Raw genomic sequence first — 41,573 nt, 5'->3', positions numbered from 1 at the left:
TCAAGGCCGAGACCCGCCGCACCGGCGTGCCGAGGTGGGCCACGCGCGCAGCCAGGTTGCTCGGCGAAGCGCCGTACAAGTCGGTCAGCACCAGCACGCCATCGCCGTCGTCGACCCGGCGCAGGGCCGCGCTGGCCTGCGGCAGCAGCGCGTCCAGATCGGCGTCGAACGGCACTTCGAAGGCCTCGGTGCGCAGCGGCAGGGGATTGAGCAAACGGTTGGCCACCGCGACGAGCGCGCTGCCGATACCGGTGTGAGTGATGAGAAGGACGCCTACGGACATGGCGTCAACTTAGCAGAGCGGGGTGACAGGCCGGAAGCGCCAAATGCGGCGAGCGGCGGCGAGCTGCGCCGAACCGCGGCCAATCCCACGGCCGGGGCCTGTGCCGCGGCCGGCACGGAGCCGGTCGCGGCATCGTCGGGGAGGCGATCGCGGCCTGCCCCGACGCGTCGCGCTCAGGTCTGAGGCGGCGCGGATTTGTCTTCCGCCGGAGGCGGCGGGGTGCTCGGATCGGTCGGGGTCGGCACGGCCGGCGGCGTGTCGCCGGGCGGTGCGTCGCTGGGCGGGGTTTCGGCCGGCGGCGGCAACTGCGCGGGCGCGGTGGCGTCGCCGGTCGCTGCATTCGGGGCGGCCGGCGGTGCGGCCGGCTCGGTGGACGCCGGTGCGGTCGCCGCCGGCTCGGCCGGCGGTGTCGGTTCCGGACGCTGGCAGGCGCTGAGCGCGGCGGCGCCCAGCAGGGCGCCGAGTGCGACGGCCAGGCGGTATGGGGTCGGACGACGGGGGACGGGGATCATGGCAGGCTCCTTGTTCGCGGACGAGTTCGCGGGTTGGCGATGGAGGCCGGGGCGGCGGTCGCGGCCGAAGTAGCTTCGACCGCATGTGTCCCGGCGCGGCGAACGCCGCGCGTCGGGCGCGGCTTACTTGTCGCCGCTGCGTTGGCCGTGGCCGGCCTGGAATTCGGCGATCGACAGGCGGCCGTCGCCGTCGAGATCGTGGCTGGAGAAGTTCGCCGCCAAGCGCGCATCCAGCGCCGCTTCATCACGGCTGATCGCGCCGTCGCCGTTGCTGTCGACCTCGGCGAAAGCCGGCGGCACGGCGGTGTCGACCGGCGGCGGCCGACGCGCGTCGCCGCGCTGGTCGTTGACCGGCGGCTCGGTGCGTTGCATTTCGTGGGCCGGCGGCGTGCGTTCCTGGGCGACGACGGCCGGGGCCAGGGCCAGTGCGCTCAGGCCGAGCAACAGCGGCGCGCAGCGGCGGATCGGAAGAAGGGCGTTCATGCTCGCGGCTCCGTAGCGGGACGGACGCGCCGGCGCGAGGGCACCGGCGCGATTCGACGCTACGTGCGCGGGTGCAAGCGTCGCGCCACAAAGGCGCGAAAATTTCGTGAGCGCATGACGCCGTTCCGGTATCGGCTCAGAGCGCGTTCAGGCCGACGCGGCTCAGTCGAGTTCGCGATGGTGCACGGCCACTTCGTTCCAGCCGCGCAGGCGCGCGTGCTCGGCCATGCGTTCGGCCAGGTACACCGAGCGATGGCGGCCGCCGGTGCAGCCGAAGGCGACGGTGGCGTAGCTGCGGGTGCTGTCGGCCTGCAGTCGCGGCAGCCAGGTGTCGAGGAACTGGCTGATCTGGGAAACGTAGAGGTTCACGTCCTCCTGCGCCTCCAAGTACTCGCGCACTCCGCCGTCGCGGCCGGACAGCGGCCGCAGCGCCGGATTCCAGTGCGGATTGGGCAGGCCGCGCGCGTCGAATACGAAGTCGGCATCGGCCGGCACGCCGCGCCGGTAGGCGAAGGATTCGAACAGCAGCGACATGCCCGCGTCGCTGCCGAGGCCGAACTCGGTGATGACGTGGCGGCGCAGCTGGTGGATGTTGAACTCGCTGGTATCGATCACCGTGTCGGCGATCTGGCGCAGCGGCTTGAGCACCTGGCGTTCGAGCGAGATTGCGTCGGCCAAGGCCAGGCCGAACTGGCTCAGCGGATGGCGCCGGCGGGTGTCGGCATAGCGTTTGAGCAGGACCGCGTCGCCGGATTCGAAGAACACCAGGCGCGGGTCGGCGCCGAGCGCGCCCACCGCCGACAGCCATTCGGGGATGTTGGCCAGGTCGCTGTGGCGGTTGCGCACGTCGATGCTGACCGCGAGCTTGGTCGGCATGTCGTCTTCGGCGCGGATCACGTTCTGCACGAACTGCGGCAGCAACTCGGCAGGCAGGTTGTCGACGCAGTAGAAGCCCAAGTCTTCGAGCGTATGCAGCGCCACCGACTTGCCCGAGCCGGACATGCCGCTGACGATGACCAGGGTGAACAGACTCGGTTCCGGCGCGTCCGCGGCGGGGTTGGATTCGACCTCGGGACTCACGATTCGCCACGCTCCAGGAAATTGCTGTGCCGGGCGATGAACGCCGCGGCCGGGTCCAGGCCCTTCATGCGCAGGCTGTGCAAGCGCGTCGCCGCTTCGGTGAGCACGGCGAGGTTGCGGCCGGGCATGACCGGCAGGGTGATCATCGGCACGTCCAGGTCGAGCACGCGGCGGATGCCGGTGTCGCCGGTCAGGCGTTCGATGCCGGACGGCTGCGGCTCGCTCATCGGCCGGGTCAGGTGCACGATCAGGCGCAGGTACTTGTTGTTCTTGACCGCGGTGTCGCCGAACATCTGGCGGATGTTGAGCACCCCCAGGCCGCGCACTTCCAGCAGGTCCTGCAGCATGTCCGGGCAGGTGCCGTCGAGCACGTCCGGCGCGATCTGGGTGAATTCCGGGGCGTCGTCGGCGACCAGGCGATGGCCGCGGGTGACCAGCTCCAGCGCCAGCTCGCTCTTGCCCGAGCCGGATTCGCCGGTGATCAGCACGCCGATCGAATAGATCTCCATGAACACCCCGTGCAGGGTGATCTGCGGCGCCAGCGCGCGGGCCAGGTGGTATTGCAGATGGTTGAGCAGCTCGTGGCCGCGCCGCGGCGAGACCCACAGCGGGGTGTCGCTTTCCTCCGCGGCCAGGCGCAGGTCTTCGGGGCAGGGCTGGTCCTTGCTGATCACCAGCGCCAGCGGGCGGAACTGGATGATCTTCTCGATGGTTTCCCAGCGCAGCCGCGAGTCCAGGCCGTCGAGCCAGGTCAGTTCCTCGGTGCCGAGGATCTGCACCTTGTTCGGGTAGATCGCGTTGAGATACCCGGCCAGCGAAGGCCGCCGGGCCACCGTGTTGACCGCTTCGACCACGCGCACGTCGCCGCGCTGGCCGGCGATCCAGCGCAGGCCGAGTCGGTCGCGCTGTTGTTCGAACAGATCGCCTGCGCGGATGCTCTTGCTCATGGGGCGGCAGTGTACGAGCAAAGCGCGGCCGTGTCGCAGCCCGACCGCGGTCACGGACGCGGCGCGACCGATGCCGCAGCCGTGCGCGGGAGGCTCAGGCCGCGCTGCGCCGGCAGTAATCGAGCAGGCAGCCGGCCAGCTCCGCTTGCCCGGCCGCGCGGCGCAGGCGTTCGCGAAAACCGGCGTCGGCGAAGCGCTCGGCGAGCTCGGCCAGCAATAGCAGATGCTGTTGGACGTGATGCTCGGGAATGGCCATCGCCAGCACCAGGTCGACCGGCTGCCCGTCGGCGGCGGCGAAATCGACCGGTGCGTCCAGGCGCAGGAACGCGGCGCGGCTGGTCTCGACCAGGGCGGTGCGTGCGTGCGGAATGGCCACGCCGTGGCCGATCGCGGTGCTGGCGAGCCGCTCGCGCTCGCCCAGGCTGGTGCGCAGGGCGAGCGCGGCGGAGGCGTGGCCGTCGGCGAGCAGGTACGCGGCCCGGTCGAGCACGGCATCGCGATCGCCGGTCCGGTCGAGGATCGCGACCCGCTGCGCGCTCAGCAAATCGTAAAGCGGCATGACGGCGTGGATGGGTGACGCGGTAAGCGTTGCCTGTGGCGAAGCGGTTACGGGCTCAGGCGAGTTCGCCGTTGCGGGCCAGGCTTTCGCCGCGATGGTGATCGACCAGCTTGCTCTTGTGCTTCATCAGCAGGCGGTCGAGCTTGTCGGCGAGCAGATCGATCGCGGCGTACATGTCGATCGCGGCGGCATCGCAATGCAGGGTGCGGCCGGCGAGCGAAACGGTGGCCTCGGCCCGGTGGTCGGGCTTGTCCAGACTGAGCTGGGTACGCACGTCGAAGGGTTGGTCGTAATGGCGTTGCAGACGGGCCAGCTTGCTTTCCACGTAATCGCGCAGAGCGTTGGTGACTTCGATCTGCTGGCCGTAGGTTTCGATGCGCATCGGGGACCTCCTTCACGTCGCGGATGAATGCAGACAGGCTCAGGATCGGATCGCGGAGCGGTCGCTCCGGAGCCTGGCTCACGCCCTGGCCGGAGCCAGGGTGTCCAGCATCTCACTCTGAGCCGCAGGTGCAAGGGGCCGGCCTAGCACCTTGGTCGTAGCCGGGGCCGGGCGATTGATTCGCAAGGGTTTTTTCGAACGCGGCGGGTTTGCCGGGTGTGGCGGCCCGGCCGGTCTAGCCGATCCGGACCCGGTCCTGCGAGGACGGGATGCTCATCGCCTCGCGGTACTTGGCCACGGTGCGCCGGGCCACCGGTACGCCGGTGGCTTTGAGGGTTTCGGCCAGGCGCGCGTCGGACAAGGGTTTGCGCGGATTCTCGGCCTCGATCAGGCGCCGGATCATGGCCTGGATTGCGGTGCTGGAGGCTTCGCCGCCGGCGCCGGTGTCGATGCCGGAAGCGAAGAACGCGCGCAGCGGCAGGGTCCCGCGCGGGGTGCGCGCGTACTTGCGCGCGATCGCGCGCGAGACCGTGGATTCGTGCAGTCCGACTTCGTTGGCGACCTCGCGCAGGGTCAGCGGGCGCAGCGCGCTGTCGCCGAATTCGAGGAAGCCGGCCTGTTGCTTGAGCAGGCAGCGGGCCACCTTGAGCAAGGTGTCGCCGCGCGCTTCCAGGCTCTTGAGCAGCCAGCGCGCTTCCTGCAGATGGCCGCGCAGGTAGCTGGCGTCGGACGCGCTGGCGTGGCGGATCATGCTCTCGTAGCCGCGGTGGATGCTGATCCGCGGCCGCATCGATTCGGCCAGGGCGACCCGCCACAGGCCGTTCTGGCGCCAGATCACCACGTCCGGAGTGACGTAGGTATCGCTGGAGATCGCGCCCATCTGCGAACCCGGCCGCGGGTCCAGCGAGCGCAGCAACTGCACGGCCACTTCGACGTCGGCGACGTCGAGCTTGAGTTCGGCGGCGATGCCGGCCGGGCCGATGCGCGGCAGGCGCTCCAGCGGACCATGGGCGATCTGCTGGGCCAGGGCCTTGCCCGGGGTGTCGTCGGACAATGTGCTGAGTTGCAGGTTCAGGCATTCGGCCAGGGAGCGCGCGCCGGTGCCGACCGGATCGAAGCGCTGCACCTGATGCAACACAGTGACCACTTCGTCCTCGCCCGGAGGCGGATTCAGCTCCGCCGCGAGCGAGGCGACGAGGGAGTCCATCGGCTCGCGCAGGTAGCCGTCGTCGTCGATGGCCTCGATCAGGGCCACGCCGATGCTGCGGTCGCGCGGCGACAGCGGACTCAGGTGCAGCTGCCACAGCAGGTGGTCCTGCAGGGTCTCGGCGTTGGCGACCTGCTCGGCGGCCGGGGTTTCGTCGTCGCTGTCGGCTGGGCCGACCCGTTCATACCAGGTCTCGCCGTCGTCCATGGTCCATTCCGGCTCGGGCGTCGGCGCTTCGCCGCCGTCTTCGGCGCCGGCGGCCGGACGCGGCTCGTCTTCGCCGCCGGCGGAAGGTTCGGTCCAATCGAGCAGGGGATTGCTCTCCACCGCCGTCGCCAGCTCGGCTTCCAGCTCCATGGCCGACAATTGCAACAGGCGGATCGCCTGCCGCAGTTGCGGCGTCATTACCAGCTGTTGTCCGAGTGCGGCTTGGAGGCGGGGCTTCATGATCTTGGGCTGGTGCGATTGGCGTCAGGCCGGTTCGCACGCCTCGGGCGTCGTTTCGCGCCCGGCAACCGCTAGGTTACAGACGGAACGTCTCGCCCAGATAGACACGGCGTACATCCGGGTTGGCCAGCAGCGCGTCCGGAGCCCCCTGCGCGAGCACGCCGCCGTCGTTCAGGATATACGCCCGGTCGCAAATGCCCAAGGTTTCACGCACGTTATGGTCGGTGATCAGGACCCCGATGCCGCGATTCTTGAGGTGGCGCACGATTCGCTGGATTTCCCCGACCGAGATCGGGTCGACGCCGGCGAAGGGTTCGTCCAGCAGCATCAGGCGCGGCCGCGCGGCCAGCGCGCGGGCGATCTCGACCCGGCGGCGTTCGCCGCCGGACAGGCTGGCGCCGAGCTGGTCGGCGACGTGGGTGACCTGCAGCTCGTCCATCAGGCTGGCCAGTTCGCGCTCGATCCCGGCCTTGTCCAGGTCCTCGCGCAGTTCCAGCACCAGGCGCAGGTTGTCGGCCACGCTGAGCTTGCGGAACACCGAGGGTTCCTGCGGCAGGTAGCCGACGCCGTATTTGGCGCGGGCGTACATCGGCTCGGCGGTGATGTCCTTGCCGTCGAGCACGATCTGGCCGGCGTCGGCCGGGACCAGGCCGACGATCATGTAGAAGCAGGTGGTCTTGCCGGCTCCGTTGGGGCCGAGCAGGCCGACCACTTCGCCGGCGTCCAGGGTCAGGCCGAAGTCGCGCACGACCTCGCGCGAGCGGTAGGCCTTGCGCAGGCCCTGAGCGACCAGCATCAGCCGCCTCCCTTGGCCGGTTCGGCGGTCTTTTTCTTGGGCTGCAGGCGCATGTTGACGCGGCCGCCGGTGCCGCCGCTCTCGACCTGGCCGGTCTTGGAGTTGTAGACGATGCGCTCGCTCTTGATGGTGTCGCCGTTCTTGTCGACGTAGGCGTTGCCGGTCAGGACGATGGTGTCCTTGGGTATGTCGTACTCGATCTTGTTGGCGCGGCCGTTGAACGGCGAGCCGTCGTCGAGCTCCTGCTTCAGGGTCGCCTGCGAGCCGGTCAGGGTGACGAAGCTGGGTTCGCCGCCGGCGCGCTTGATGTCGGCCTTCGCGGCATTGATGATCAGCGTGCCTTGGGTGATCTTGACGTCGCCGGTGAGCACGCAAGGGCCGGAATCGTTGCTGATCGAACAATTGCTGCTGTCGGCGCCGGCATCCATGGGTTGGTTGCGGTCCGACGAGCGGGCGAGCGCGGCCGCCGGCGCCAGCAGGAGGGCGACCAGGCACAGCGCCGGCCAGTTAGCGGGCTTTCGCTTCATAGCGGACCTTGACGTTGGGGATGATGACGTTCTTGGTTTCGAGATCGGCTTGCAGTCCCGAGCCGGTGATTATAGTGCCGGGCTGAACCAACCTGACCGGAACGGCCGAGGTGGCCTTGTTGGTGTCGGGGAACACGTTCAGCTCCTCGGTGGCGATGTTCATCGGCTTGCCGTCGGCGTTGGTGCTGTCGGCCTTGACCTGGCCGCGCAGGCGCACTTCGTCGCCCTCGGCGCTGACCCAGCCGCGCTGCGAACGCACCTCCCACGGCCCGCCGTTGCCGCCGGCGCGCGCCGGCACCAGGAACAGCGGAGTGGCGATGTCCATGGTCTTCTGATTCGGGTCGCGTTCCAGCTTGGGCGCGCGCACGGTGAAGGATTCCTTGCCCTGTTTGTCGAGCACGACCACTTCGAAATCGTTGAGCACGTAGTCCGGGCGCGCGTCGCCGCCGGCGCTGCGCGGCTTGTCGCGCTGCGACCACAGCGCCCAGCCGCTGAGCGCGGCCGCCGCCATGAGGATCAGGATCAGCATCCCGCGCCAGCTCATCCCAGCGCCCCCGCCAGCGCCTGTTCGGCATGGCCTTGCGCGCCCAGCAACAGATCGCACAGCTCGCGCGCCGCGCCTTCGCCGCCGCGGGCGACGGTGCGCCAGTGCACGCGCTCGCGCACCCAGGGGTGGGCGTTGGCCGGCGCCACCGACAGGCCCACGTGCGGCAGCACGCGCAGGTCGGCGAGGTCGTCGCCCATGAAGGCGACCTGGTCCAGCGTCAGGCCCAGGCCGGCGGCGATCTCGCGCACGCAGGCCAGCTTGTCGGCCACATCGCCGTGCGCGCTCGCGCCCAGTTCGGCCGCGCGCTGGGCGGCGATCGCGCCGCCGCGCGCGGTGACGAAATGCACCGCGAGGCCGAACCGGCGCAACAGCGCTAGGCCCTGGCCGTCCTGCACGTGGAAGCACTTCGACTCGCGGCCTTCGCTGTCGTAGATCAGCCGCCCGTCGGTCAGCGTGCCGTCGACGTCGAAGCAAGCCAGGCGTACGCGCGCCGCGCGTTCGCGGATTTCGGCGGGGTAGTCGTTGAGGTGGCTGTAGGGCACGGGAATGGGGATTCGGGATTTGGGATTGGCAGTCTGGAAAGGCGGACCGAGCGAGGATGCGCTAGTGCGAATCCCGAATCTCGAATCCCCAATCCCGGCTCGTTAAACCACCCGAGCGCGCAACAAGTCGTGAATATTCAGCGCGCCGACCACGCGGCGTTCAGTGTCGACGACCAGCAGACCGCTGATTTTGTGGGTTTCCATCAGCTGGGCGGCTTCGACTGCGAGCGCGTCGGCGCCGATGGTCTTGGGCGAACGGGTCATGACTTCGGCGATCCGGGTCGAGCGCAGATCGACGCCGGCGTCGTCGAGAGTGCGGCGCAGGTCGCCGTCGGTGTACAGGCCGATCAGGCGGTCGTCGGCATCGACCACCGCGGTCATGCCCAGCCGCTTGTGGCTCATCTCGACCAGGGCCTCGCTGACGCTGGCGTCGGCCGACACCCGCGGCACGTCTTCGCCGGCGTGCATGATGTCGGTGATGTGCAGCAGCAGGCGCCGCCCGAGCGCGCCGGCCGGGTGCGAGCGGGCGAAATCGTCGGCGGTGAAGCCGCGTGCGTCGAGCAGGGCGACCGCGATCGCGTCGCCCATCGCCAGCGAGGCGGTGGTGCTGGAGGTCGGCGCCAGATCCAGCGGACAGGCTTCCACCGGCACGCTGACGTCCAGATGCACGTCGGACTCGCGCGCCAGGGTGGACTGCGGGCGGCCGGTCATGGCGATCAGGCGATTGCCCTGGCGCTTGAGCACCGGCAGCAGCATCAGCACTTCGTCGCTTTCGCCCGAGTAGGACAAGGCCAGGACCACGTCGGCGTCGGTGATCATGCCCAGGTCGCCGTGGCCGGCTTCGCCCGGGTGGACATAGAAGGCCGGGGTGCCGGTCGAAGCCAGGGTCGCGGCGATCTTGCGCGCGATGTGGCCGGATTTGCCCATGCCGGTGCAGACCACCCGGCCCTGCGCGGCCAGGATCAGCTGGCAGGCGGCGGCGAAATCGCCGTCGATGCGCTCGGCCACCGCGTCCAGCGCCCGACCCTCGATCTCGAACACGCGCCGGCCGCTGGCGGCCAGGCTGGCGTCGGAGACGCCGGCGGACGGATGCGGGCGGAGGTCGGGCGCGGGGCGGGCGGTGGGGGTCATGGGAAAGGCCGTTTCTGTGGTCGCCATTCCGGATCGCAGGGCTTTCCGCTAGGCTAATCCGTCAATTCTAAGCGGTTCGCCCGCCTAGCGCCGGCCCCCACGGCCGCGGCCGCCGGGCGGCGGCCACCCCGCATTCAGCCGGCCCGGTCGCGCAGCGATGCGTCACCGGCGGCGCCGCATCGCTGCGGCCCGCCCGGCCGTCCCCCACCACCAGAGGTTCCTGCCGTGAACGCCGACATCATCCGCACCCTGATCGAACAAGGCCTGCCCGGCGCGCAAGCGCAGGTGCGCGGCGACGACGGGGTCCACTTCGAAGCCACCGTGATCGCCGAGGCCTTCCGCGGCAAGCTGCCGTTGGCCCGCCACCGCCTGGTTTACGCGACCCTGGGCGAACGCATGGGCGGCGAGATCCATGCCTTGGCGCTGAAGACGTTGACGCCGGAAGAGGCCGGGATTTGAGATTCGGGATTGGCGATTAGTCGAGCGGTATCGCCGCATTTGGCTTGGCCCTTGGCCAATCCCGAATCCCCAATCCCCGCACTTCATCCTGACCTCACCCGCTAGCGGCATCCTGCTCCAACCAATCCCCAATCCCCAATCCCGGCCCTCAAATGCAAAAAATCGTGGTCGAAGGCGGCCAGCCGCTCAACGGCGAAGTCCAGATTTCCGGCGCCAAGAACGCCGTCCTGCCGATCCTGTGCGCGACGCTGCTGGCCGACGCTCCGGTGACGATCCGCAACGTGCCGCAGCTGCACGACGTGCTGACCACCGCCAAACTGCTCGGCGAGCTCGGCGCAGGCGTGCGCAGCGAGGGGGCGACCATCACCGTCGACCCGACCACGGTCAACAGCCATGTCGCGCCGTACGAGCTGGTCAAGACCATGCGCGCCTCGGTGCTGGTGCTGGGGCCGTTGCTGGCCAAGTACGGCGAGGCCGAAGTCTCCTTGCCGGGCGGTTGCGCGATCGGCTCGCGCCCGGTCGACCAGCACATCAAGGGCCTGCAGGCGCTGGGCGCCGAGATCACGGTCGAGAACGGCTACATCAAGGCGCAGCGCAAGGGCCGCCTGAAGGGCGCGCGTTTCGTGTTCGACGTGGTCAGCGTCACCGGCACCGAGAACGTGCTGATGGCGGCGGTGCTGGCCGAAGGCACCAGCGTGATCGAGAACGCGGCGATGGAGCCGGAGGTGGTCGATCTGGCCGACTGTCTCAATGCGCTCGGCGCCAAGATCGAGAACGCCGGCAGCGGCCGGATCGTGGTCCACGGCGTGGAGAAGTTGCATGGCGGCAGCCACGACGTGCTGCCGGACCGGATCGAGACCGGCACCTTCCTGGTCGCCGCGGCGATGACCGGCGGCCGGGTCACCGTCACCGGCAGCCGCGCCGACACCCTGGACGCGGTGCTGGACAAGCTGCGCGACGCCGGCGCCACGATCGAGGTCGACGGCGACCGCATCACTCTGGACATGGGCGGCCGCCGCGCGCGCTCGGTCGATCTGGTCACCGCGCCGTATCCGGCGTTTCCGACCGACATGCAGGCGCAGTTCATGGCGCTCAACTGCATCGCCGAAGGCGCCGGGGTGATCAATGAGACGATCTTCGAAAACCGCTTCATGCACGTCAACGAATTGCTGCGCCTGGGCGCCGACATCCGCGTCGACGGCCACACCGCGGTGGTGCGCGGCGTGCCCAAGCTCAGCGGCGCGCCGGTGATGGCGACCGATCTGCGCGCCTCGGCCTCGCTGATCCTGGCCGGCCTGGTGGCGCAGGGCGAAACCACGATCGACCGCATCTACCACCTGGACCGCGGCTACGAAAACATCGAGGCCAAGCTGTCGCAGTTGGGAGCGAAGATCCGCCGGGTGTGAGGGGCGCTGCCGCTTCCTGGCAGCAGCGATCGAGATGATTCGCCCCCTTCGCAAAAGGGGGCTGGGCCGTGGGCGGATCGGGTTTTCCGATGAGCCGGCTGGCGCGGGGATTTGCGGGTGGTCGCGGCGACGTGGCGGAGCAAGAGCAAACCCCGCCTGGCCCCTTATCAAACAGGGGGCAGCCAACATCGACTGCGACGGCAGCCTGGCCGGATGGCCGCCATCGGAGCATCCAGGTAAAGCAAAGCCCCGCCGAAGCGGGGCTTTTCGTTGATGCGTGTGGCCGGCGCCGCGGCAGTCAGCGCACCGCCTGCACCCGCAAGTCGATCGCGTCGCTGCCGTTCTCGCGCTGCAGGATGCGCACCGGGACCGGCACGCTCGGCACCACCCAGGCGATGGTTTCCTTGTCGCCGTTCTTGCTCGACACCTTGGTCGCCTGCTGCGATTTGCCGCCGACGTTGACCGCTTCCTTGCCGACCACGGTATAGGTCAGCTGCTTGACCCGGCCGCCTTCGACCATGCGGTAGCTCATCGGCTTGCCGGCGGCGGCGTCGCGCACGATCGCCAGGTTGACCAGCAGGGCGTCGAGGTCGCCGGCCTGCAGCTTGATCGGGCCGGCGCGGTCGGCCTTGACGTCGCCGGTCCAGGTGGCGACGCCGCGCGACCAGTCGTAGGTCGCGGCGGTGTTCTTCTTCTTGGTCAGCACCTTGCTCGAGTCGCTGCCGCTGATCGGGCGCAGCTTGCCGCCGTTGTCTTCGAAGGTGGTCGATTGGCGCAGCTCGGCCAGCGGGCTGGAGATCGACAGATCGTACTTCCAGCGGTTGCCGTCGGCCGGGGCGACGGTCATGCGTCCGGCGCCCTGCATGCCCATGTAGCTGGCCGAGTAGTCGGCGCTGAACGGCTTGGCCGCCGACGCGGGGGCGCTGACCGCGGTCAGCGCGGCGGTCAGCAGCAGGCCGTGCAGCGTGGTGGTGCGGATCGTCATTCGTTGGCTCCTTTGTATTCGACCAAGCGCAGATCGTAGGTGTCCTGGCCGTTCTCGCGTTGCAGGATGCGCACCGGCGTGGGCACGCCGTCGACCACCCAGATCGAGGTTTCCTCGTTGCCGCTCTGCACCCGGTTGACGCGCATCGCGTTGAAACTCATGTCGTCGACCTTGACCCCTTCCAGTTCCTGCGCCACCACGTATTGGTGCGGACGGGCGCGGCCGGAATCGACGAAACGGTAACTCAGCGTCTTGCCGGGCTGCGCATCGCGCACCACCGCCAGATTGATCAGCAGGCCGCTCATGTCGCCGTCCTGCAGCGCGATGGGCTTGCGGCGATGGTCCTTGACGTCGCCGCTCCACTGCGCGCTGCGCTTGTTCCAGTCGTACACGCCGTTGATCACACGCTTGGAGAACAGCACCTTGCGCACCAGGGTCTGGCTCAGCGGCCGGTAGGCGTCGCCGACGGCGTCGAACAGCGTGCTCTGCTGCGCGGCCGCGCCGGCCAGGCTCATCATGCCGTGCTCGGCGCGGATGTCGAGATCGATGCGCCAATGGCCGCCCTCGGGCTTGACCTGCATGGTCGCGTCGCCCAGCGCCTTGCCGCCGTTGAACACTTCATAGTGGGCGACGAACGGCTCCAGCGCGGAAGCGCCGGCGGGCGAAGCGGCGCCGAGCAGCGCGGCCGTGAGCAGGGGCAGTAGCGACTTCATGACGGCGCGGAGATCCTGGGCTCTCGTGAATGCTGCGCAAGGATGCGTGTCGGGCGACACGCGAGGTTGCGGCCGGGCGATGGGTCAGGCCGCGAGGCCGGTGGCCGGATGGGTCAGATCGCCGGCGAAATCTAAACGCAGCGGCGTAAATAGCGGATGACCGTCGAGGGTGACGGTTGCGCCGTGTTCAGCCAGGCGGCCGCCGACCGCGAGTCTCATCACCGCCAGCAACAGCGGATGCTCCGCCGCCAGCACACGCGCGGCCAGGGCCTCGGCGTCGTCGCCGCCGCGGACCGGCACCACCGCCTGGGCGATCACCGCGCCGGCGTCGAGCTCGGGAATGACGAAGTGCACGCTGCAGCCGTGCTCGCTTTCGCCGTCGGCGAGCGCGCGCGCATGGGTGTGCAAGCCGCGGTACTTGGGCAGCAGCGAGGGGTGGATGTTGATCATGCGGCCGCGGAAGCGCTCGACGAAGGCGCCGCCGAGAATGCGCATGTAGCCGGCGCACAGCACCCAGTCCGGCCGCACGGCGGCGACCGCGGCGGCGAGATCGGCGTCGAAGGCGTCGCGATCGGAGTAGGTCTTGGCCGCCGCCGACCAGCGCAGCGCCTGCGGCACGCGCTGCAGCGCGGGCGCGGAGGGCTTGTCGGAAAATACCCCGACCACCTCGCCGGCCAGCGCGCCGGCGGCGATCGCGTCGAGCACCGCCTGCAGGTTGCTGCCGCGGCCCGAAGCGAGGACGGCGATCCGGGGAAGCGGCTGGGTCATTGCGGCGGCGAGGCGGGAGCGGAGCCGTATTTTAGGCGATCCGGCCCGCTCGCGACCGGCGCACTGCGGCCCGCCCGGCCTGGGCGGCGACGGCGAAGCTGAACGCACGACTGTGACGCAGTCGCCGAAGACGGCATGCGGCGGCGGCCGGCCCGCCGCGGTCGCTTCCGCTGCGGCCGCGGATCGGCAAAGCTGCGGCCAGCGGACAGGGAGCGCAGCGTGGCGGAGGACAGGGGCAGCCCGTGGCGTCGGGCGGCGGTTTGGGTCGCGATGTGCGGCGGCTGGCTGCCGGCTCCGGCCCTGGCGCAGGCGACGGACCTCGCACCGGCGTGCAAGCCGGTCGACGCGCCGACGGTGCGCGCCGACCCGCAGGCGTGCCGGCGCCGTTACCTCCTGCAGGGCGTGCGCGAATCCGATCTGCAAACCCTGTATCGGGCCGCCGACGCCAAGCGCAGCGGCGGCGATCTCGACGGCGCCGGGGACGCGTTGGACTGCGCCCAGGCGGTCGCCGGCGCCGCGGCCGGCTGGCCGACCGACTACGAACTGGTGCGCCGCCGGGGCGTGCTCGACTACTACCGCGAATGCACCGCCGAGGCGCTGACCCGGTTCCGCCGCGCGCTGCACCTGGCGCAGCGCCACGAGGACCGCGCCGCGGAGGCCAAGAGCTGGAACAACGTCGGCTCGGCGTTGCGCCGGCTCGGCGATTATCGCGGCGCGCTGCAGGCCTTCCTCGCCAGCCTGCGGGTACAGCGCGATGCGCGGGACCCGGCGCTCGGACCGGTGCTCAACAACATCGCCGACATCTACCGCGACCTCGGCGACACCGGCAACGCCGAGCGCCATTACCAGCAGGCGCTGAGCGAGTTTCGCCGGATCGGCAACAAGATCGAGGCCGCGCACGTGCTGCAGAGCCTGGGCGCGCTGGCGCTGGAGGCGGGCGATCCCGCCGGCGCCGAACGCCTGCTCGAGCAGGCCCTGGCCGGCTACGTCGAAGGCGGCGAGCGAACGTATCAGCTGCGCCTGCACGCCGAACTGGCACGGGTCGCGCTGGCCCGCGACGACGCGGTCAAGGCGCGGCGCTGGAGCGAGCGCGGCCTGGCCCTGGCCGTCGCCGCCGGCGCTCGGCCGCCGGCGCCGTTGCAATTGCAGGCCGCACGCGCCGCGCGCCTGCTCGGCGAGCCGCGCGCCGCGCTGGTCCGGGTCAAGGACGCCTTGGCGCAGTTGCCGGCCCAGGACAGCGATCGTCCGGCGTTGCTGGCCGAACTGGCCGCCGATCACGAGGCGCTGGGCGAATGGCCGCAGGCCCTGGCCGCACTGCGCGAATCGGAGAACGCCGCGCGCCGTCTGCGCGAAGCGCGTTACGACCGCGAGATGAAATGGATGCAGCTGCGCTTCGAAACCGCCGAACGCGATCGCACCATCGCCGCGCTCGCCGCCGAGAACCGTTTGCGCGCGGCCAGCCTGCGCCAGCGCACCCTGGCGCTGTGGCTGACCGCGGTCTCCGCCGTGGCGGCGGTGCTGGGCCTGATCGTGTTCTTCCTGCGCCGCCAGCAGCGCGCGCGGCTGGCCGAGGCGGCGCGGCAGGCGCGGCTGGCCGAGGAAGTGGATTACTACCGCCGCGCCGCGGCCGACCTCGGGGTCGACCGCACCCGGCTGCAGGCGGCCTTGGACAGCCGCGAGGACGCGGTGCTGATTCTCGACGCCGGCGGCCAGGTGGTCGCGGCCAACCGCAGTGCCGGCCGCTTGCTCGGCCAGACCGGCGGCGCCGATGGCGCGTTGCCCGGGCGCGCCTTAGGCGAGCTGTTGGACGAGCCGGCGGCGGCGGCCCTGGCCCAGGCGCTGGCGCGACTGGAGGAGTCTTCGGCGCCGCAGCGGTTCGAATTCCGCCCGCGCGACGGCGAGCGGTTGCAGGCGCGGCTCAGCGAGACCGGGCAGGGCGAGGGCTCGGTGGTGCTGGGCCTGCAGCCGTTGGCGGCGGAGGCGGCCGCTGCCGATCCGGCGCCGGCGCCGATCGAGGTCGAACACGATGCTGGCGACGAGGAAATGCGTTCCTCGTTCCGGCGAGCCCTGGTCGAGCTGATGCTGGCGGTGGTCGAGGCCTGGGAGCGCAGTACCGGCCAGGGCCGGCTGGAACTGGCCGAGAAGAGCCGGATCTGGCGGGTCACGGTCGACGACGGTCGGCTGCGGGCGCGGGCGATGGAGCGTTACCTCAGCCTGGCCAAGCTGCCGCGCCAGCCGCGCTGGCGCGACGTGCTGCGCTCGGGCTACTACGTGCTGGCCGAGTGTCCGCTGGAAGAGGCGGTGCGCAGCGAGTTGCAGCGCCATGTCGACGCGGTGCTGACCTATACGCGGCGGCATGCCTTGGTGTGAGGGGCCGGGAGTAGGGATTGGGGATTCGGGATTGGCAAGGCAAAGGCGCTTTCATCCGAGTCCCTAATCCCCAATCCCTAATCCCCAGCACGGCCAACCACTTACAGGCCAAACATACCCGCTGCGTCCCGATTCGATCCCGGCTCGTTCCTCGCCAGGGGTGGTCGGCGGGGGTAGAAATGTGCCGGGCCGAACAACGCCGACGCCACGGCGAGGGCGGTCCGACCGGAGCCGGACGGACCTGCCAGGAGGGCGGGCGCCGACGAGACTTCAGGACGATCGAATCGCTGCCGGGTTCGATCGTCTGCGGCCGGGGCGGTCGCGAGTCGACGGTCGCCGCGACCAGGGGACCCGCCTCACGGCGGGAGAGGGGGGCGGCGGCCGTCGGCGACCGGCAACGGACACGACAACAAAGAACACGACAACGAAGAACGCGGTCGGTGCGCCGGCCGGTGCGGCCTGCGGGCCGTCACGGACACCGGCAGGGCGCCGGGCCGCGGTCTTCGAAGGTACAGGGACGTACCACCCGCGCCGCGACGGCAGGAAGCTGCTGCGGTCAGGTGTCCAACGACGCTGCGGGGAGTGGCCGGTCCGGTGGGGAGACACCGGATTCGGCGAGGCGGGCCATGGCGGAACGACGCCGCCATGGCCCGTCGATGGATGCGGCCGGCCGCGGGCCGGCCCGATCCTATCCCGTTGGACCGCGGAGCGCGGATCTCCACGCGGCGGACGAATCGACCCGACCGATCCGCCGGCGCTGCGCGACGCCGGCGAGTGCGCCGGCCGTTAGCGTGCGCCGCGCTTGCCGCGCGGCCAGGCCGCCAGCGCGCCCAGAGTGGCCAGGAACATATCGGTGTGCGCATCCCAGACGTCGCCCTGCTGACCGTTGTAGGACTCGGCGTCCTGCGGCGACATGGTCAGGGCGATCGCCCATTCGATCCATTCGTAGATCAGGCTGGTGCACATGACCGCGGCGACCGCGAGCGCGAAGGCCTGGCGCGCGCTCAGCGCCGGCCAGCGCTGGCGGAAGTACTCGCGCACCGCCGGGGCGAAGCACAGTCCGTAGAGGAGATGGATCAGCCGGTCGAAGTGATTGCGCTGGAAGCCGAGGGCGCGGTCCAGCGACCAGCCGCCGGTCAGCCATTGGATCCAGCGGTCGTAGGGCACATAGGAATACAACCAGCGCGCGGCGATGCAGTGGGTGAGCATGAAGCCGCAGATCGCCAGGAAGTGCCCGTCGCGCAGCGGCCAACGGCGGTCGTGGCGCCACAGCCAGAACAGGCCGACCACGGTCAGCACGCTGTGCATGCCCTGTTCGAACGGGCTGGTCGGGGCGATCCAGGTCAGCGCGAATACCAACAGCACCACGGCCAGGGCCGATTTCTTGACGAGACTCATGCGCACCGACAGGGACGGAAGGGATCGAGTGAGCTTAATTCCCTGCGCTCCGTTTGGGGGCTGCGTGCCCCGTGCGCGCCCGGCGAGCGGGGTTGGCGCGGCAAACGAAAACGGCGGGCCGAAGCCCGCCGCTCTCTCGCCGCGAATCGCGCGCGATCAGCCGATGTGCACGCGCTCGCCGCCAGCGTGGGCGACCACTTCGCCGATGCGCCAGTGCGTCAGGCCCAGGCGGGCCAGGTCGGCCTCGGTCGCGGCGACCGCTTCGTCCGGCACCACCAGCACGAAGCCGATGCCGCAGTTGAAGGTGCGCCACATCTCCTCGCGCGGCACCGCGCCCTCGCGCTGCAGCCAGTCGAACACCGGCGGCAGGGTCCAGGTGGCGGTGCGGATGTCCAGGCCGAGGCCGTCCGGAATCACCCGGATGATGTTCTCGGTCAGGCCGCCGCCGGTGATGTGGGCCATGGCGTGGATCGAATGCTCGCCGCCGTTGGCGCGCAGCAGTTCCAGCACCGGCTTCACGTACAGCGCGGTGGGCGCCATCAGCGCATCGATCAGGCGCACGCCGCCGACGGCGATGTCGCCCGGGCGGCCGGCGCGGTCGAAGATCCGGCGGATCAGCGAATAGCCGTTGGAGTGCGGGCCGCTGGAGGCGATGCCGATCAGCACGTCGCCCTTGCGCACGCGCGCGCCGTCGAGCAGCCGCGACTTTTCCACTGCGCCGACGGTGAAGCCGGCCAGGTCGTACTCGCCCGGCGGGTACATGTCGGGCATTTCCGCGGTTTCGCCGCCGATCAGCGCGCAGCCGGCCAGTTCGCAGCCCTTGGCGATGCCGCCGACCACGGCCACGGTGGTGTCGACGTCGAGCTTGCCGGTGGCGAAGTAGTCGAGGAAGAACAGCGGCTCGGCGCCCTGCACCAGCACGTCGTTGACGCACATGCCGACCAGGTCGATGCCGATGGTGTCGTGGCGGTTGAGCTGCTGGGCCAGCTTGAGCTTGGTGCCGACGCCGTCGGTGCCGGACACCAGCACCGGCTCGCGGTACTTGCCCGACAGGTCGAACAGGGCGCCGAAGCCGCCCAGGCCGCCCATCACCTCGGGACGGAAGCTGCGCTTGACCAACGGCTTGATGCGTTCGACGACCTCGTTGCCGGCGTCGATGTCGACGCCCGCATCGCGGTAGGTCAGCGGCTTGGGAGAGGTGTCGGAGGAGGAAGCGGTCACGGCGGCCCCGGGGTGGTCGCGGAGGGAAGCCCGCGATTTTAGCAGGCTGGGGCGGGGCGAGCGTGAGCCGATAGCTGCCATGAGACAGCGAAAGCCAAGCCGGCCGGGCATTTCGCTGTCTCCCGACGCCGCTCCGCTGTAGTCCACCTCCGACCCATTCAGCCCCGCAATGGACTCGCCGCCCCGCCTGCGGCACCATTTCGGACCTTGAACGCCGTCGTCCGGATCCGCTGCGGCGGCCGGTCTCCGGGCCGGGCCGGCGGCTCGCAACGCGGGCGGGAAGCCCGCTCCACAGACGAATTAGGGACAGCGATGGGCTGGTCGATGGGTAAGGCAATCCGAGGTTGGATGATCGCAGCGCTGCTGCTGGCGAGCTTCGCGGCCGGCGCGCAGCGGGTCGAGGGCGATCGCGCCCAGGCCGAAGGCGCGTTCTCGGCAGAAGTCCAGGTCAACGGCCAAGGCGAAGCCGAGCGCAACGGCGCGATGGCGCGAGCCCTGGCCCAGGTGCTGGGCAAGATGTCCGGCGACCGCGGCGCGGCCGGCCGGCCGGGCGTCGGCCAGGAGCTGCGCCGGGCCAAGGACTACGTCAGCGGCTACGACTACCGCCAGGACGAAGGCGTCTCGCCGGTCACCGGCGCGCCGACCTTCCAGACCACCCTGGTCGTCAGCTTCGACCAAGCCAAGGTCGAGGCGCTGGCTTCGACCCTGGGCCTGCCGATCTGGCCGCAACCGCGGCCCAAGCCGGTGTTGTGGATGGCGATCGACGACGGCAGCGGCCCGCGCCTGGTCGGCCTGGCGCAGGCCAACGCCGCCCGCTCGGCGCTGAACCGCGCGGTCGATCGCGGCTACCGCCTCGGCCTGCCGTCCGGCAGCGCCGCCGAACAGGCCACCGTCGGCGCGATCTGGCGCGGCGACGTCGCCGCCGTGGCGCGCGCCTCGTCCCGCTACAGCCCGCCGATGCAGCTGATCGGCAAGGTCTACCGGGTCAAGACCGGCGGCTGGAAGGGCGATTGGACCTTCGTCGACGGCGGCAAGACCCTCAACAGCTGGTCGACCACCGACGCCGACGCGCGCCGGGTCATGGCCGGCGGGGCCGACGGCGCCGCCGACGCGCTGATGAAGCGTTACGCCAAGCGCAGCGTGGCCGGCCCGCCGGGCACCTATCGGGTGGTGTTCAGCGGCGTGCACAGTGCCGAGGGCTACATCCGCCTGTCCGGCTATCTGCAAGGCCTGCCGGTGGTGCGCAAGATGACCCCGGTGCGGGCCACGCCCGACAGCGTCGAGTTCGACCTCGAGCTGCTGTCCGGTTTGCCCGGCCTCAAGCGCATGGCCGATACCGGCGGCACGATCGAGGCGCTGGAAGGCCTCGAAGGCCAGCCGCCGGTCTACCGGCTGCGCTGACCGATGCACCGCGCTCCTATCGACGACATCGCCCTGTTCCTGCGCCGCCTGCAATGGACGGCGTTGGGCGTGGGCGCGTGCTGGCTGCTGTGGGTGCTGGCGCCGGTGCTGACCCCGTTCGTGGTCGCGGCCATGCTCGGCTGGCTCGGCGACCCGCTGGTCGACCGGATCGAACGCACCGGCCGCTCGCGCAACACCTCGGTCACCCTGGTGTTCACCTTCATGGCGCTGCTGGTGGTACTGGTGCTGGTGATCCTGGTGCCGCTGATCGAACGCCAGATCAGCACCCTGATCGTGTCGCTGCCGAGCTACCGCGACTGGTTCACCGCCACCGCGATTCCGTGGCTGGAGCAGCGCACCCGGCTGGAAATCAGCGACTGGCTGGACCTCAACCACCTGATCGAACTGGTGCGCAGCAACTGGGAGCGCGCCGGCGGTTTCGCCACGACCCTGCTGGGTTATCTGTCGCGCTCGGGCTTCGCCCTGATCGGCCTGGTCGCCAACATCGCCCTGCTGCCGGTGCTGACCTTCTTCTTCCTGCGCGACTGGGACGTGCTGGTCGACCGGGTCGCCTCGCTGATCCCGCGCGATTACCTGGCCACGATCAGCCGCCTGGCCAAGGAGTCCGACGAGGTGCTCGGCGCGTTCCTGCGCGGCCAGTTCCTGGTCATGCTGGTGCTCGGCGTGATGTACGGCGTGGGCCTGTGGGGCGTGGGCCTGGACCTGGGCATCCTGATCGGCATCATCGCCGGCCTGCTGACCTTCGTGCCTTACCTGGGCCCGGCCAGCGGCATCATCCTCGGCGTGATCGCCGCGCTGGTGCAGTACGGCGACTGGAAGCACGTGCTCGGCGTGCTGGCGGTGTTCGGCGTCGGCCAGGTGGTGGAGAGCTACTGGCTGACTCCGAAACTGGTCGGCGACCGCATCGGCCTGCATCCGGTCGCGGTGATCTTCGCCGTGCTCGCCGGCGGCCAGTTGTTCGGCTTCCTCGGCATGCTGCTGGCGCTGCCGGTGGCCGCGGTCGCCAACGTGCTGCTGCGTTACGCGCAGGAGCGTTACACCCACAGCCGCCTGTACGCGGGCGAGCAGCCCACCATTCTGATCGATCCGGCGCAGGCGCCGATCGTGCCCAAGGCGAACGACGCCGGTCGTACGGAGCGCGAAGTCGAGTGAGTGTTCCGCAGTTGCCGCTGACCCTGCGTTATCCGCCGGATCAGCGTTTGGAAACCTATGTGGATGCGCCGGACGGAGCGATCGCGCAGTTGCGCGCGCTGGCCACGCACACCCACGAGACCGCCGGCTACGTCGATCCCAGCGGCGCCGACTGGGTCTATCTGGCCGGCCCGTCCGGAGTCGGCAAGACCCATCTGCTGCTCGGCGCCTGCGCCGAGGCCGACGCGGCCGGACGTCGCGCCGCCTATCTGCCGCTGGCGGCCGCGGTCGGGCGTCTGCGCGACGCGCTGCATGCGCTGGAAGGCAACGACCTGCTGGCGTTGGACGGGATCGAAGCCATCGCCGGCCGGCGCGAGGACGAGATCGCGTTGTTCGACACCCATAACCGCGCGCGTCAGGCCGGCATCGCGCTGATCTACGCCGCGCGCGAGAACCCCGACGAACTGGCCCTGACCCTGCCGGACCTGCGTTCGCGACTGTCGCAGTGCACGCGCCTGGTGCTGACGCCGCTGAACGACGAAGGCCGGGCGCAGGTGCTGCGGCAACGCGCGCAGCGGCGCGGGTTGGCGCTGGAAGAGGCCGCGCTGGAATGGCTGCTCAAGCGCACCGACCGCGACCTGGGCGGGCTGACCCAGACGTTGGACAAGCTCGACCGCGCCTCGCTGGCCGCGCAGCGTCGCATCACCGTGCCGTTCCTGCGCCAGACTCTGGGCGCGGATTGATTCTGCGCCGTCGGTGCCCGCGTAGTGCCGCTTCCCGGGAGTAGGAGCGGCGCAAGCCGCGACCGCTGGACGCGCAGAGAGCCCAACGCCGATGTCATCGATCGAAGCCATGGACCCGCGCCTGTAAGCGCGGCGCCCCAAGGCAATACCGCTCAACCTTGCCCGTCGTCCTGCGCGACCGCCGCGCGCAGCGCCTCGTCTTCGATCGCGCCGCCCCAGCCGTTGCCGTGGATCAGCTCGTGCAGCGGCAGGCGCGAGCGCCAGCCTTGGGTTTCCAGTTCGGGACGCGGCAGGAATTCGCTGACATAGCCCAGGCACAGGTAGGCCAGCGGGAACACGCCTTCGGGCAGGTTCAACACCCGCGCCAACTCGTTCGGTTCCAGGATGCTGACCCAACCCACGCCGATGCCTTCGGCGCGCGCGGCCAGCCACAGGTTCTGCACCGCCAGGCAGGCGCTGAACAGGTCGGCGTCGAGCAGGGTGTTGCGGCCGAGCACGTGCGGGCCGCCGCGCTGGCGGTCGCAGGTGATGCACAGGTTGATCGGGCTGTCGACGATGCCTTCTAGCTTGAGCCGCCGGTACAGCGCGGCGCGCTCCTCGCTGTAGTTCGCCGCGGCTTCGGCGTTGGCCTCGTCGTACAGCGCCTTGACCCGCCGCTTCAGCGCCGGGTCGTCTACCAGGACGAAGTCCCAGGGCTGCATGAAGCCGACCGAGGGCGCGTGGTGCGCGGCGCGCAGCAGGCGCGCCAGCGCATCGGGCGGAATCGGATCGGGACGGAACTGTGAACGCACGTCGCGGCGTTCGAAGATCGCCCGGTACAAGCCGCGGCGTTCGTCTTCGGAGAAGCGGTGGTCGGCGCTCATGCGGGCAGGAAGATCGCGGTTCAGCCGAGCAGGCCGGCGTAGACAGCCAGGTCGGCCTCGGAATAACAACAGAACACGACTTCCTCGATGCCCGTGCCGGTATGCGCGAGCACGGTGTCGATGGCGATCCGCGCCGCGGCCTGCAGCGGATAGCCGTAGATGCCGGTGCCGATGCAGGGAAAGGCGATGCGGCGCAGGCGGTGGCGTTCGGCCAGCGCCAGCGCGTTGCGATAGCAGTCCGCCAACAGATCCGGCTCGCCGTGTTCGCCGCCGCGCCAGACCGGCCCGACCGTGTGGATGACATAAGCGGCGAGCAGGCGATGACCGCGGGTGAGCTTGGCCTCGCCGGTCTTGCAGCCGCCGAGCAGGCGGCATTCGGCGACCAGTTCCGGGCCGGCCGCGCGATGGATCGCGCCGTCGACGCCGCCGCCGCCGAGCAAGGACGAATTGGCGGCGTTGACGATCGCGTCCACGCTCAGCGTGGTGATGTCGGCGCGGATGGCGTGCAGGCGCATGTTCAGTCCTGGGCCGGCCAGTCGATGAATTCCGGCGCCACCGCGTCGGTCAGCCAGACGCCGTTTTCGGATTGGAAGAAGCTCAGGCCGCGCGCGTGCATGTCGCCGGCGCGAATCGACAGCACCAGGGCCTTGCCGTGGCGGCTGCCGACCTCGATCGCGGTGTCCGCGTCGGACGACAAGTGCACGTGCTGGCGGCTCTGCTTGACCAGGCCCAGGTTGCGGATCGACTTGGCGAAGCGGGTCGCGGTGCCGTGGTAAAGCACGGCCGGCGGCGCCAGCGCGGTCAGCGCCAGGTCGATCTCGATCGAGTGGCCTTGATTGGCGCGGATGCGGGTGCCGTCGGCGCTGATCGCGAAGCGCTGCTTGTCGTTGTCGCGCACGACTTGCTCGATCAACGCGCGCGTTACCGGCTTGCCGTCGGCATTGGCCAGGCGGATCAGGTCGTCGAGGTCGGCCCAGCCGTTGCTGTCGAGGCTCAGGCCGATCGCTTCGGGTTCGTGGCGCAGCACCAGGCTGAGGAATTTGCTGGTCTTGGTGAGGCTGACGGCGGTCATGGGATTCCAGTTCGCAGGGAGGAGAGGCTGCGGTGGTTCAGGCCGCGCGATATCGATGGGGGGGCATTCAGCCGTGCGCCGCCGCGCTCAGCGCGGCGTCGAGTCGCTGCAGGCGCTCGGGCGTGCCGACGTCGGTCCAGCGGCCGCGATGGTGCGAGCCGCTCAAGCGGCCGGCGTCGGCGGCCTGACGCAGCAGCGGCACGATGCTGAAGCGCGGCGGGTCGAGTCGCGCGCCGGCCGCGTCGCCGGCAATCTCGCGCCAGCGCTCGAACAGCGAAGCGCGATACAGGCCGATGCCGGAATAGGTGAGCTTGGCGGCGCCTTCGTTGCCGATGCGACCGTCGTCGCCGAGATGGAAATCGCCGTGCGGATGCTGGACCGGATTGTCGACCAGCAGCAGATGCGCGTCGCCGTCGAGCGCGCGCGGCAACGCGGCGAAGTCGTAGTCGGTCCAGATATCGCCGTTGACGACCAGGAACGGCGCATCGGCGGCGGCGCCTTCTTGCAGCAGCGACAGCGCATGCAGCATGCCGCCGCCGGTTTCCAGCGGCGTCGCGCCCTCGTAGGAATAGCGCAGGCGCAATCCCCAGCGCGCGCCGTCGCCGAGCGTGGCCGGGAACTGTTCGGCCAGCCAGGAGGTGTTGACCACGACCTCGTCGACGCCGAGCGCGGCGAGTTTGTCCAGGTGCCATTCGATCAGGCGTTTGCCGCCGACGCTGAGCAAGGGCTTGGGCGTGTGCAGGGTGAGCGGCCGCATGCGCTCGCCGAGGCCGGCGGCGAAGATCAGCGCCTTCATGCGCGCGCGTCCGCGGCTGCGGCGTTGCCGGTCAGGGCCGGCCGCACGTGGCGCTCGACGATCTCGGCCAGCGGGGCCAGTTCCGGATAACGCGGCAGCACGATGTCGAGATACGCCAGGAAGCGCGGCGCGTCGGCCAGGTACTTGGGCTTGCCGTCGCGATGGTGCAGGCGCGCGAACAGGCCGAGAATCTTGATGTGGCGCTGCAGGCCGGCGAAGTCGGCGTCGCGGCGGAAGCGCGCGTAGTCGGGCAGGGGGATGCCGGCGGCGGCGGCGCGAGCGTGGTAGCGCGCCAGCCAGGCTTCGATGCGTTCCTCCGGCCAGCTGACGAAGGCGTCGCGGAACAGACTGATCGGGTCGTAGGCGATGGGGCCGCGCAAGGCGCCCTGGAAATCGATCACCGCCAGGCCGCCGGGCACCGGCATCAGGTTGCGCGGCATGAAGTCGCGGTGGATGAACACCTGCGGCTGCGCCAGGACATTGTCGAGAATGCGCCGGTAGGCCAGGTCCAGGCGTTCCAGATCGCCGCAGTCCAGGCTCAGGCCGAGGTGGCGGCCGAGGAACCATTCGTCGAACAGGCGCAGTTCGCGGCTGAGGAAGGCTTCGTCGTAAGGCGGCAGGTCGTCCGGGCAGGGCAGGGACTGGACCTTCAGCAACTGGTCGAAAGCCAGCTCGAACAGGGCGTCGGGGTCGGCCTCGCCGGCTTCCACGGCCTGCAGGAAGGTGCGTTGGCCCAGGTCTTCCAGCAGCAGGAAGCCGCGCTCGGGGTCGGCCTGGAACACGTGCGGCACGCGCACTCCGCCGGCGGCCAGCACGTCGCGCAGGCGCAGCCAGGGACGCGGATCTTCCAGTTCCGGCGGCGAGTCCATCACGATCACGCTGGCGCCGGCGAAGCGGCGCTCTGCGTCGCCCACGCTGCCGCGCCAGTAGCTGCGGAAGCCGGCGTCGAAGGAGGCGCGGACGAGGTCGAGGCGATCGTCGCCGGTCGCGGCACGGGCCCAGGCCAGGCGGGCGGCGTCGCGGTCGGTAGGGGACGGCTGGGTCATGCAGGCTCCATGCGGCGAAGGCCGCAGGCGCACAGGGTAGCCGGCCGCGCCGCGTTGGCAACCTCGCGCGTTCAGGGGTAGGAGCGGCGCTCGCCGCGGCCGTGCTCCCTCGGCGGCGTCGACGCCGCTCCCGGACCACCGCACCGCCGCGCGCGTCGCATCGCCGTCTTCATGAAGCGGCGCGGCAACCCCTCGCCGGTACCCTCGCCCGTAAAGATGTAGGGCGAAGCCCACGTCGCCGTCGCCCGGATGCAGTCGCCACCGCTGCTTCCGGCCTAGGACGCCGTGGGCCCCGCCCTACGGGTGCCCGGTGCGCGGGCCGCGGCCTGCGCAGTTGCGGGATGGAGCCGGCGCGGCGCCGTTCCGTTGCGGCGGCACGTGCGCAGCGTACGGCCGCGCGCGGCCCCATCCCGCGGGTCGAACGAGGTCAGGCGGCCGCTGTCTGGCGCGCTTCCAGCGACGCCAGCCACTCGTCGTCGGAGCCTTCGGCAACGCCCTCGAACAGGAACGTGGACAGGTAACGCTCGCCGGTGTCGGGCAGCATCGCCAGCAGCACCGAGCCTTCCGGCGCCTGCTCGGCGACCTGCAAGGCGGCGGCGACCGTAGCGCCGGCGGAGATGCCGACGAACAGGCCTTCCTCGGCGGCGAGGCGGCGCGCGGTGTCGCGCGCGCTGAGGTCGTCGACCGGACGGATCTCGTCGGCGATCGTGCGGTCGAGCACGCCGGGCACGAAATCCGGCGTCCAGCCCTGGATCTTGTGCGGCTGCCAGTCCTTGCCGCTGAGCAGGGAGGCGCCGGCCGGCTCGGAGGTGACGATCTTCAGATCCGGACGGGCCAGCTTGAGCACCTGGCCGGCGCCGCTGAGGGTGCCGCCGGTGCCCCAGCCGGTGACGAAGTAGTCCAGCCGCTTGCCGGCGAAATCGCGCAGGATTTCCGGGCCGGTGGTGCTGCGGTGGTAGGCCGGGTTAGCCGGGTTGTCGAACTGGCGGGCCAGGAACCAGCCGTGCTGCTCGGCCAGTTCGGCGGCCTTGCGCACCATGCCGCTGCCGCGTTCGGCGGCGGGCGTGAGGATCACCTTGGCGCCGTACGCGCGCATCAGTTTGCGCCGCTCGACCGAGAAGGTCTCGGTCATCACCGCGACGAAGGGATAGCCGCGCGCGGCGGCGACCATCGCCAGGGCGATGCCGGTGTTGCCCGAGGTCGCCTCCACGATCGTCTGGCCGGGCTTGAGCGCGCCGCTGCGTTCGGCGTCGAGCACGATCGCCAGCGCCAGGCGGTCCTTGACCGAGCCGCCGGGATTGAACGATTCGACCTTGGCGTACAGCGATACGTGCTTGGGCGCGATGCGATGGAGCTTGACGATCGGCGTGTCGCCGACGGTGTCGAGGATGCTGTCGTACAGAGGCATGAAAGGCTCCCGTGGCGTGGGTTCGGATGCGGTGAGTGACTCAGGCGGCCGCGGCGTAGTGCGCGCCGGTGTCGCCGAGCGGTGCGCGGCCGAACCAGTGCAGGCGTTCGGACAGAGCGGCAACTTCGCCGATGATCAGCAGCGCCGGCGAGCGCACCTGGTGTTCGGCAGCGCGCTCGGCGAGGTTGGACAGGGTGCCGGCGACCACCCGCTGGTTCGGGCGCGAGCCGTTTTCGATCAGCGCGAACGGCGTGTCGGCGGCGCGGCCGTGTTCGATCAGCTTGTCGCGCAACACGTCCAGACCGGACACGCCCATGTACACCGCCAGGGTCTGCCGCTCCAGCGCCAGCGCGCGCCAGTCCAGCGGTTCGGCCGAGTCTTTCAGATGCGCGGTGACCAGGCGCAGCGACTGCGCGTGGTCGCGATGGGTCAGCGGAATGCCGGCGTAGGCGGCGCAGGCCAGGGCCGCGGTGACGCCGGGCACGACTTCGTAATCGATGCCGTGCTCGCGCAGCGCTTCGAGTTCCTCGCCGCCGCGGCCGAACACGAACGGATCGCCGCCCTTGAGCCGGACCACGCGCTTGCCGGCGCGGGCGTGCTCGAGCATCAGCGCGTGGATGCGCTGCTGGGTGGACTGGTGATCGGTGGGGTGGGTGAGTTCGATCGCGGCGCAGGCGGCCTGCTTGCCGACGTCGATCAGCTCGGCGTCGCGGCGCGCCAGCTTGAGCACTTCGGCGCTGACCAGGCGGTCGTGCAGGATCACGTCGGCTTCGTTGAGCACGCGCAGGCCGCGCAGGGTCAGCAGGCCCGGATCGCCGGGGCCGGCGCCGACCAAGGCCACCGAACCGCGTTCGCCCTGGCGCGCGGCATCCTCGCCGAGCGCGGCGTCGAAAGCCTGTTGCGCTTCGGCTTGGCGGCCCTGGCGCAACAGCGCCTGCAGCGGCCCTGCCAGCAGGCGGTCGAAGAAGCGCCGGCGCGCGCCGAGCTCGGGCAGACGCGCGCGGATGCGTTCGCGCTGCGCGGCGAGCAATTCGGCCAGCGCGCCCAGCGATTCGTCGTAGCGGGTTTCCAGGCTTTCGCGCAGGTGACGGGCGAGCATCGGCGCGGCGCCGCCGCTGGAGATGGCGATCTGCACCGGGCCGCGTTCGACCCGCGCCGGCACGTGGAAGCTGGACGCCTCGACGTCGTCGACCACGTTGACCCAGATCCGCCGCGCTGTGCCGGCTTCCGCCACGGCGCGGTTGACCGCGGCATCGTCGGTGGCGGCGATCGCCAGCCATACCCCGTCCAGCCAGTCTTCGACGAAGCGGCCGGGGCGGTGCTCGATGCGGCCCTCGGCGACCCAATCGGACAGCGCGGGGATCAACGCCGGGGCGCCCAGGCGGACCCGGGCGCCGGCTTCGAGCAGGGCCGCGGCCTTGCGCAGCGCCACCGTGCCGCCGCCGACCACGAGCACCTCGCGTCCGTGCAGATCGGCGAACAGGGGAAACAGAGCGCGGGTCATGGCGGCGACCGGGTAGCGGGGTGGGAGGACGGTACGACGCTACGGCCCCCTGCCGGCGGCGGGAAATGACGGCGCCGCCTTTGCACATGCCGCGGCGTAATGAGCCGCGCTACCTATTACTTGCGTTCAGAAACCAAAACTGGACAAGCTGTTGCCGCGCTGGCTAATCTAGAAATCCTTCCATCCGAATAGAGCGATAGATCACGTGGACGCGATCCGCCCGAGCCGCTGCCGACCGCACCGTCCCCTCCGTTCCGGGACCGGCTGTTGTCGCCGCCTGCGCCGTCGCGCCGCCGATCCCTCCCTCTTACGGACCGCCTCGCCATGACCCTCACCCAACTGCGCTACCTGGTCGCGATCGCCGATTCCGGGTTGAACATCACCCTGGCCGCGGAGCGTGTGCACGCGACCCAGCCCGGCCTGTCCAAGCAGCTCAAGCAGCTCGAGGACGAGCTCGGCTTCCTGCTGTTCGTGCGCAAGGGCCGTAGCCTGGAAGCGATCGCACCGGCCGGCGAACGGGTGCTGGAACATGCCCGCCGGATCCTGGAAGAAGCGGCCAACATCCGCGCCTACGCCGCCAACGAGCGCGGCCAGCATGCCGGCCGGCTGGTGCTGTCGACCACCCATACCCAGGCGCGCTTCGTGCTGCCGCCGGTGATCGCCCAGGTCAAGCGCAACTTCCCCCAGGTCAGCGTGCACTTGCAGGCGGCCTCGGACGGCGAGGTGCTGTCGAACCTGTCGCACGGCAATGCCGACCTGGCGGTGATCAGCACCGCCGGCGCCGCGCCCGAGGGCGGGTTGGCGGTGCCGCTGTTCCGCTGGCGCCGGGTGGTGCTGGTGCCGCGCGCGCACGCCCTGGCCAAGCTGGACCGGCCGCCGACGCTGTCGGAACTCGCTGCCGAGCCGTTGATCAGCTACGAATCCTCGACCCGGCCCGAGTCGTCGCTGCGCCGCGCCTTCGTCGCCGGCGGGCACGAACCGTTGCTGGCGATGACGGCGCGCGACGCCGATCTGATCAAGACCTATGTGCGCGCCGGTCTCGGCGTCGGCCTGCTGGCGGAGATGGCCGTCACCGCGCGCGACGAAGACCTGCGCGCGCTGACTGCGCCGGATGCGCTGCCGGAGTGCGTGACCTGGGCGGTGATCCCGCGTGCGCGGGTGCTGCGCGACTATGCGCTGGAGCTGATCCACGGGCTGGCGCCGCAGATCGACCGCCGCGACCTGCGCCGGGTGCTGGAAGGCAATCTGGAGCCGCAATGGCCGCTGGCGCCGACCTGGGCCGAGCTGACCCAGTCGATCGGGACTTGATGCGGCGGGTTGGTCGGATAGACCGTTGTGAGGGGCGGCGACAACTAACAGCAAATCCCCCCCTGGCCCCCTTTTTCAAAGGGGAATGCTTTGAGTGGGAGGCGTGGAGGTGTGGGTGCCTGCTCCATTACGGCATGCCGCTACGTCGCGGGCGTCGTAGATGAGTGGCGCCGGTGCATCGCCCGAGGCGTTACACCGCTGATACCGGTCGTCGCTCATGCCGATAAGCCGTCGGTACGGCTAAAGCGGCGGCGCGAGTACATTGGATCGCCTGCGCGAGTAGATCGCTGCCAAGGGTAGACCGTTGGCAGGTGCGGGTCGTTGGCGGGTGCAGGTCGTTCGAGTCGAGACGCCGCTTTTGCCGCTCTTCTCTTGAAGCTTCTGCCGTCCCCTTTAAAAAAAGGGGGCAGGGGGGATTTGCTTCCGCCTGTGCTGTTCGCTTCCCACCAAAACCGAACTCAAGCCGCCTGCGGTTCCGCCGGTTCGCTGTCGAAATGCAGGCCGCATTCGCGCTTGAGGCCGAAGAAACGGGTGTCCTCGTCGCGCATGCCCGCTTCCAGCGGACGCGTGGTGTGGACGTCGCCGATCGAGACGTAACCCTGGTGCCACAGCGGGTGGTACGGCAGGTCGTGCGCGCGCAGATAGTCCCAGATGTCGCGGTCGCTCCAGTCGGCCAGCGGGTGCAGTTTCCAGCGGCCGTCGCGCAGTTGCAGGAAGTCGATGTTGGCGCGGCTGCTGGACTGGCTGCGGCGCAGGCCGGCGATCCAGGTGCGCACGCCGAGTTCGGCCAGGGCGCGCTGCATCGGCTCGACCTTGCGCATGCGGTTGTAACGCTCGATGCCCTCCACGCCCTGTTCCCACAGCCGGCCGAAGCGCGCCTCCATCCAGGCCACGCCGATCTGCGGCCGATAGACCTGCAGATTGAGCTGCAGGCGCTCGCCGAGCTCGTCGATGAAGCGGTACGTTTCGGGAAACAGGTAGCCGGTGTCGATCACGATCACCGGAATGGCCGGCGCCTGCCGGGTGACCATGTGCAGCGACACCGCCGACTGGGCGCCGAAGCTCGACGACAGCGCGTGTTCGCCGGCGGTGTTTTCCAGCGCCCAGGCCACGCGCTGCTCGGCGCTGCGGGTGCCCAGCCAGGCGTTGAGTTCGGCCAGCGCGCGCGGCGACTCGGCGGCGGTGACGGGATCGATCGGAGCGCTCATGCGGCGGCCTCTGCAATCAGGACGACGGGAATGCCGGTGGGGGTGGGATACGGAATCGCGACCACGCCGCTGCGCACCAGATAGTCGCCGAAGCCTTCGTCGGCGGCGGCGTCTCTGGCGTAGCCGGCCAGCAGCGGATCCAGCGCGGCGAGGATCTCGGCCTCGGCGATGTTCTCGCGGTACAGCGTGTTCAGGCGCTGGCCGCGATGGTCGGCGCCGAGCATCAAGTTGTAGCGCCCCGGCGCCTTGCCGACCAGGGCGATCTCGCCCAGGTAGGGACGCGAGCAGCCGTTCGGACAGCCGCTGATGCGCAGGTTGATCGCCGCCTGCGCAATGCCGTGGCGGTCGAGCAGGGTTTCGACCTGGGCGACGAAGTCGGGCAGGTAGCGTTCGGCCTCGGCCATGGCCAGGCCGCAGGTCGGCAGCGCCACGCAAGCGATCGCGTTGCGACGCACGGGGCTGGCGGCGCGGTAGCCGTCCAGGCCGTGCTGCGCGACCAGCGCATCGACTTCGGCGCGCACCGGGGCCGGAACCCCGGCGATGACCAGGTTCTGATTCGGGGTCATGCGGAACTGCGCGCCCTCGTGCGTCAGCAGCAACCGGGCGATTTCGCGCAGCCCGCTGAGGTGGCTCACCGCGGCGCCTTGCCCGTCCAACGGGCCGTCGACGATCCGTCCGGCCGGAATGCGCAGGGTCAGGTGGCCGCGGCCGTCGTCGCCCTCGACCCAGCCGAAGCGGTCGCCGTTGTGGCGGAAGGCGAACGGGCGCGCCGGAAGGAGAGGGAAACCGGCGCGCCGTTCGACTTCCGCTTTGAACCAGTCCAGGCCGCGGTCGTCGATGGTGTACTTCAGCCGCGCGCGCTTGCGCACGGCGCGATTGCCGAAGTCGCGCTGGGCGGTGACCACCGCCACGCCGACCGGGATCACCTGCTCGGGCGTCGCGAACCCGATCACATCGCCCAGGCGCGGATAGGTTTCCGGATCGCCGTGGGTCGCGCCCATGCCGCCGCCGACGGTGACGTTGTAGCCGAGCACGCGGCCGTCCTCGATCACCGCGATGTAGCCCAGGTCCTGGGCGAACACGTCGACGTCGTTGTAGGGCGGAATCGCGAAGCCGATCTTGAACTTGCGCGGCAGGTAGACCTCGCCGTAGATCGGCTCGTCTTCACTGCCGCTGCCGGCGACGCGCTCTTCGTCCAGCCAGATCTCGTAGTAGGCGCGGGTGTTCGGCAGCAGGTGCTCGGACAGCGCCGCGGCCTGGGCGAACACCTCGGCGTGGCTGGCCGAAAGCTGCGGATTGGCGGCGACCGCGACATTGCGGTTGACGTCGCCGCAGGCGGCCAGGGTGTCGATCAGCGCGGCGTTGATCGCCTGCATGGTCGGCTTGAGTTCGGTCTTGATCACGCCATGGAACTGGAACGCCTGGCGCGTGGTCACGCGCAAGCCGCGTTCGGCGTAGGTCGTGGCCACCGCGTCGAGCTTGAGCCACTGCTCCGGCGAGACCACGCCGCCCGGGGTGCGGGTGCGGATCATGAAACTGTAGGCCGGCTCCAGCCGCGCCTGGCGGCGCTCCTCGCGCAGGTCGCGGTCGTCCTGCTGGTAGCTGCCGTGGTACTTGATCAGGGTCTGATCGTCGTCGTTCAGCGCCCCGGTGACCGGATTGGCCAGGCTTTCCAGCAGGCTGCCGCGCAGCCGCGCGCTGGAGCGCTTGATGTCCTCGACCGAATGCGCGCTCATGCCGCGGCTCCGGCGCGGCGCTGCGCGCTGCGCGGATGCAGCCCGAATGAAACGCGGCCCGTGGGCGTCGGCACGCTCTTGCCGGCGCGCTCGATCGCATCGGTGACGTTGCCGCGTTCCATCCGGGCCGCCGGGGCAAGCCGCGATCCGTTGCGATCAGTAGACACGAAGCCGAACCTGGCGGCCTGCGACGTGCGGCCCGATTCGATCGATTGGCGATGGCCGACAGCGCGCATCAGTACACGTCCCGGGCGTAGCGGCCCTGTTGCTGCAGTTGATTGAGATAGTCCTCCGCGTCTTCCGCGCTCTTGCCGCCGTGCTCGGCGATCGTCGCCAGCAGCGCCGCGTGCACGTCCTTGGCCATGCGCGTGGCGTCGCCGCACACGTACAGGTGGGCGCCGTTCTGCAGCCAGTCGTAGAGTTCGCGGCCGCGTTCGCGCAGGCGATGCTGGACGTAGACCTTGTGGCTTTGGTCGCGCGAGAAGGCCAGATCGAGGCGGTGCAACTGGCCGGACTTGAGCGCGGCCTGCCACTCGGTCTGGTAGAGGAAGTCGGTGCGGAAGTGCGGATTGCCGAACAGCAGCCAGTTGCGGCCGCCGGCGCCGTCGGCGGCGCGCTCCTGGACGAAGCCGCGGAACGGCGCGACGCCGGTGCCGGGGCCGATCATGATCACGTCGCGCGAGCCGTCAGCGGGCAGGCGGAAGCGTTCGTTGTGTTCGACGAACACCGGTAGGCGATCGCCTTCGGCGGCGCTGGCGAGCTGGTGCGAGGCCGCGCCCCAGCGGGTGCCGGCGGCGGTTTCGTACTGCAGGTGAGCGACGGTGAGATGGACTTCGTCGCCGACCAGCTTCTGACTGGAGGCGATCGAGTACAGCCGCGGCGTCAGCGGGCGCAGCGCCGCGACCAGCTCGTCGGCGCTCCAGTGGCCGTCGTAGCGCTGCAGCAGGTCGATCACCTGGCTGTTGGCGAGCAGGTCGGTCAGCGCGGCGGCCTGGTCCGGGGCCAGCAGGCGGTTGAGTTCGTCGCTGCGGGCGTGCGCGGCGTGGCTGGCGACGAACGGCCGTGCCAGCTTGGTCAGCTCGCGCTTCTCGCTCAGCCATTGGCGCAGCGGCAGTTCCTGGCCGGCGTGGGCGACCGCGGCGTCGCCGTCGAGGTCGAGGGTGTGCAGCACCGCCTCGACTAGCTGCGGCGGGTTGCGCGGCCACAGGCCGAGCGCGTCGCCGGGCTGGTAATGCAGGCCCGAGCCCTCCAGCGAGAGTTCGATGTGGCGCACGTCCTTGTCGGAGCGGTAACGGCCGGCGATCGCCTGGGTCAGGCGCTGGTTGCCGATCAGCTCGGCCGCGAAAGGCGCATCGCGGTGGTGCGCCGGCGCGCTCGGCAGCGGCCGCAGCGGGGTCACCGTGGCCAGGTGCGCGGCGGCCGGCTTCAGGGTTTCCTTGGCCTGGGCCAGGGCCTGCTGCAGCCACGGCGCGGCCACGGTCTCCAGGTCCAGGTCGGCGTCGCCGCGGGCGAACAGGCGGTGGGCGCCGAGTTCGGCCAGGCGCGCGTCGAGCTTGTGGCCGATCGCGCAGAACTGCGGATAGCTGGAATCGCCCAGGCCGAGCACGGCGTAGCTGAGCTGCTTGAGTTCGGGCGCGCGCTTGCCGGCGATGAACTCGACCAGGCCGCGGGCGTCGTCGGACGGGTCGCCGTCGCCCTGGGTGCTGACGACCAGATAGAGCAGGCGCTCGTTCTTGAGTTCGCGGGTCGGGTAGGCGTCGGCACGCAGCAGGCGCACGTTGAGACCGGCCGCTTCGGCCTGCCCGGCGAGCTGCTCGGCCAGGCGCTTGGCGTTGCCGGTCTGGCTGCCGTAGACGATGCTCAGCCGCTCGCCGTTGCGGGCGTCGGCGACCGGCGCCTGCACCGCCGCGGCGAGGCCGCCGCCGGCGCGGGCCAGGCCGGCGGCATAGCCGGACAACCACCACAGGCTGTCTTTGTCCAGGCCGTCGGTGAGACGGGCGAGCGAGTCGAGCCGGTCCGCGGGCAGCGGAGTGGCGAGCAGGGCGGGAGCGGACAGGGCGGCGGCGGGCACGGCGGTCGGCTTCTGGCTTGGGAGTCAGCAGGCTACGAGCCGGTGCCGGGGGCGCGGAAAGGATGCTCGGTTATGCGTTCATGACCTGCGCTCATTTCTCCGCGATTCCGGGGGGATTTCTAATGGCCCCCGGGGTCGAGGCTCCGGACCGGCCGTGCCGGGCCGGCCGCACCCCGCCTTCGCCGGCGCCGCCGGCGCCCGCTGCGCCGCGCCGGCGACCGACCTCGCCGACTACGCGCACAATCTCCGCCGGCCGCCGCCGCCCGAGCACCACGAGTCCGCTTGCATGAGTGCGTCACCCGAACTGAGCCCGCTGTTCGACACCGCCGCCGACCCGTCCGCGCCGCCGCAGCTGGCCGCGCGCACGCTGAGCCATCTCGACCGGCTCGAGGCCGAGAGCATCCACATCCTGCGCGAGGTCGCCTCGGAGTTCCGCAATCCGGTGATGCTGTACTCGGTCGGCAAGGACAGTTCGGTGCTGCTGCATCTGCTGCTCAAGGCCTTCTATCCCTCGCGGCCGCCGATCCCCTTGCTGCATGTCGACACCGGATGGAAGTTCGGCGAGATGATCGCGTTCCGCGACCGCCGCGCGGCCGAGACCGGCGTCGACCTGCGCGTGCACGTCAATCCCGACGGCCTGGCCCAGGGCGTGGGCCCGATCAGCCACGGCGCCGCCGTGCACACCGACGTGATGAAGACCCAGGCGCTGAAGCAGGCGCTGGACTGGAACCGCTTCGACGCCGCGATCGGCGGCGCGCGCCGCGACGAAGAGAAGTCGCGCGCCAAGGAGCGGATCTTCTCGTTCCGCAACCCGCAGCACCGTTGGGACCCGAAGAACCAGCGCCCGGAGCTGTGGAACCTGTACAACACCCGCATCCACGCCGGCGAAAGCGTGCGCGTGTTTCCGATCTCGAATTGGACCGAACTCGACGTGTGGCTGTACATCTACCGCGAGCGCATCCCGGTGCCCTCGCTGTACTTCGCCGCGCAGCGTCCGGTGGTCGAACGCGACGGCAGCCTGATCCTGGTCGACGACGAGCGCCTGCCGCTGCGCGAGGGCGAGGTGCCGCAGCAGCGCAAGGTGCGCTTCCGCACCCTGGGCTGCTATCCGTTGACCGGCGCGATCGAATCCGAGGCCGACACGCTGGAGGCGATCATCGCCGAGATGTTGGTCGCGACCACCTCCGAGCGCCAGGGCCGGGTCATCGACCACGACCCCTCGGCGTCGATGGAGCGCAAGAAACAGGAAGGGTATTTCTGATGAAGCCGGGATTCGGGATTGGGGATTCGGGATTGGTCGAAGCGGAGCGCGGCGACGCGGAGGTGGAACCGGTGAGCGGGGAGGTTCTGGCTTTTGCCAATCCCGAATCCCGAATCCCCAATCCCGTCGGCGACAGCGTCGCCGACTACCTGCGCCAGCACGAGCGCAAGAGCCTGCTGCGCTTCATCACCTGCGGCAGCGTCGACGACGGCAAGAGCACCCTGATCGGGCGCCTGCTGCACGACACCAAGCGCCTGTTCGACGATCAACTGGCCGCGCTCAGCGCCGACAGCCGCCGCCACGGCACCCGCAACGGCGAGATCGATTTCGCCCTGCTGGTCGACGGCCTGGCCGCCGAGCGCGAGCAGGGCATCACCATCGACGTGGCCTACCGGTTCTTCGACAGCGCGCGGCGCAAGTTCATCGTCGCCGACTGCCCCGGCCACGAGCAGTACACCCGCAACATGGCCACCGGCGCCTCCACCGCCGACCTGGCCGTGGTCCTGGTCGACGCGCGCAAAGGCCTGCTGACCCAGACCCGCCGCCACAGCTACATCGTGTCCCTGCTCGGCATCCGCCACGTGCTGCTGGCGGTCAACAAGATGGACCTGGTCGATTTCGATCGCGATGTGTTCGAGCGCATCGCCGGCGAATACCGCGAGCTCGCCGCCCAGCTCGGCATCGAGCACGTGCAGGCGGTGCCGCTGTCGGCGCTGGAGGGGGACAACCTGATCGAGCGTTCGCCGGCCACGCCCTGGTACGACGGCCCGAGCGTGCTCGAGTACCTGGAAACCGTCGACACCGCGCGCGCCGAGGCGGAACTGGGCCTGCGCCTGCCGGTGCAGTGGGTCAACCGCCCGCACCAGGATTTCCGCGGCTTCGCCGGCACCATCGCCGCCGGCGAAGTGCGCCCGGGCGACGAAATCGTCGCCTTGCCGTCGGGCCGCCGCTCGCGGGTGCAGCGCATCGTCACCGCCGACGGCGACCTGTACTACGCCCGTTCCGGCCAGGCGGTCACCCTGACCCTGGAGGACGAACTCGACATCAGCCGCGGCGACGTCATCGCCGCGGCCGAACGTCCGGCGGAAGTGGCCGATCAGTTCGCTGCGCACCTGCTGTGGATGGATGCGAACGCGCTGCTGCCGGGGCGCTCGTATTGGCTCAAGATCGGCGCGCGCACGGTCGGCGCCAGCGTCACCGAGATCAAGCACAAGATCGACGTCAACAGCCAGGCCCAACTCGCCGCCAAGCACCTGGAGCTCAACGAGGTCGCGGCGGTCAACCTGGGCCTGGACCAGGCGATCGCGTTCGAGGCTTACCGCGACAACCGCGAGCTCGGCAGCTTCATCCTGATCGACCGCCAGAGCAACGCCACCGTCGCCGCCGGCACCCTGGATTTCGCCCTGCGCCGCGCCGGCAACCTGCACTGGCACCCGGTCGACGTCGACAAGGCCGCGCGCGCCCGCAGCAAGCACCAGAAGCCGCGCTGCGTCTGGTTCACCGGCCTGTCCGGTTCGGGCAAGTCGACCATCGCCAACCTGGTCGACAAGCAACTGCACGCGCTCGGCCACCACACCTTCGTGCTCGACGGCGACAACGTCCGCCACGGGCTCAACAAGGACCTGGGCTTCACCGACGAGGACCGGGTCGAGAACATCCGCCGCGTCGCCGAAGTCGCCAAGCTGATGACCGACGCCGGCCTGATCGTGCTGGTCAGCTTCGTCTCGCCGTTCCGCGCCGAGCGCCGGCTGGCGCGCGACTTGTTCGAGGACGGCGAATTCGTCGAAGTGTTCGTCGACACCCCGCTGCAGGAAGCCGAGCGGCGCGACGTCAAGGGCCTGTACGCCAAGGCCCGCGCCGGCCGCATCCCCAACTTCACCGGCATCGATTCGCCCTACGAAGTCCCCGAAGCCCCCGAGCTGCGCCTGCCGACCCTGGAGCACGATGCGCAGGCGCTGGCGCAGCGGGTGATCGACTATTTGCGGTGAAGCCGGGATGTGGGATTGGAGATTGGGGATTCGCTAGAAGCGGAGATTCGGGATTAGTAAGTCGGGATCGGTGGGGCGATGGAAGGCGGTGGATTCGAGTTCTGCCGTGTTTCGCATCAAGAAAAAAGCGGACCGGCGAGGGTCCGCTTTCTTTTTGCGCGTCGGGGACATGCCGAACGGCTCTGTTGCGGCCCGCCCTCACGAAACCGAGCCGCCGCACCGCCGCTCTCGCCAATCCCTAATCCCTAATCCCTAATCCCGGCCTCACTTGGCCGCCTTGGCCCGAATGATCTCGTACAGAAACAACAGCACGATCGCGCAGATCACCGACACGATCAGGCCGATCAGGCCGCCGCCGGCGTAGAGCAGGCTGCCGATATAGGCGCCGGCGATGCCGAGCAGGATGGTCAGGATCCAGCCCATCGGATCGGCGCCGGGCTTGAAGAAACGCGCGAGTACGCCGATGACCGCGCCGATGATGATGGTGTACACGATACCGCCGAGCATGGCTTGCCTCCTTCGGATGGGTGGCTGACGCCGCTGGATCATGTGGCGGGGGCTGTCGCTGTTGCGTGAGGGCTGGGATGGGGAACTCGGGATTGGCGTAGGCGTGGGGGATGCGGGATTGGCAGAAGCCGGGGGCGAGGGATGAGCTGGAGAGCGGTAGGCGGCCGGCCGAAGCCGGATCTCGGCTCTCGCGGGGCGGGCGCCGGCTTCGCTGGCTCTGCCCGGCATTTCCGCGAAAGCGGGGCCGGAGACGTCAGCATGCGGTTGCGGCACGCCAGTCGCCTCAGAGAGTCCGGCCGGCGCGGTCCGGGCGGTAGCCATCCCGGCTCGCAGCGGCTCACCGGCCCCAAAACAAAAGCGGACCCTCGCGGGTCCGCTTTGTTCGTGCCGGAAGGATCGAAACCGAGCCAGCCGAAGCGAAGACTCAAGCGAGGCAGCCTCACTGCTCCTGCCAATCCCTAATCCCGAATCCCCAATCCCGGCCGCTCAGCAACAACCGTGATCGCCATGCCGATCGCCGCTGTCGGCGACCGCGGCCACGCCGGTGGTTTCGCCGCGCTGGCCGGCCAGGTGGTGCTCGGCGACCACCCGCGCGACGCAGGCGGTGACCCGCTTGCCCATCGGGATGTGCAGGAATTCGTTCGGGCCGTGGGCGTTGGAGTGCGGACCGAGCACGCCGGTGATCATGAACTGCGCGCCCGGGAACTTCTCGCCGAGCATGCCCATGAACGGGATCGAGCCGCCTTCGCCCATGTACATCGCCGGCTGGCCGAAGAACTCGCGGCTGGAGGCGTCGATGGCCTTGGACAGCCAGGACGACATCGCCGGGGCGTTCCAGCCGCTGGACGATTTTTCCAGCTCCAGCGAGACCTGAGCGCCGTTCGGCGGGTCGCGCAGCAGCACGTCCTTGAGCAGTTCGCCGGCGCGCTTGCCGTCCAGGGTCGGCGGCAGGCGCAGCGACAGCTTGACCGAGGTGTGCGGGCGCAGCACGTTGCCGGCCGAGGCCAACGGCGGCATGCCGTCGACGCCGGTCACCGACAGCGCCGGGCGCCAGGTGCGGTTGAGCACCAGCTCGGCCAGGTCGTCCGCCATCGGCTTCATGCCGGGCAGGAACGGGAACTTGTCGTAGACCGCCGTGCCCAGCACCTTGGCCGCCTGGCGCGCCTGTTCGATGCGCTCTTCCGGCACGTCGACGTACAGGCCTTCGACCAGGATCTTGCCGCTGGTCTCGTCCTCCAGCCGCGACAGCAGCTGGCGCAGCAGGCGGAAGCTGGACGGCACCACGCCGGAGGCGTCGCCGGAGTGCACGCCTTCGCTGAGCACCTTGACCGCGAAATTGCCGCCGGCCAGGCCGCGCAGCGAGGTGGTGCACCACAATTGCTCGTAGTTGCCGCAGCCCGAGTCCAGGCAGACCACCAGCGAGGGCTTGCCGATGCGGTCGGCGAGGTGGTCGACGTAGGCGGGCAGGTCGTAGCTGCCGGATTCCTCGCAGGCCTCGATCAGGATCACGCAGCGCGCGTGCGGGATCTTCTGGTCCTGCAGGGCCAGGATCGCCGCCAGCGAGCCGAAGATCGCGTAGCCGTCGTCGGCGCCGCCGCGGCCGAACAACTTGTCGCCCTTGAGCACCGGGGTCCAGGGGCCGAGGCCGTCGTCCCAGCCGGTCATCTCCGGCTGCTTGTCCAGGTGCCCGTACAGCAGCACGCAGTCCTCGTCGCTGCCGCCATGAGCGGCCGGGATGTCGATGAAGATCAGCGGCGTGCGGCCTTCCAGGCGCACCACCTCGACCTGCATGCCCGGGATCGACTGCGCCTTGGCCCAGGTCTCCATCAGCCGGACGGCGTCGTCCATATAGCCGTGCTGGACCCAATCGGCGTCGAACATCGGCGACTTGTTGGGAATACGGATGTATTCGACCAGTTGCGGGACGATCTCGTCGTCCCACTTCTGGCCGACGTAGCGGTCGACCTGGCTGGCGTCCATCGAGGAGCCTCTTGAGCGGGGAAGGGGGGCAGTTTACGCCTCCCGGGCCGTGTAGGACTTTTCCTACCCTGCGCTGCGGCTCCCCCCGACTTCGTAGGGGCCGGGCCGGCGATAACCTGTGCGGGTCGAGACATGGAGACTGTCTCCACCGGCGGAACACAAGGACTCAAGGACGTACGGCCGCCGGCCCGGAAAGGAATCCACTCTCAGGAGCACAACCATGAAGTCGTTTGCCCTCATCGCCCAGTCGCTGGTCCTGTCGCTGCTGCTCGCCGGCAGTGCCATCGCCTCGGAAAAGGTCAACATCAACAGCGCCGACGCGGCCACGCTGGATCGCGTGCTGCTCAACGTCGGAGCGTCCAAGGCCGAAGCCATCGTCGCCTACCGCAAGGCCAATGGGGCCTTCCGCAGCGCCGAGCAATTGGCCCTGGTGAAAGGGATCGGTCTGAAGACGGTCGAGAAGAACCGGGACCGGATCGTGGTCGGCGGCGCCACCCAGGGCCGTCCGATCAACACCGCGGGCGCGATCGCCGCCCCGCGCGCTGCCAGCAAGCGTTGAAATGAGTCTGCCGGCGCCGTAAGGACGCGGTGCCGGCAGCTGATCGGGCAAGGATGCTCGAAGGATTCGGGGGGAGGTCCCTGGACACGGAAGTACGCTGCCCCGCCGCGGACGGATCCGCGGTGGGGCACACCCTTTTTCGGGATTCGGGATTCGGGATTCGGGATTCGGGATTCGGGATTCGGGGCTCGGGATTCGGGATTCGGG

The 41,573-nt window shown here is 70.1% G+C and carries 41 protein-coding genes; 10 read left to right on the top strand and 31 right to left on the bottom strand.

Features of this window, described 5'->3' with window-relative positions:
* The 13 genes from TX83_RS17725 to TX83_RS17665 all read right to left on the bottom strand — a co-directional run.
* Nucleotides 1–283 (bottom strand): PTS sugar transporter subunit IIA (locus TX83_RS17725; RefSeq protein WP_064749306.1); only part of this gene is annotated, 283 nt, incomplete at its 3' end.
* Between the two features lie 173 nt (nucleotides 284–456).
* Nucleotides 457–795: a hypothetical protein gene (locus TX83_RS17720; protein ID WP_064749304.1), complete on the bottom strand. Its 339-nt coding sequence runs from the start codon at nucleotides 793–795 to the stop codon at nucleotides 457–459.
* A gap of 123 nt (nucleotides 796–918) precedes the next feature.
* Nucleotides 919–1,278 carry an EF-hand domain-containing protein gene (locus TX83_RS17715; RefSeq protein WP_064749302.1) on the bottom strand — a complete coding sequence of 120 codons (360 nt, stop codon included), beginning with the start codon at nucleotides 1,276–1,278 and terminating at the stop codon, nucleotides 919–921.
* A 162-nt stretch (nucleotides 1,279–1,440) separates the two neighbouring features.
* Nucleotides 1,441–2,307 (bottom strand): RNase adapter RapZ, encoded by an 867-nt coding sequence (rapZ, locus tag TX83_RS17710; protein ID WP_075575232.1) that lies wholly within the window; start codon nucleotides 2,305–2,307, stop codon nucleotides 1,441–1,443.
* 47 nt (nucleotides 2,308–2,354) lie between these two features.
* Nucleotides 2,355–3,305, bottom strand: coding sequence for an HPr(Ser) kinase/phosphatase (hprK, locus tag TX83_RS17705; protein ID WP_064749300.1), 951 nt, complete (start codon nucleotides 3,303–3,305; stop codon nucleotides 2,355–2,357).
* A 94-nt stretch (nucleotides 3,306–3,399) separates the two neighbouring features.
* Nucleotides 3,400–3,864: a PTS sugar transporter subunit IIA gene (locus TX83_RS17700; protein ID WP_064749299.1), complete on the bottom strand. Its 465-nt coding sequence runs from the start codon at nucleotides 3,862–3,864 to the stop codon at nucleotides 3,400–3,402.
* A gap of 55 nt (nucleotides 3,865–3,919) precedes the next feature.
* On the bottom strand, nucleotides 3,920–4,246 hold the full coding sequence (gene hpf / locus TX83_RS17695) for a ribosome hibernation-promoting factor, HPF/YfiA family (RefSeq protein ID WP_064749297.1): 327 nt from the start codon (nucleotides 4,244–4,246) through the stop codon (nucleotides 3,920–3,922).
* 235 nt (nucleotides 4,247–4,481) lie between these two features.
* On the bottom strand, nucleotides 4,482–5,900 hold the full coding sequence (locus TX83_RS17690) for an RNA polymerase factor sigma-54 (protein ID WP_064749295.1): 1,419 nt from the start codon (nucleotides 5,898–5,900) through the stop codon (nucleotides 4,482–4,484).
* 76 nt (nucleotides 5,901–5,976) lie between these two features.
* Nucleotides 5,977–6,696 carry an LPS export ABC transporter ATP-binding protein gene (gene lptB, locus TX83_RS17685; RefSeq protein WP_064749294.1) on the bottom strand — a complete coding sequence of 240 codons (720 nt, stop codon included), beginning with the start codon at nucleotides 6,694–6,696 and terminating at the stop codon, nucleotides 5,977–5,979.
* Nucleotides 6,696–7,223, bottom strand: coding sequence for a lipopolysaccharide transport periplasmic protein LptA (gene lptA, locus TX83_RS17680; RefSeq protein ID WP_064749293.1), 528 nt, complete (start codon nucleotides 7,221–7,223; stop codon nucleotides 6,696–6,698). The genes lptB and lptA overlap by 1 nt, the downstream gene beginning before the upstream one ends.
* On the bottom strand, nucleotides 7,204–7,752 hold the full coding sequence (gene lptC, locus TX83_RS17675; RefSeq protein ID WP_186442639.1) for an LPS export ABC transporter periplasmic protein LptC: 549 nt from the start codon (nucleotides 7,750–7,752) through the stop codon (nucleotides 7,204–7,206). Before lptC ends, lptA begins: the two co-directional genes overlap by 20 nt.
* Before the next feature lie 11 nt (nucleotides 7,753–7,763).
* Complete coding sequence (locus TX83_RS17670) at nucleotides 7,764–8,312, bottom strand: KdsC family phosphatase (RefSeq protein ID WP_064749291.1); 549 nt, start codon at nucleotides 8,310–8,312, stop codon at nucleotides 7,764–7,766.
* A 102-nt stretch (nucleotides 8,313–8,414) separates the two neighbouring features.
* Nucleotides 8,415–9,443 carry a KpsF/GutQ family sugar-phosphate isomerase gene (locus TX83_RS17665; RefSeq protein ID WP_064749290.1) on the bottom strand — a complete coding sequence of 343 codons (1,029 nt, stop codon included), beginning with the start codon at nucleotides 9,441–9,443 and terminating at the stop codon, nucleotides 8,415–8,417.
* 225 nt (nucleotides 9,444–9,668) lie between these two features.
* On the opposite strand from TX83_RS17665, the gene TX83_RS17660 reads away from it, so the two are divergent.
* Together TX83_RS17660 and murA are read left to right on the top strand one after the other, a co-directional pair.
* Nucleotides 9,669–9,902 (top strand): BolA family protein, encoded by a 234-nt coding sequence (locus TX83_RS17660; RefSeq protein ID WP_064749289.1) that lies wholly within the window; start codon nucleotides 9,669–9,671, stop codon nucleotides 9,900–9,902.
* A gap of 152 nt (nucleotides 9,903–10,054) precedes the next feature.
* Nucleotides 10,055–11,308: a UDP-N-acetylglucosamine 1-carboxyvinyltransferase gene (murA, locus tag TX83_RS17655; protein ID WP_064749288.1), complete on the top strand. Its 1,254-nt coding sequence runs from the start codon at nucleotides 10,055–10,057 to the stop codon at nucleotides 11,306–11,308.
* 298 nt (nucleotides 11,309–11,606) lie between these two features.
* Here the strand turns inward: murA and TX83_RS17650 are convergent, their stop codons facing one another.
* From TX83_RS17650 to purN, 3 genes are all read right to left on the bottom strand, one after another.
* On the bottom strand, nucleotides 11,607–12,293 hold the full coding sequence (locus tag TX83_RS17650) for a DUF3108 domain-containing protein (RefSeq protein ID WP_064749287.1): 687 nt from the start codon (nucleotides 12,291–12,293) through the stop codon (nucleotides 11,607–11,609).
* Nucleotides 12,290–13,006, bottom strand: coding sequence for a DUF3108 domain-containing protein (locus tag TX83_RS17645; protein ID WP_064749286.1), 717 nt, complete (start codon nucleotides 13,004–13,006; stop codon nucleotides 12,290–12,292). Before TX83_RS17645 ends, TX83_RS17650 begins: the two co-directional genes overlap by 4 nt.
* Nucleotides 13,007–13,090: 84 nt before the next feature.
* A complete protein-coding gene (purN, locus tag TX83_RS17640) occupies nucleotides 13,091–13,774 on the bottom strand; it encodes a phosphoribosylglycinamide formyltransferase (RefSeq protein WP_064749285.1) in 684 nt (227 codons plus the stop codon).
* A gap of 219 nt (nucleotides 13,775–13,993) precedes the next feature.
* Between purN and TX83_RS17635 the strand changes: the two genes are divergently transcribed.
* A complete protein-coding gene (locus TX83_RS17635) occupies nucleotides 13,994–16,144 on the top strand; it encodes a tetratricopeptide repeat protein (protein WP_186442638.1) in 2,151 nt (716 codons plus the stop codon).
* 786 nt (nucleotides 16,145–16,930) lie between these two features.
* Here the strand turns inward: TX83_RS17635 and TX83_RS17630 are convergent.
* The gene (locus tag TX83_RS17630; RefSeq protein ID WP_064749283.1) at nucleotides 16,931–17,542 is read right to left on the bottom strand and encodes a DUF2238 domain-containing protein; all 612 of its coding nucleotides are present in this window, start codon (nucleotides 17,540–17,542) and stop codon (nucleotides 16,931–16,933) included.
* Between the two features lie 156 nt (nucleotides 17,543–17,698).
* On the bottom strand, nucleotides 17,699–18,763 hold the full coding sequence (purM, locus tag TX83_RS17625; protein ID WP_261370174.1) for a phosphoribosylformylglycinamidine cyclo-ligase: 1,065 nt from the start codon (nucleotides 18,761–18,763) through the stop codon (nucleotides 17,699–17,701).
* A gap of 312 nt (nucleotides 18,764–19,075) precedes the next feature.
* On the opposite strand from purM, the gene TX83_RS17620 reads away from it, so the two are divergent.
* Genes TX83_RS17620 through hda form a run of 3 tightly spaced genes read left to right on the top strand, consistent with a single transcriptional unit; the run spans nucleotide 19,076 to nucleotide 22,059 of the window.
* On the top strand, nucleotides 19,076–20,164 hold the full coding sequence (locus tag TX83_RS17620; protein WP_064749282.1) for a DUF2066 domain-containing protein: 1,089 nt from the start codon (nucleotides 19,076–19,078) through the stop codon (nucleotides 20,162–20,164).
* Between the two features lie 3 nt (nucleotides 20,165–20,167).
* On the top strand, nucleotides 20,168–21,337 hold the full coding sequence (locus tag TX83_RS17615) for an AI-2E family transporter (RefSeq protein ID WP_064749281.1): 1,170 nt from the start codon (nucleotides 20,168–20,170) through the stop codon (nucleotides 21,335–21,337).
* Entirely contained in the window at nucleotides 21,334–22,059 is a 726-nt protein-coding gene (gene hda / locus TX83_RS17610) for a DnaA regulatory inactivator Hda (protein ID WP_064749280.1), read from the top strand. The genes TX83_RS17615 and hda overlap by 4 nt, the downstream gene beginning before the upstream one ends.
* Before the next feature lie 152 nt (nucleotides 22,060–22,211).
* Here hda and bluB read toward each other — a convergent pair whose 3' ends face one another.
* From bluB to cysG, 7 genes are all read right to left on the bottom strand, one after another.
* Nucleotides 22,212–22,922, bottom strand: a complete 711-nt coding sequence (gene bluB, locus TX83_RS17605; RefSeq protein ID WP_064749279.1) for a 5,6-dimethylbenzimidazole synthase — start codon at nucleotides 22,920–22,922, stop codon at nucleotides 22,212–22,214.
* Nucleotides 22,923–22,942: 20 nt separating this feature from the next.
* Entirely contained in the window at nucleotides 22,943–23,437 is a 495-nt protein-coding gene (locus TX83_RS17600) for an O-acetyl-ADP-ribose deacetylase (protein ID WP_064749278.1), read from the bottom strand.
* Nucleotides 23,438–23,439: 2 nt separating this feature from the next.
* Nucleotides 23,440–23,994, bottom strand: a complete 555-nt coding sequence (locus tag TX83_RS17595) for an RNA 2'-phosphotransferase (RefSeq protein ID WP_064749277.1) — start codon at nucleotides 23,992–23,994, stop codon at nucleotides 23,440–23,442.
* A 67-nt stretch (nucleotides 23,995–24,061) separates the two neighbouring features.
* Entirely contained in the window at nucleotides 24,062–24,790 is a 729-nt protein-coding gene (gene murU, locus TX83_RS17590; protein ID WP_064749276.1) for an N-acetylmuramate alpha-1-phosphate uridylyltransferase MurU, read from the bottom strand.
* Nucleotides 24,787–25,836 (bottom strand): aminoglycoside phosphotransferase family protein, encoded by a 1,050-nt coding sequence (locus TX83_RS17585; protein WP_064749275.1) that lies wholly within the window; start codon nucleotides 25,834–25,836, stop codon nucleotides 24,787–24,789. Before TX83_RS17585 ends, murU begins: the two co-directional genes overlap by 4 nt.
* Before the next feature lie 427 nt (nucleotides 25,837–26,263).
* Nucleotides 26,264–27,244: a cysteine synthase A gene (gene cysK, locus TX83_RS17580; protein ID WP_064749274.1), complete on the bottom strand. Its 981-nt coding sequence runs from the start codon at nucleotides 27,242–27,244 to the stop codon at nucleotides 26,264–26,266.
* Between the two features lie 40 nt (nucleotides 27,245–27,284).
* On the bottom strand, nucleotides 27,285–28,748 hold the full coding sequence (cysG, locus tag TX83_RS17575) for a siroheme synthase CysG (protein ID WP_064749273.1): 1,464 nt from the start codon (nucleotides 28,746–28,748) through the stop codon (nucleotides 27,285–27,287).
* Between the two features lie 324 nt (nucleotides 28,749–29,072).
* On the opposite strand from cysG, the gene TX83_RS17570 reads away from it, so the two are divergent.
* Nucleotides 29,073–30,056 (top strand): LysR family transcriptional regulator, encoded by a 984-nt coding sequence (locus TX83_RS17570; RefSeq protein WP_064749272.1) that lies wholly within the window; start codon nucleotides 29,073–29,075, stop codon nucleotides 30,054–30,056.
* Between the two features lie 458 nt (nucleotides 30,057–30,514).
* Here TX83_RS17570 and TX83_RS17565 read toward each other — a convergent pair whose 3' ends face one another.
* From TX83_RS17565 to TX83_RS17555, 4 genes are read right to left on the bottom strand one after another with little or no spacing between them, the layout of a single operon-like run.
* Complete coding sequence (locus TX83_RS17565) at nucleotides 30,515–31,264, bottom strand: phosphoadenylyl-sulfate reductase (RefSeq protein WP_064749271.1); 750 nt, start codon at nucleotides 31,262–31,264, stop codon at nucleotides 30,515–30,517.
* Nucleotides 31,261–33,000 carry an assimilatory sulfite reductase (NADPH) hemoprotein subunit gene (gene cysI / locus TX83_RS17560; RefSeq protein ID WP_064749270.1) on the bottom strand — a complete coding sequence of 580 codons (1,740 nt, stop codon included), beginning with the start codon at nucleotides 32,998–33,000 and terminating at the stop codon, nucleotides 31,261–31,263. The genes TX83_RS17565 and cysI overlap by 4 nt, the downstream gene beginning before the upstream one ends.
* Nucleotides 32,997–33,236 carry a hypothetical protein gene (locus TX83_RS22915; protein WP_141233555.1) on the bottom strand — a complete coding sequence of 80 codons (240 nt, stop codon included), beginning with the start codon at nucleotides 33,234–33,236 and terminating at the stop codon, nucleotides 32,997–32,999. The genes cysI and TX83_RS22915 overlap by 4 nt, the downstream gene beginning before the upstream one ends.
* Nucleotides 33,236–35,071 (bottom strand): assimilatory sulfite reductase (NADPH) flavoprotein subunit, encoded by a 1,836-nt coding sequence (locus TX83_RS17555; RefSeq protein WP_428992575.1) that lies wholly within the window; start codon nucleotides 35,069–35,071, stop codon nucleotides 33,236–33,238. Before TX83_RS17555 ends, TX83_RS22915 begins: the two co-directional genes overlap by 1 nt.
* 286 nt (nucleotides 35,072–35,357) lie before the next feature.
* On the opposite strand from TX83_RS17555, the gene cysD reads away from it, so the two are divergent.
* Both cysD and cysN read left to right on the top strand, forming a co-directional pair.
* A complete protein-coding gene (gene cysD / locus TX83_RS17550; protein WP_079248289.1) occupies nucleotides 35,358–36,332 on the top strand; it encodes a sulfate adenylyltransferase subunit CysD in 975 nt (324 codons plus the stop codon).
* On the top strand, nucleotides 36,332–38,320 hold the full coding sequence (cysN, locus tag TX83_RS17545; protein ID WP_079248287.1) for a sulfate adenylyltransferase subunit CysN: 1,989 nt from the start codon (nucleotides 36,332–36,334) through the stop codon (nucleotides 38,318–38,320). Before cysD ends, cysN begins: the two co-directional genes overlap by 1 nt.
* A gap of 264 nt (nucleotides 38,321–38,584) precedes the next feature.
* Here cysN and TX83_RS17540 read toward each other — a convergent pair whose 3' ends face one another.
* Nucleotides 38,585–38,827, bottom strand: a complete 243-nt coding sequence (locus TX83_RS17540; RefSeq protein ID WP_064749268.1) for a GlsB/YeaQ/YmgE family stress response membrane protein — start codon at nucleotides 38,825–38,827, stop codon at nucleotides 38,585–38,587.
* Between the two features lie 486 nt (nucleotides 38,828–39,313).
* Nucleotides 39,314–40,807 (bottom strand): M20 family metallopeptidase, encoded by a 1,494-nt coding sequence (locus TX83_RS17535; RefSeq protein ID WP_064749267.1) that lies wholly within the window; start codon nucleotides 40,805–40,807, stop codon nucleotides 39,314–39,316.
* Nucleotides 40,808–41,027: 220 nt separating this feature from the next.
* Between TX83_RS17535 and TX83_RS17530 the strand changes: the two genes are divergently transcribed.
* Nucleotides 41,028–41,366 (top strand): ComEA family DNA-binding protein, encoded by a 339-nt coding sequence (locus TX83_RS17530; protein WP_064749266.1) that lies wholly within the window; start codon nucleotides 41,028–41,030, stop codon nucleotides 41,364–41,366.
* Nucleotides 41,367–41,573: the final 207 nt, after the last annotated feature.

The sequence above is a fragment of the Lysobacter antibioticus HS124 genome (assembly GCF_000336385.2).
Lineage (GTDB): Bacteria > Pseudomonadota > Gammaproteobacteria > Xanthomonadales > Xanthomonadaceae > Lysobacter > Lysobacter firmicutimachus.
This window is presented reverse-complemented; position numbering and strand designations above follow the sequence as displayed.

Excerpts from the sequence above, each read along its gene's own strand:
- TX83_RS17720 (WP_064749304.1), bottom strand. The coding sequence starts at position 795 with ATGATCCCCGTCCCCCGTCGTCCGACCCCATACCGCCTGGCCGTCGCA.
- TX83_RS17715 (WP_064749302.1), bottom strand. The coding sequence starts at position 1,278 with ATGAACGCCCTTCTTCCGATCCGCCGCTGCGCGCCGCTGTTGCTCGGC.
- hprK (WP_064749300.1), bottom strand. The coding sequence starts at position 3,305 with ATGAGCAAGAGCATCCGCGCAGGCGATCTGTTCGAACAACAGCGCGAC.
- TX83_RS17700 (WP_064749299.1), bottom strand. The coding sequence starts at position 3,864 with ATGCCGCTTTACGATTTGCTGAGCGCGCAGCGGGTCGCGATCCTCGAC.
- hpf (WP_064749297.1), bottom strand. The coding sequence starts at position 4,246 with ATGCGCATCGAAACCTACGGCCAGCAGATCGAAGTCACCAACGCTCTG.
- TX83_RS17690 (WP_064749295.1), bottom strand. The coding sequence starts at position 5,900 with ATGAAGCCCCGCCTCCAAGCCGCACTCGGACAACAGCTGGTAATGACG.
- lptB (WP_064749294.1), bottom strand. The coding sequence starts at position 6,696 with ATGCTGGTCGCTCAGGGCCTGCGCAAGGCCTACCGCTCGCGCGAGGTC.
- lptA (WP_064749293.1), bottom strand. The coding sequence starts at position 7,223 with ATGAAGCGAAAGCCCGCTAACTGGCCGGCGCTGTGCCTGGTCGCCCTC.
- lptC (WP_186442639.1), bottom strand. The coding sequence starts at position 7,752 with ATGCTGATCCTGATCCTCATGGCGGCGGCCGCGCTCAGCGGCTGGGCG.
- TX83_RS17665 (WP_064749290.1), bottom strand. The coding sequence starts at position 9,443 with ATGACCCCCACCGCCCGCCCCGCGCCCGACCTCCGCCCGCATCCGTCC.
- murA (WP_064749288.1), top strand. The coding sequence starts at position 10,055 with ATGCAAAAAATCGTGGTCGAAGGCGGCCAGCCGCTCAACGGCGAAGTC.
- TX83_RS17650 (WP_064749287.1), bottom strand. The coding sequence starts at position 12,293 with ATGACGATCCGCACCACCACGCTGCACGGCCTGCTGCTGACCGCCGCG.
- TX83_RS17645 (WP_064749286.1), bottom strand. The coding sequence starts at position 13,006 with ATGAAGTCGCTACTGCCCCTGCTCACGGCCGCGCTGCTCGGCGCCGCT.
- purN (WP_064749285.1), bottom strand. The coding sequence starts at position 13,774 with ATGACCCAGCCGCTTCCCCGGATCGCCGTCCTCGCTTCGGGCCGCGGC.
- TX83_RS17630 (WP_064749283.1), bottom strand. The coding sequence starts at position 17,542 with ATGAGTCTCGTCAAGAAATCGGCCCTGGCCGTGGTGCTGTTGGTATTC.
- TX83_RS17620 (WP_064749282.1), top strand. The coding sequence starts at position 19,076 with ATGGGCTGGTCGATGGGTAAGGCAATCCGAGGTTGGATGATCGCAGCG.
- TX83_RS17615 (WP_064749281.1), top strand. The coding sequence starts at position 20,168 with ATGCACCGCGCTCCTATCGACGACATCGCCCTGTTCCTGCGCCGCCTG.
- bluB (WP_064749279.1), bottom strand. The coding sequence starts at position 22,922 with ATGAGCGCCGACCACCGCTTCTCCGAAGACGAACGCCGCGGCTTGTAC.
- TX83_RS17600 (WP_064749278.1), bottom strand. The coding sequence starts at position 23,437 with ATGCGCCTGCACGCCATCCGCGCCGACATCACCACGCTGAGCGTGGAC.
- TX83_RS17595 (WP_064749277.1), bottom strand. The coding sequence starts at position 23,994 with ATGACCGCCGTCAGCCTCACCAAGACCAGCAAATTCCTCAGCCTGGTG.
- murU (WP_064749276.1), bottom strand. The coding sequence starts at position 24,790 with ATGAAGGCGCTGATCTTCGCCGCCGGCCTCGGCGAGCGCATGCGGCCG.
- TX83_RS17585 (WP_064749275.1), bottom strand. The coding sequence starts at position 25,836 with ATGACCCAGCCGTCCCCTACCGACCGCGACGCCGCCCGCCTGGCCTGG.
- cysK (WP_064749274.1), bottom strand. The coding sequence starts at position 27,244 with ATGCCTCTGTACGACAGCATCCTCGACACCGTCGGCGACACGCCGATC.
- cysG (WP_064749273.1), bottom strand. The coding sequence starts at position 28,748 with ATGACCCGCGCTCTGTTTCCCCTGTTCGCCGATCTGCACGGACGCGAG.
- TX83_RS17570 (WP_064749272.1), top strand. The coding sequence starts at position 29,073 with ATGACCCTCACCCAACTGCGCTACCTGGTCGCGATCGCCGATTCCGGG.
- TX83_RS17565 (WP_064749271.1), bottom strand. The coding sequence starts at position 31,264 with ATGAGCGCTCCGATCGATCCCGTCACCGCCGCCGAGTCGCCGCGCGCG.
- cysI (WP_064749270.1), bottom strand. The coding sequence starts at position 33,000 with ATGAGCGCGCATTCGGTCGAGGACATCAAGCGCTCCAGCGCGCGGCTG.
- TX83_RS22915 (WP_141233555.1), bottom strand. The coding sequence starts at position 33,236 with ATGCGCGCTGTCGGCCATCGCCAATCGATCGAATCGGGCCGCACGTCG.
- cysD (WP_079248289.1), top strand. The coding sequence starts at position 35,358 with ATGAGTGCGTCACCCGAACTGAGCCCGCTGTTCGACACCGCCGCCGAC.
- cysN (WP_079248287.1), top strand. The coding sequence starts at position 36,332 with ATGAAGCCGGGATTCGGGATTGGGGATTCGGGATTGGTCGAAGCGGAG.
- TX83_RS17540 (WP_064749268.1), bottom strand. The coding sequence starts at position 38,827 with ATGCTCGGCGGTATCGTGTACACCATCATCATCGGCGCGGTCATCGGC.
- TX83_RS17535 (WP_064749267.1), bottom strand. The coding sequence starts at position 40,807 with ATGGACGCCAGCCAGGTCGACCGCTACGTCGGCCAGAAGTGGGACGAC.
- TX83_RS17530 (WP_064749266.1), top strand. The coding sequence starts at position 41,028 with ATGAAGTCGTTTGCCCTCATCGCCCAGTCGCTGGTCCTGTCGCTGCTG.